The organism is Halomonas sp. Ps84H-12 (assembly GCF_024124725.1).
In the GTDB taxonomy this organism is placed as follows: domain Bacteria; phylum Pseudomonadota; class Gammaproteobacteria; order Pseudomonadales; family Halomonadaceae; genus Vreelandella; species Vreelandella aquamarina.
In genome coordinates, this window is record NZ_JAMXSJ010000024.1 from 1 (window position 1) to 53,013 (window position 53,013).

68 protein-coding genes (1 of these 68 only partly in view) are annotated in these 53,013 nt (G+C 63.6%); 22 read left to right on the top strand and 46 right to left on the bottom strand.

Annotated features, from left to right (window positions below; genetic code table 11):
* Positions 1-333: 333 nt before the first annotated feature.
* From NH344_RS12165 to NH344_RS12255, 19 genes are all read right to left on the bottom strand, one after another.
* Positions 334-591, bottom strand: a complete 258-nt coding sequence (locus tag NH344_RS12165) for a hypothetical protein (protein ID WP_022524282.1) — start codon at positions 589-591, stop codon at positions 334-336.
* 106 nt (positions 592-697) lie between these two features.
* The gene (locus NH344_RS12170) at positions 698-949 is read right to left on the bottom strand and encodes a hypothetical protein (RefSeq protein ID WP_179931209.1); all 252 of its coding nucleotides are present in this window, start codon (positions 947-949) and stop codon (positions 698-700) included.
* A gap of 82 nt (positions 950-1,031) precedes the next feature.
* A complete protein-coding gene (locus NH344_RS12175; protein ID WP_230834886.1) occupies positions 1,032-3,944 on the bottom strand; it encodes a hypothetical protein in 2,913 nt (970 codons plus the stop codon).
* 71 nt (positions 3,945-4,015) lie between these two features.
* The gene (locus NH344_RS12180) at positions 4,016-4,798 is read right to left on the bottom strand and encodes a M48 family metalloprotease (RefSeq protein ID WP_022524280.1); all 783 of its coding nucleotides are present in this window, start codon (positions 4,796-4,798) and stop codon (positions 4,016-4,018) included.
* Positions 4,799-4,807: 9 nt separating this feature from the next.
* On the bottom strand, positions 4,808-7,420 hold the full coding sequence (locus tag NH344_RS12185; protein ID WP_179931206.1) for a TraC family protein: 2,613 nt from the start codon (positions 7,418-7,420) through the stop codon (positions 4,808-4,810).
* 1 nt (position 7,421) lies between these two features.
* The gene (locus NH344_RS12190) at positions 7,422-7,919 is read right to left on the bottom strand and encodes a TraV family lipoprotein (RefSeq protein ID WP_074211719.1); all 498 of its coding nucleotides are present in this window, start codon (positions 7,917-7,919) and stop codon (positions 7,422-7,424) included.
* Between the two features lie 4 nt (positions 7,920-7,923).
* Positions 7,924-9,411: a TrbI/VirB10 family protein gene (locus tag NH344_RS18365; RefSeq protein ID WP_230834883.1), complete on the bottom strand. Its 1,488-nt coding sequence runs from the start codon at positions 9,409-9,411 to the stop codon at positions 7,924-7,926.
* Positions 9,404-10,096, bottom strand: a complete 693-nt coding sequence (locus NH344_RS12200) for a type-F conjugative transfer system secretin TraK (protein ID WP_179931203.1) — start codon at positions 10,094-10,096, stop codon at positions 9,404-9,406. Before NH344_RS12200 ends, NH344_RS18365 begins: the two co-directional genes overlap by 8 nt.
* Entirely contained in the window at positions 10,093-10,650 is a 558-nt protein-coding gene (locus tag NH344_RS12205) for a type IV conjugative transfer system protein TraE (RefSeq protein ID WP_253027960.1), read from the bottom strand. The genes NH344_RS12200 and NH344_RS12205 overlap by 4 nt, the downstream gene beginning before the upstream one ends.
* On the bottom strand, positions 10,650-10,943 hold the full coding sequence (traL, locus tag NH344_RS12210; protein ID WP_230834882.1) for a type IV conjugative transfer system protein TraL: 294 nt from the start codon (positions 10,941-10,943) through the stop codon (positions 10,650-10,652). The genes NH344_RS12205 and traL overlap by 1 nt, the downstream gene beginning before the upstream one ends.
* Before the next feature lie 19 nt (positions 10,944-10,962).
* Complete coding sequence (locus tag NH344_RS12215) at positions 10,963-11,331, bottom strand: TrbC/VirB2 family protein (RefSeq protein ID WP_230834881.1); 369 nt, start codon at positions 11,329-11,331, stop codon at positions 10,963-10,965.
* Positions 11,328-11,741, bottom strand: coding sequence for a lytic transglycosylase domain-containing protein (locus tag NH344_RS12220; RefSeq protein WP_022524272.1), 414 nt, complete (start codon positions 11,739-11,741; stop codon positions 11,328-11,330). The genes NH344_RS12215 and NH344_RS12220 overlap by 4 nt, the downstream gene beginning before the upstream one ends.
* 10 nt (positions 11,742-11,751) lie before the next feature.
* A complete protein-coding gene (locus NH344_RS12225) occupies positions 11,752-12,537 on the bottom strand; it encodes a hypothetical protein (RefSeq protein ID WP_230834880.1) in 786 nt (261 codons plus the stop codon).
* Positions 12,534-13,178 carry an OmpA family protein gene (locus NH344_RS12230; protein WP_230834879.1) on the bottom strand — a complete coding sequence of 215 codons (645 nt, stop codon included), beginning with the start codon at positions 13,176-13,178 and terminating at the stop codon, positions 12,534-12,536. The genes NH344_RS12225 and NH344_RS12230 overlap by 4 nt, the downstream gene beginning before the upstream one ends.
* Entirely contained in the window at positions 13,178-13,786 is a 609-nt protein-coding gene (locus NH344_RS12235; RefSeq protein WP_253027961.1) for a thioredoxin domain-containing protein, read from the bottom strand. Before NH344_RS12235 ends, NH344_RS12230 begins: the two co-directional genes overlap by 1 nt.
* Positions 13,783-14,088: a hypothetical protein gene (locus NH344_RS12240; protein WP_074211726.1), complete on the bottom strand. Its 306-nt coding sequence runs from the start codon at positions 14,086-14,088 to the stop codon at positions 13,783-13,785. The genes NH344_RS12235 and NH344_RS12240 overlap by 4 nt, the downstream gene beginning before the upstream one ends.
* Before the next feature lie 169 nt (positions 14,089-14,257).
* Positions 14,258-14,470: a hypothetical protein gene (locus NH344_RS12245; protein ID WP_230834877.1), complete on the bottom strand. Its 213-nt coding sequence runs from the start codon at positions 14,468-14,470 to the stop codon at positions 14,258-14,260.
* 86 nt (positions 14,471-14,556) lie between these two features.
* Positions 14,557-16,164 (bottom strand): DUF4942 domain-containing protein, encoded by a 1,608-nt coding sequence (locus NH344_RS12250; protein WP_253027962.1) that lies wholly within the window; start codon positions 16,162-16,164, stop codon positions 14,557-14,559.
* Between the two features lie 13 nt (positions 16,165-16,177).
* Positions 16,178-17,017 (bottom strand): DUF4942 domain-containing protein, encoded by an 840-nt coding sequence (locus tag NH344_RS12255; protein ID WP_253027963.1) that lies wholly within the window; start codon positions 17,015-17,017, stop codon positions 16,178-16,180.
* 107 nt (positions 17,018-17,124) lie between these two features.
* Here NH344_RS12255 and NH344_RS12260 point away from each other — a divergent pair, with 107 nt between their 5' ends.
* Positions 17,125-17,448, top strand: coding sequence for a hypothetical protein (locus tag NH344_RS12260; protein ID WP_253027964.1), 324 nt, complete (start codon positions 17,125-17,127; stop codon positions 17,446-17,448).
* Positions 17,449-17,611: 163 nt separating this feature from the next.
* A complete protein-coding gene (gene hutC / locus NH344_RS12265) occupies positions 17,612-18,328 on the top strand; it encodes a histidine utilization repressor (RefSeq protein ID WP_253027965.1) in 717 nt (238 codons plus the stop codon).
* Positions 18,329-18,403: 75 nt separating this feature from the next.
* On the opposite strand, the gene NH344_RS12270 is transcribed toward hutC, so the two are convergent.
* Both NH344_RS12270 and NH344_RS12275 read right to left on the bottom strand, forming a co-directional pair.
* Positions 18,404-19,420 carry a YjiH family protein gene (locus NH344_RS12270; RefSeq protein WP_253027987.1) on the bottom strand — a complete coding sequence of 339 codons (1,017 nt, stop codon included), beginning with the start codon at positions 19,418-19,420 and terminating at the stop codon, positions 18,404-18,406.
* Positions 19,421-19,470: 50 nt separating this feature from the next.
* On the bottom strand, positions 19,471-19,731 hold the full coding sequence (locus NH344_RS12275; RefSeq protein ID WP_253027966.1) for a hypothetical protein: 261 nt from the start codon (positions 19,729-19,731) through the stop codon (positions 19,471-19,473).
* Positions 19,732-20,062: 331 nt separating this feature from the next.
* Between NH344_RS12275 and hutI the strand changes: the two genes are divergently transcribed.
* The 5 genes from hutI to NH344_RS12300 all read left to right on the top strand — a co-directional run bounded on the left by hutI (position 20,063) and on the right by NH344_RS12300 (position 26,045).
* Positions 20,063-21,280, top strand: coding sequence for an imidazolonepropionase (hutI, locus tag NH344_RS12280; RefSeq protein ID WP_253027967.1), 1,218 nt, complete (start codon positions 20,063-20,065; stop codon positions 21,278-21,280).
* The gene (gene hutG, locus NH344_RS12285; RefSeq protein ID WP_253027968.1) at positions 21,270-22,232 is read left to right on the top strand and encodes a formimidoylglutamase; all 963 of its coding nucleotides are present in this window, start codon (positions 21,270-21,272) and stop codon (positions 22,230-22,232) included. Before hutI ends, hutG begins: the two co-directional genes overlap by 11 nt.
* A 55-nt stretch (positions 22,233-22,287) precedes the next feature.
* Positions 22,288-23,964, top strand: coding sequence for a urocanate hydratase (gene hutU, locus NH344_RS12290; protein WP_253027969.1), 1,677 nt, complete (start codon positions 22,288-22,290; stop codon positions 23,962-23,964).
* Between the two features lie 34 nt (positions 23,965-23,998).
* Entirely contained in the window at positions 23,999-24,652 is a 654-nt protein-coding gene (locus NH344_RS12295; protein WP_247640115.1) for a flavin reductase family protein, read from the top strand.
* A gap of 64 nt (positions 24,653-24,716) precedes the next feature.
* Complete coding sequence (locus NH344_RS12300) at positions 24,717-26,045, top strand: YjiH family protein (RefSeq protein WP_253027970.1); 1,329 nt, start codon at positions 24,717-24,719, stop codon at positions 26,043-26,045.
* A 475-nt stretch (positions 26,046-26,520) separates the two neighbouring features.
* On the opposite strand, the gene NH344_RS12305 is transcribed toward NH344_RS12300, so the two are convergent.
* The 5 genes from NH344_RS12305 to NH344_RS12325 all read right to left on the bottom strand — a co-directional run bounded on the left by NH344_RS12305 (position 26,521) and on the right by NH344_RS12325 (position 28,207).
* The gene (locus NH344_RS12305; RefSeq protein ID WP_253027971.1) at positions 26,521-26,748 is read right to left on the bottom strand and encodes a hypothetical protein; all 228 of its coding nucleotides are present in this window, start codon (positions 26,746-26,748) and stop codon (positions 26,521-26,523) included.
* Positions 26,749-26,824: 76 nt separating this feature from the next.
* Entirely contained in the window at positions 26,825-27,190 is a 366-nt protein-coding gene (locus NH344_RS12310) for a hypothetical protein (RefSeq protein ID WP_253027972.1), read from the bottom strand.
* A gap of 7 nt (positions 27,191-27,197) precedes the next feature.
* Positions 27,198-27,680 (bottom strand): PH domain-containing protein, encoded by a 483-nt coding sequence (locus NH344_RS12315; RefSeq protein WP_253027973.1) that lies wholly within the window; start codon positions 27,678-27,680, stop codon positions 27,198-27,200.
* A 4-nt stretch (positions 27,681-27,684) separates the two neighbouring features.
* Positions 27,685-28,002, bottom strand: a complete 318-nt coding sequence (locus NH344_RS12320) for a hypothetical protein (RefSeq protein WP_022524259.1) — start codon at positions 28,000-28,002, stop codon at positions 27,685-27,687.
* Entirely contained in the window at positions 27,989-28,207 is a 219-nt protein-coding gene (locus NH344_RS12325; RefSeq protein WP_253027974.1) for a hypothetical protein, read from the bottom strand. Before NH344_RS12325 ends, NH344_RS12320 begins: the two co-directional genes overlap by 14 nt.
* 236 nt (positions 28,208-28,443) lie before the next feature.
* Here NH344_RS12325 and NH344_RS12330 point away from each other — a divergent pair, with 236 nt between their 5' ends.
* The 8 genes from NH344_RS12330 (at position 28,444) to NH344_RS12365 (ending at position 32,229) form a co-directional block, all read left to right on the top strand.
* Positions 28,444-28,986, top strand: coding sequence for a hypothetical protein (locus NH344_RS12330; RefSeq protein ID WP_253027975.1), 543 nt, complete (start codon positions 28,444-28,446; stop codon positions 28,984-28,986).
* Between the two features lie 50 nt (positions 28,987-29,036).
* Positions 29,037-29,252, top strand: coding sequence for a hypothetical protein (locus tag NH344_RS12335; protein ID WP_022524256.1), 216 nt, complete (start codon positions 29,037-29,039; stop codon positions 29,250-29,252).
* A gap of 351 nt (positions 29,253-29,603) precedes the next feature.
* Complete coding sequence (locus NH344_RS12340) at positions 29,604-29,963, top strand: hypothetical protein (RefSeq protein ID WP_253027976.1); 360 nt, start codon at positions 29,604-29,606, stop codon at positions 29,961-29,963.
* 22 nt (positions 29,964-29,985) lie between these two features.
* On the top strand, positions 29,986-30,168 hold the full coding sequence (locus NH344_RS12345; RefSeq protein ID WP_253027977.1) for a hypothetical protein: 183 nt from the start codon (positions 29,986-29,988) through the stop codon (positions 30,166-30,168).
* Positions 30,155-30,526: a hypothetical protein gene (locus tag NH344_RS12350; protein ID WP_253027978.1), complete on the top strand. Its 372-nt coding sequence runs from the start codon at positions 30,155-30,157 to the stop codon at positions 30,524-30,526. Before NH344_RS12345 ends, NH344_RS12350 begins: the two co-directional genes overlap by 14 nt.
* Positions 30,527-30,647: 121 nt before the next feature.
* Positions 30,648-30,842, top strand: coding sequence for a hypothetical protein (locus tag NH344_RS12355; RefSeq protein WP_074211737.1), 195 nt, complete (start codon positions 30,648-30,650; stop codon positions 30,840-30,842).
* A 31-nt stretch (positions 30,843-30,873) separates the two neighbouring features.
* Complete coding sequence (locus tag NH344_RS12360; protein ID WP_253027979.1) at positions 30,874-31,587, top strand: DUF2786 domain-containing protein; 714 nt, start codon at positions 30,874-30,876, stop codon at positions 31,585-31,587.
* A 102-nt stretch (positions 31,588-31,689) separates the two neighbouring features.
* A complete protein-coding gene (locus NH344_RS12365) occupies positions 31,690-32,229 on the top strand; it encodes a hypothetical protein (RefSeq protein ID WP_228219473.1) in 540 nt (179 codons plus the stop codon).
* Between the two features lie 322 nt (positions 32,230-32,551).
* On the opposite strand, the gene NH344_RS12370 is transcribed toward NH344_RS12365, so the two are convergent.
* From NH344_RS12370 to NH344_RS12405, 8 genes are all read right to left on the bottom strand, one after another.
* Positions 32,552-33,829, bottom strand: a complete 1,278-nt coding sequence (locus tag NH344_RS12370) for a Y-family DNA polymerase (RefSeq protein WP_253027980.1) — start codon at positions 33,827-33,829, stop codon at positions 32,552-32,554.
* On the bottom strand, positions 33,829-34,299 hold the full coding sequence (umuD, locus tag NH344_RS12375) for a translesion error-prone DNA polymerase V autoproteolytic subunit (protein ID WP_228219475.1): 471 nt from the start codon (positions 34,297-34,299) through the stop codon (positions 33,829-33,831). Before umuD ends, NH344_RS12370 begins: the two co-directional genes overlap by 1 nt.
* A 137-nt stretch (positions 34,300-34,436) precedes the next feature.
* Positions 34,437-34,901 carry an RES family NAD+ phosphorylase gene (locus NH344_RS12380; RefSeq protein ID WP_228219476.1) on the bottom strand — a complete coding sequence of 155 codons (465 nt, stop codon included), beginning with the start codon at positions 34,899-34,901 and terminating at the stop codon, positions 34,437-34,439.
* Entirely contained in the window at positions 34,898-35,350 is a 453-nt protein-coding gene (locus tag NH344_RS12385; RefSeq protein WP_228219477.1) for an antitoxin Xre/MbcA/ParS toxin-binding domain-containing protein, read from the bottom strand. The genes NH344_RS12380 and NH344_RS12385 overlap by 4 nt, the downstream gene beginning before the upstream one ends.
* Before the next feature lie 234 nt (positions 35,351-35,584).
* Complete coding sequence (grpE, locus tag NH344_RS12390; RefSeq protein WP_228219478.1) at positions 35,585-36,685, bottom strand: nucleotide exchange factor GrpE; 1,101 nt, start codon at positions 36,683-36,685, stop codon at positions 35,585-35,587.
* 14 nt (positions 36,686-36,699) lie between these two features.
* The gene (locus tag NH344_RS12395) at positions 36,700-36,888 is read right to left on the bottom strand and encodes a hypothetical protein (RefSeq protein ID WP_228219479.1); all 189 of its coding nucleotides are present in this window, start codon (positions 36,886-36,888) and stop codon (positions 36,700-36,702) included.
* Positions 36,889-36,922: 34 nt separating this feature from the next.
* On the bottom strand, positions 36,923-37,171 hold the full coding sequence (locus NH344_RS12400; RefSeq protein ID WP_228219480.1) for a helix-turn-helix transcriptional regulator: 249 nt from the start codon (positions 37,169-37,171) through the stop codon (positions 36,923-36,925).
* Between the two features lie 87 nt (positions 37,172-37,258).
* A complete protein-coding gene (locus NH344_RS12405; RefSeq protein ID WP_228219481.1) occupies positions 37,259-37,540 on the bottom strand; it encodes a hypothetical protein in 282 nt (93 codons plus the stop codon).
* A 242-nt stretch (positions 37,541-37,782) separates the two neighbouring features.
* Here NH344_RS12405 and NH344_RS12410 point away from each other — a divergent pair, with 242 nt between their 5' ends.
* The 3 genes from NH344_RS12410 to NH344_RS12420 are packed head-to-tail and all read left to right on the top strand — an operon-like array spanning position 37,783 to position 39,985.
* The gene (locus NH344_RS12410; protein ID WP_228219482.1) at positions 37,783-38,010 is read left to right on the top strand and encodes a hypothetical protein; all 228 of its coding nucleotides are present in this window, start codon (positions 37,783-37,785) and stop codon (positions 38,008-38,010) included.
* A 41-nt stretch (positions 38,011-38,051) separates the two neighbouring features.
* Positions 38,052-38,288 (top strand): hypothetical protein, encoded by a 237-nt coding sequence (locus tag NH344_RS12415; RefSeq protein WP_228219483.1) that lies wholly within the window; start codon positions 38,052-38,054, stop codon positions 38,286-38,288.
* A gap of 53 nt (positions 38,289-38,341) precedes the next feature.
* On the top strand, positions 38,342-39,985 hold the full coding sequence (locus NH344_RS12420; RefSeq protein WP_253027981.1) for a phosphoadenosine phosphosulfate reductase family protein: 1,644 nt from the start codon (positions 38,342-38,344) through the stop codon (positions 39,983-39,985).
* Positions 39,986-40,111: 126 nt separating this feature from the next.
* Here the strand turns inward: NH344_RS12420 and NH344_RS12425 are convergent, their stop codons facing one another.
* The 11 genes from NH344_RS12425 to NH344_RS12475 form a co-directional block, all read right to left on the bottom strand.
* The gene (locus NH344_RS12425) at positions 40,112-40,606 is read right to left on the bottom strand and encodes a hypothetical protein (protein ID WP_228219485.1); all 495 of its coding nucleotides are present in this window, start codon (positions 40,604-40,606) and stop codon (positions 40,112-40,114) included.
* A gap of 204 nt (positions 40,607-40,810) precedes the next feature.
* The gene (locus tag NH344_RS12430) at positions 40,811-41,386 is read right to left on the bottom strand and encodes a hypothetical protein (protein WP_228219486.1); all 576 of its coding nucleotides are present in this window, start codon (positions 41,384-41,386) and stop codon (positions 40,811-40,813) included.
* A gap of 32 nt (positions 41,387-41,418) precedes the next feature.
* Positions 41,419-41,727, bottom strand: coding sequence for a hypothetical protein (locus NH344_RS12435; protein ID WP_228219487.1), 309 nt, complete (start codon positions 41,725-41,727; stop codon positions 41,419-41,421).
* A 40-nt stretch (positions 41,728-41,767) separates the two neighbouring features.
* A complete protein-coding gene (locus NH344_RS12440) occupies positions 41,768-42,259 on the bottom strand; it encodes a hypothetical protein (RefSeq protein WP_139296702.1) in 492 nt (163 codons plus the stop codon).
* The gene (locus tag NH344_RS12445) at positions 42,256-42,660 is read right to left on the bottom strand and encodes a hypothetical protein (RefSeq protein ID WP_074211776.1); all 405 of its coding nucleotides are present in this window, start codon (positions 42,658-42,660) and stop codon (positions 42,256-42,258) included. Before NH344_RS12445 ends, NH344_RS12440 begins: the two co-directional genes overlap by 4 nt.
* A complete protein-coding gene (locus tag NH344_RS12450; RefSeq protein WP_074211777.1) occupies positions 42,638-42,931 on the bottom strand; it encodes a hypothetical protein in 294 nt (97 codons plus the stop codon). Before NH344_RS12450 ends, NH344_RS12445 begins: the two co-directional genes overlap by 23 nt.
* A gap of 9 nt (positions 42,932-42,940) precedes the next feature.
* On the bottom strand, positions 42,941-43,963 hold the full coding sequence (locus tag NH344_RS12455; RefSeq protein WP_253027982.1) for a helix-turn-helix transcriptional regulator: 1,023 nt from the start codon (positions 43,961-43,963) through the stop codon (positions 42,941-42,943).
* 76 nt (positions 43,964-44,039) lie between these two features.
* Positions 44,040-44,318 carry a hypothetical protein gene (locus NH344_RS12460; RefSeq protein WP_022524175.1) on the bottom strand — a complete coding sequence of 93 codons (279 nt, stop codon included), beginning with the start codon at positions 44,316-44,318 and terminating at the stop codon, positions 44,040-44,042.
* A complete protein-coding gene (locus NH344_RS12465; protein WP_253027983.1) occupies positions 44,315-44,788 on the bottom strand; it encodes a hypothetical protein in 474 nt (157 codons plus the stop codon). The genes NH344_RS12460 and NH344_RS12465 overlap by 4 nt, the downstream gene beginning before the upstream one ends.
* Positions 44,789-44,806: 18 nt before the next feature.
* Positions 44,807-45,028: an Rmf/CrpP family protein gene (locus tag NH344_RS12470; RefSeq protein ID WP_253027984.1), complete on the bottom strand. Its 222-nt coding sequence runs from the start codon at positions 45,026-45,028 to the stop codon at positions 44,807-44,809.
* Complete coding sequence (locus tag NH344_RS12475) at positions 45,009-47,174, bottom strand: ATP-dependent RecD-like DNA helicase (protein WP_253027985.1); 2,166 nt, start codon at positions 47,172-47,174, stop codon at positions 45,009-45,011. Before NH344_RS12475 ends, NH344_RS12470 begins: the two co-directional genes overlap by 20 nt.
* A 459-nt stretch (positions 47,175-47,633) precedes the next feature.
* On the opposite strand from NH344_RS12475, the gene NH344_RS12480 reads away from it, so the two are divergent.
* From NH344_RS12480 to NH344_RS12490, 3 genes are all read left to right on the top strand, one after another.
* On the top strand, positions 47,634-49,988 hold the full coding sequence (locus NH344_RS12480; RefSeq protein WP_074211783.1) for a DNA topoisomerase: 2,355 nt from the start codon (positions 47,634-47,636) through the stop codon (positions 49,986-49,988).
* A gap of 185 nt (positions 49,989-50,173) precedes the next feature.
* Positions 50,174-50,710, top strand: coding sequence for a hypothetical protein (locus tag NH344_RS12485; protein WP_074211784.1), 537 nt, complete (start codon positions 50,174-50,176; stop codon positions 50,708-50,710).
* Between the two features lie 385 nt (positions 50,711-51,095).
* Positions 51,096-51,293, top strand: coding sequence for a hypothetical protein (locus NH344_RS12490; RefSeq protein WP_139298716.1), 198 nt, complete (start codon positions 51,096-51,098; stop codon positions 51,291-51,293).
* A 730-nt stretch (positions 51,294-52,023) separates the two neighbouring features.
* On the opposite strand, the gene NH344_RS12495 is transcribed toward NH344_RS12490, so the two are convergent.
* A complete protein-coding gene (locus NH344_RS12495) occupies positions 52,024-52,641 on the bottom strand; it encodes a helix-turn-helix transcriptional regulator (RefSeq protein ID WP_074214923.1) in 618 nt (205 codons plus the stop codon).
* Positions 52,642-52,781: 140 nt separating this feature from the next.
* Between NH344_RS12495 and NH344_RS12500 the strand changes: the two genes are divergently transcribed.
* Positions 52,782-53,013: the 5' portion of a DUF2274 domain-containing protein gene (locus tag NH344_RS12500; RefSeq protein ID WP_022524166.1), read on the top strand. It continues 134 nt past the right edge of the window; the window shows 232 of its 366 coding nt (coding positions 1-232); its start codon is at positions 52,782-52,784; its stop codon lies beyond the right edge, outside the window.

The following is a 53,013-nucleotide window of genomic DNA, read 5'->3' on the forward strand; positions in this document are numbered from 1 at the left end:
TTGCTGTTCAGCTAACGGTTCCCGCTATCAGGGTCCGTAGGGGACTTTCACCCCCAAGTCATCCTGTGAGGCACCACCCTCAGGAATAGCGCCAGTCAAGGCGCTGCGCGCCATGCCTGGCGCACAATGGAAAAGGCTCCCGGAGGGAGCCTGTTGAATAGCAAATCACAATGATTTGTCCTGGCGAGAATGACAATCTCCAGGATTGGGCTAACTACTGCCGTTGCGATGCTGCTGGTGATCGTTGCGCAAAATCTGAACATAAGTGAAACCACAAACACCTGCCATAAGCAGGGCAAAAGCCAAGATCATCCAACCAAAAGGTGTCATATCCTACTCCTCGGTATCAGGTCGGCTGCGCTCGTTGAGCGCATGCAGCATGATGCCTGTTACCCAGATGATAGCACCCAGAGCAAACAAGGCAACTGAATCGCCTAGGGCGATTTTGTCACTTGGGGCGAACAACCCGAGTACACCGGCACCCATGGCGCCAATTCCCAGCTTACGCACATCCTCTGTGACAACCTGGAGGCTTGCAGGCCTCATCAGTGGAGGTCGCTCTCGCAACCATCGTCGGATCTTCTCAAACATGTTTTCCTCCTCATTCCTGCTCTAATGCAGGTCTCATAAGGAGATAGGGGGTGAGGTGACACTTGGAGGGAGGCCTCCCGCAGCAGCAGCTAGGGGAGGCAGGGAATCAGCGATCCGGGCGGACAACTAGGCCATAGAGCCCGTGCGTGACCGGATAAGTGCGGCGCTGACCATCGATCGAAAGCCTCGCGGAGGCCGAACAGGGCCAATCACGTCGATGGAACCGCACCTGGGCGCATCTGCGCTCAATGCCGAATTCGGCAGGGTCTGCACCTTCATGGTGGCGCTCATACGCTCGCCAGAATCCACGGAGGTCGCTCTCCTCCCGAACGATCAGCACGTCTTCAGTGTTCTGCATGGTCTCTCTCCTCATTCCTGCGGGATTGCAGGTCTCGAGGAGAGATAGGGGTAGCCATGACTCCGGTGGCCTCCCGCAAGGATCAGCTGAAGAGCTTGGGCGGCCCTGCCACCTCGGCCTTTGCTCGTTTGCCCTTCGCGCCAGCACCATTGTCGCTGCCAGCTTGTGACGCACTCCCGCTGGAGTGGCTGGCGGATGCCTTCTTCGCCTTAGCTCGGCGCTTCTGCAACCGCCGCTCGATTGGCGACAGTTTCGCCTCGGCCTCCTGGGCTCCTTCCTCGGCCTGCTCGCCTTTCGGTGCAACATCCCCACCTACCGGGTCATCCTTCGGTGCAGTATCCCCACCGGATGCCGCAGCCTCTTTCGGTGCAGCATCCCCACCGCTGGCTGAGGCCGTGTTGGCGCTGTCATCGTCCTCGAGGAGCCAGGAAGCGTCATGCTTCGGGGCCTGCTCTGGGGCGGGCTCCTCGCCTTTCGGCGCAACATCCCCACCTACCGGGTCGTCCTTCGGTGCAGCATCCCCACCGGACGCCGCAGCCTCTTTCGGCGCAACATCCCCACCTACCGGGTCACCCTTCGGTGCAGCATCCCCACCGCTGGCTGAGGCCGTGTTGGCGCTGTCATCGTCCTCGAGGAGCCAGGAGGCATCATGCTTCGAGGCCTGCTCCGGGGTGGGCTCCTCGCCTTTCGGCGCAACATCCCCACCTACCGGGTCACCCTTCGGTGCAGCGTTCCCACCGGCCGCCGCAGCCTCTTCCGGTGCAGCGTCCCCACCTATTGGATCGTCAGCATCCCCACCGCTGGCTGAGGCCATGTTGGCGCTGTCATCGTCCTCGAGGAGCCAGGAGGCGTCATGCTTCGGGGCCTGCTCCGGGGTGGGCTCCTCGCCTTTCGGCGCAACATCCCCACCTACCGGGTCACCCTTCGGTGCAGTATTCCCACCGCTGGCTGGCGCTGTGCTGGCGCTGTCATCGCCCTCGAGGAGCCAGGAGGCGTCATGCTTCGGGGCCTGCTCTGGGGCGGGCTCACCGGCCGCGTCGGCGGCCTGCTCGCCTTTCGGCGCAACATCCCCACCTACCGGGTCGCCCTTCGGTGCAGCGTTCCCACCGCTGCCTGAGGCCGCGCTGGCGCCGTCATCGTCCTCAAGGAGCGAGGAGGCGTCATGCTTCGTGGCCTGCTCCGGGGCGGGCTCACCGGCTGCGTCGGTGTCCTGCTCGCCTTTCGGCGCAACATCCCCACCTACCGGGTCGCCTTTCGGTGCAGCGTCCCCACCGCTGACTGGCGGCGCGGCATCCTCGAAACCATCATCCAGCAGCCATGACACGTCACTTTTCGAGGCCTCATCCTGGGCCGGGACAACCCCAGCGCCAGCAGCTTCCCCTCCTTTCGGTGCAGCGTTCCCACCTACGGGCTCGTCCTTCGGTGCAGCATCCCCACCGCTGACTGACGCCGTGCTGGCGTTGTCACCATCCTCGAGCAGCCAAGGCGGGCTGTCCTTCTGGGCCTTGCTCGGTGCAGGCTCCTCGTCTTTCGGTGCAACATCCCCACCGGCAGCTGGCAGCTCCACCTTCCCGGCATCGCCTCCAGGTTGTGAACCGGCGAAGAGGCTGACCTCGCATACCTCGGAGGCAGGGATGCCCTTGGGAATCTCGGCACGCTCTTCACGCTTCCCGCTGTCCTTGGTCGGCACGACGCCACTGCCAGCGCTGGTGCGCAGCGGGCCGATCACCGTCACCTCATAGGCAGTCTCTCGCGGATACAGCCCGTGATGCTCCTCAGGCAGCTCGACGGCGATCATGCCCCGGAACTCAATGATGCCGGATCGCACGCGCCACAGCGCCTGATCAGCTGGTAGCGTCCACGTCTTGCTTGCTTCACTGCCTTCCGGCACGCCCTCGGCTTCGGTCACCAGCCACCCGCGATCATGGAGCGCCTTCAAGAGGATCTGTGTGAACTGCCCAGTCTTGCCAGGAGCGCGATAGCCACCACCAAGCGCCTCGGCAACACCCTGCCCCAGCTTGGTCAGGGAGGCTTCACGGATCATCGGCTCGGACAGGTACAGGCGGTCGCCCACGCGAAAGCCCGCCGCCTTCACCCCCTTGGCCAGGCCCTTGACCTGATAAGGCACCAGGGGGATGACGCGCAGGAAGGCATCGATCGCCAGCTCCTCCACATCCACTGACTCCAGAACCTTGCTCTTCTCGGTGCGCGTCGTGAGCCCATCGATTTCCCGTAGCTGCTGGAGGAGGGTGCTCGCTCGACGCAGGCCTTTGTCGGTGAGCCCTGGGAAGGTGCTCGGCATCTTGGAGGGCGAGTGCTCGTACTTGACCGCCAGCAGAAGGATCGCCCGTTCATCATCAGGCAGCTCCCACCAGGCGGGAAACTTCGGCAGGAGTCGACCACCCTCCTTGTCGTGAGGGGAGAACCGTACCCATTCGCCGTCCAGTTTCGCATGCGAAATCGTCTTGCCGATGTCGTGCGCTGCCGCAGCAAGGGGCAGAAGAGGGTCGGCCCCTTCATACTCGAAGGCCTGATCCATGACGCCGAGGTGGTGCTCGAGCAGCGTCGTCCCATGGCCATCCCCGCAGTAGGCGTCAGGGTGTGCTTGCAGGTAGCCCAGCAGCTGGTGAATCAGCGGGAGATGATGGCGGGGCACGTCACCCGCCAGCTGTGCCTTGATCGGCTTGAACTTCACCGGGTCCGGTGTGGGCATGGACGTGATGGTGAGATCCATGCCACGAAACTCGCCCCGGGACTTCGCTCGATAACGACGCACGACCCGGCCGACCAACACCACCATGAGGACGATCAGCGTCCCCACGCCCATGCCGCCAACCAGCCAGGGCCAGACAGCATCGACCCTGGCCACCACCGCCTCTGTGGCGGCTGAGGCGGCGTTCGCGGGATTGATGTCGCCCCTGTCCGCATCCCAGAAACCACGAGCCTCCAGCCACGCCTGGAGCGCTTCTGGCCCCATGGCGTAGAAGGCCACCATGCCAGCGAGGCTGTAGAAGACCGTCAGGGCAATGACGGATCGCAGGAGAGTCGAGCGATAGCCCATCAGGCTCATATCATGCGCTCCAGACGCCGAATCCGCCGATAGGTGGGCGGGTGAGTGGAGAAAAGCCCCCAGCTGGGTTCGAGGCCAGCTGGCAGGCGGCTTAGGAGGTAGCAGCCGGCCACCGCCGTGGTGGCGCGTGCGGCATCGCTGTCGGCGCGATACTCCATGAGGCGGCCCAGATGCCGGTCAAGCGCCTTGAACAGCCACAGCGCCAGCCGCAAGCCCAGGAAGGCGACGTTGTAATAGAGGCGGCTGACCAGCCCCAGGACAGGCACGGGACGCAGCAGCGTGTGAATCACCAGGGCCACACGGAGCGCCAGCCGCAGGATGAGGTGCTGGGTCCACCACCAGAGATTGGCCGAGGCATCCCCCCGGCGCAGGTGCGATCGCTCGTGCGCCAGCAGCCAGTCAAGCTCTGCCTTGGGGAGGTTCAGGGCAGCCCGCGTCAGGACGACCACGCCACCCGTAGGGCTAGGCATGGCATAGGCCTGAAGGGCAGGGGACTCGTAGACCCAGACGCGATCAGCCAGCTCGCGAGCCCCGGGGAACAGGCGGCCGACCCGGTAGCTGGCTGGCGCCAGCCGATACCCTAGCCAAGCGAGGATGGAGACGGCGGCTCCCGCCAGAATGGTGCCTTGGGCCAGGGTGTGCGAGACGGCCATCTCGCCCGGTGGACGCAGCAACTCCAGAGGCGCCCCGATGAACACCACCACAGGCAGCACCACCATGACCGAGTAGCCCACCGCCCCAGCGAGACAGGCCGACAGGGCGGATAGAAGCGCCAGCACTAGCCAACCCTACCCTCGCCCTTCGGCGAGCATGCGGATGGCTTCCTGAGTGCTGTGGCCCGCCTCGGTGAGCTTCATCAAGCGAGCCTGATCCTTCGGGTTGGTCGAGTACAGGAAGTACGAGTAGGGGTCGACCACGAACCTGAAGAGACCACCGCCGCTCTCGTGCTTGACGAACACCTCGGAGTAGCCCGCCCCGGGCTTCACGCCACGCAGCATGTCGAACAGGAACTCGTCCTCGCCGCCCAGCTTGCCGTTCTTCTCGGCATAGTCCAGCGAGGGGCCGGACTGCTTGAGCACAAACGTCCAGGGCGCGTTATCGAAGGCAGCCTGGGCAGCCGGCGAGAGGTCGGTGTCCTTGAAGCCCTGGGTGATGAAGCCGGCGCTGCCGTAATACTTACGGATACGGCGGAAAGCGGTCTCGATGAACTTGCCGCTCTTGGGGTCCGCCAGCAGATCCCAGGCCTCATCGATCAGCATCATCTTGGGGATGTTGCGGGGGCGCAGGTACATGTCCCGGGTGGTCCGCGCCATCAGCAGCGTCATCACCACGTTGCGCAGCTCGCGGTCGACGTTCAGCTCTTCAAGCTCGAGGATCGTGAACTCGTTGGAGAGGTCCAGCTGCGGCTCGCCGTTGAACCAGGCAGCGTGGCGGCCGACCGCATAGGGCTCCAGCTGCAACGCGATGTTCTTGGCCACCGGATCACTATCTGCCCGCTTCGCCAGCCACTGGTAGACGTGCTGGGTCTCCATGACCTCACCATGCGCGTCATGGCTCTCCAGGATGGCTTTCTCGATCAGCTGGTACTCGTAGTTGTCCGGCTCCCCAAGCGGGAAGGCCATCTGCGAGATAGCGTCCTTGAGGACCGGGATCATCTCGGCGATCTCGCTCCCCCCGTCATCATCGTCGTAGCGCTGCTTGCCGCGGATGCCCCAGAAGGGGTTGAGGGACACTGGGTAGTTGGGGTCGAAGCGCAGCTCCTGGCCGCCCAGCAGCTCGCACAGCTCCTTGTAGGAGCCGCCCACGTCGATGATCCGCACCACACCATCCCGACAACGCATGTCGGTGACGAACTCGTTGGCGAGGAATGACTTGCCCGCCCCCGAGGTCGCGATGACCGAGAAGTTGTAGGAGGTCGCCGAGTCGAAAATGTCGATGCACGACATTTGCCCCCGGCGCGAGACCAGGAGCAGGCCGTTGGCATAGAGGTACGGGTTGCCCTGGGGGTCTTTGCGGACCACCGGGCCATTGCCGCCCCAGTCGCCCTGGCAGATCGACGCACAGGCCCCATTGAGGCTCGAGACCATCTGCGCCCGCTGGAGGCCCGAGGTCGGTTTGTCCATGCGCGGGTTGTAGCCCCAGGGCAGCGAGGACAGCCAGATCGGCAAGGTGATGTAGCGCTCGCGGGACGCTCGGAACCCTGCCTTCCGCCACAGAGAGGTAACGTAGTCGGCATCTGAGGCCGCACGCTCTGGTTCGGTGATGATGTTGATCCCTGACCACATGCGCACCGGGCAGTAGCTCGAGCGGGTGTCGTTGAGCAGCTGCTGGGTGTCCCGGCGCCGAGTGAACAGGTGGGGCATCATGCCCTTGTACCACTCGGAATCGCTCATGCACTGCTTGGAGATCATCCCCATGCGCATGGTGATGTCGTTCCGCGCCTTCTCGGTCGACGGTTTGTAGATCGTGGTGTGCATCCAGTAGGCCGGCGCGATCCGGTCGGTGGCCGACTTCAGCTCGCCCAGGAGGTCACCCGTCATGTAGAGCCGCAGGTAGTCCGGGTAGGTGTCGATGGTGATCGGCACCACGTCGACTTCGCGCTCGTCATCGCTGAACTGGATGGCGCCAGACGACTTCACGCGGACGCGGGTGCGCTTGTCGAATATCGAGTCGACAAAGCTCCCATCTTCCTCCTCGAGGCGCTGAAGCTCACCAGGCACCATCTGCGGGTTGGCGATACGGCGCAGCACGCGGCGGGCGCCCAGCTCGTTCATCAGCGCGGGGCCAAGGCCCATCGAGGCGAAGGCCCCCTGCACCGACTGGCGAAACTCGTCGCACATGTGGCGCCATGAGCGGATCTCCTCCGCGTGCTCCGGGTCACCGTCGAAGGTCATCGTGAAGAAGGCGAAGTAATGGACCTCGCGAGGGTACAGGCGCTCGTTCGGCAGCAGGCTCTTGTTGTTGGCCGCGGCATCGAGCATGTGCTGGCTGCGCCGCTCCACCAACTCCTTGAGCATGGGGTCTTTGCAGTAGCGCAGCCGCCGTGTCTCCCAGGTCTGGATGCGGTCCTCGATGGCCGGAGAGCTGTGCGCGACGAACTGAATCACCGTGTCAGCTGGCGCCCGGGTAATCAGCGACTCGATCTGCTCCTCGATGTCCTTGCCGGCGACCATGAGCGGGGAGAACTGGATGCCAAACCCCAGCTGAGGGTGCTTGCCATCGTCCCTAACACAGTAGCCATCCTCGTAGTCGAGGTAGGGCAGCAGGGTGGCCGGGTCATCCCGCTCGGTCAGCGCCTCGGCCGCCTGGAGAGGGAGAGCCCGGTCTCCGTAGTCCGGTGCCCCCTGCTGGATCATGCGACGCAACTGGTGCCGCATGCGGGTCATCGCAGTGATCTTCATCTCACTCCTCCGGGACGATCTGCATTTGCGGCTGGATGCGGTTCGGGTTCGGCTGGCGCCCACGCCCCGCAGGCGCAATGTGCAGCTCGCCTGGCGCAGGCCCGATCATGCCGGCGCCGACGCCTGCCTCGCGCAGCTCGCCATAGCGCCATGAATCGGGAAGGGTGACGTAGAGGTATTCGCCAGAGCGGAGAATCCCATCGTCACCGCGCCACGGGGCTACCCAGATACGCACGGGCTTGCCCGGTTGGTATACCGGCTGGTCAGTGAGACCGCCCCCGCTGTAGGGGCGCCACTGCTCGATCTGCTCCTCCTCAGCCTCGGAAGCGGGCTTCACGCCCTCCATCACTGACTCGCTTGAGCCCTCATTGGCCACGGCCGCGGTGTAGACATCACTGGTGCCCACGCACTCTTCGCCGAGATCGCAATCATGTTTGACGGTGGCGCAGCCGCCGAGGAGCAGCAGGGCGCCCAGGGGGATCAACAGCTTCTTGGTCATCGGGTTACTCCTGGGTCGGCATCTTGTCGGCCAGCTCGTAGGCTTCCCACTCAAGCTGCTGACCTTCCTGGATCACAACGGTCCCGCGGCGGCCAGAGGGAACCTCGATCACCGGGAACATGGATTCGGCTTCTTCGATGTAGCGCTCGGCCAGGATCTCCATGGCACGACCAGCCCCGCCGTACAGGCCCACCTCGCCAACGCTATCGGGGTCAACGGTGGTCACCACGCCACTGCCGGTCACGGCCTGCTCTGCCCCCTGGGCAGCGGTCGCCGCGAGGCTGCTGGCGCCTTCGGCGAAACCAGCCAGCATGGCCTTGCCCAGCAAGGCGCCAGCACGACGCTCAACATTGCCGCGCAGCCCCAGGCGGCCATCGGAGTCCACGATGTACCCATTGATGGGGGACTCGAGCATCATCCCGGTCTTGGTGTCGACGCAGGAGATCCGGGTGACATTGATGTGCGCCCGCTCGCTCGAGAGATCCCCGTAGCCACCGCCCATGCCAAAGCAGTCGGCGAGGCGATACCGGGCACTACCCGGGAGGAAGGCATCGTTCTGGATGCGGAAGAGCACCGGCTGCGGGTTGTTGCGCGTCCGTTCGGCGGCACCGAAATCGGCGCCGGTCAGCATCGCGACCTCGGAGAACGAGCCCATCGGGAGGAACCCAGCCTTCGGCGGTCCCATATTCTCTTCGTCGTCCTCTTGAGCGACTTCCTCGTTGCGGATGATCCGGGCGTTGGACTCACCGCTCGAGCCATCGAGCACGATGGGATCAGCAGGCTCATCGGGCTGCCGGAGCTGGGGCAGCTGCGAGGGGATGACCCCACCGCTCGAACCGGAAGAGGTCTGCTGGCGCGGGGGCAGGTTGCCTCGGCCTGAGTCGCTGTCTCGACGCGCCAGCGGGGGCGGTGGCACCACGCCGGGATCATCGCTGCGCGGCGGCCGGAGGTAATCAGTCGGCGAGCGATTGGCGCTGTTGTCGCTATCGCGTGATCCGGTGCCGATCCGCACCCCAGCATCACCGTCGCTATCCGAGGCGTTCACCAGGCTCTCGCGCAGCTCAGCCATGGTGGTCTGCATCGCTTCGCGCTCGGTCTCCATGGAGGACTTGATTGACTCCAGCTGCTCCATAAACTCTTCGTCACGCTGCTCCTGGCGCTCACGCTGCTGGGCAATCTGCTCGTTGGCATCACGAAGCTGGCGCTGGAGGCGCGAGATGGTTGCCTCTTCTCCCGCCCGGGTATCCGGGGAGGTGTCCACGAACTCAGGAGGAGGCGGGGCGGCATTGCTGTCGCTGTTACGCTCGCTGATCGCCTTACTGGCGGCGAGCCAGATAATCAGACAGGCAATGCCCCCGTAGAGGAGCCATTTGCGCGTCTGGGCGCGTTCCAGTAGGCCCTGTGACACGATCTTGGACTTGGCCCGAGAAACCGCTGAGGCCTTGCCGCCGCCAGTTTCTTCAGGCTGTTGGTTCTCTTGCTCTTCAGCCACGATCCACCTCCACGACGATCATCCGAGGGTTCTGGCGCTCGCTCACCACATCCCCATCCAGGGAGATGGCCACGACGCCGGCCCGGTAGAAGTCTCGAGGCTCGACTTCCACGGAGGTGTCGGCCGACAGGACATAGACGTTCACCACATGGCCGGAGCCACGGTATTGGTCCTGGGCGGTGAGCTTGAGGGTGCCGCCGTTGGGCATTTCCATGCGGGCGCTGGACGGGCGGCCCGATGGCTCGAACCCGGCAGGGCGGCCACCCTGGAAAGCGGACAGGATGGTGTCGGCTATCCAGCGATCCTTGGGCCGGCTTTCCTGCTCGGGCTTTTCAGAGAGGTCGGGGGCATTCCGGTAGCGGAACACCTGGGCTTCGATGTCAGCATCCGGCGCCAGCTTCACAGTGAAAGCCTCGCCGCTCTTCAGCTGAACGAAGACAGAGAAGGGCTCTGCATCCTCAGCCGGTCGAATCAACAGGCCCCGCTTACCATCGGTGGGCACGGGGTTATCACGCAGCTCGGCTTCCGGGGGAATCACGATCTGCGAGTACGGCTCGGGGAACACGAGCCGGTTATAGGCATCAGTGGACACAGCCACCGTCTGGACTTCATCGCTGGCGCTGGCGAAGGGGGCGGCGACCATGGCCGCCGCCGCGATCAGCCCCAGCATCTTGGGCTTGTTCATTCTTCCTCCACAGAGAAACCAGCGACGTAGGGCACGCCATCGCTGAAGGCGTAGCGGACCCGGTAGGCGATCGGCCGGTCTTCAACCTGCTCGCTGCCGATCCAGGCGCGAAGCCGTCCCGTGACCCGAACGGTGTCTTCCAGGGCCTCGGTGTGCTCTACGAACAACGCCTGGGAGCGTTCGGAGTTTTCCAGGTCCGGTAGGCGGCCCTGAAGGTCGTTGCCGACCTTCGCGTACAGGGCCGGGGTCATCCGGTTCTGGAAGCGTGCGTACTGGCTCTCGACGTTGTTCGGGGTCCAGGTGCTGTGCAGCTGGGTGTCAGCCACGGCTATCTCGGTGAGGTAGTCCTCATCGGTGTAGCCGGCGCTGGCGCCTACCTCGACTGGCCCCTGCATGAGGTGCAGGTCATAGGGGACCAGCCGGGTGGGCATGTTGGCACTCAGCTGCACATAGCTCTGCATGACGTAGATCAGCAGCCCAGCCAGGAGCAGGGTGCAGAACATCCAGCCCCGGGCCGCGATCCACTGATTACGGAGTGCGTTGAGGTATTTCATCAGCGGATGTACTCCAGGCGCATGGGACGGGGGGCGAACTTGCCAAGCAAGGGATCAAGCCTCAGCCCCATGCGCCACAAGACGTGCTGCACCTGCCCTCGCTTTTGGCCGGCACGCATCTTTTTGGCCGCCATCATGAGCAAGATCCCTGCGATCAGGCCCGGGATGAAGAACCGCATGATGATCCCCACGCCGATGACCATGATGGCGACCACCACCTCAGTCATTTCCCACGCGAAGATAGGGATAGGCGCGTCGACATCTTGTGGAATCCGATAGGACTCGTTAGACATGATCCCTCTCCTTCATCCCTCAGTTACCGAACCAGCTGAAGATTTCCTTGATCATGAAGGGGCCGACAGCGAAGGCACCGGCAATCCCCAGCCCAAGGAAGGCGGGCGCCGCGGATTGACGACCCAGGCCCACCAGGCAGCCGATAATCAGCGCGAGGATGGAGATGCCGATACCGAACGGCCCGTGCGCAAGATCCTCCACCTTGTCGGCGAAGTCCTGGAAGTCACCACCGCCAGCGGTCTGTGCCCAGGCGGGCATGGCCATGAAAAGCGTGGTGGCCACCAGCAGGGAACGCTCCCCGATGCGCTTCTTGTTGGTCGTCAGCGACTCGCGCAGCTGGGCGAACTTGCTGGGCTTGGTGTCGCGGATCTCGACGGAAGTAGTCATTGGTACTGATCTCCTAGTGTCGCAAGGACTTGGTTTGCGTATTGCTGGCCTACCGGGCTCTCCGGTGACCCTGCGTTGTAAGCGGCCAAGGCCGCCTCCCAGTCGCCATAGCGCGTGATGTTCTCGTAGAGAATCCACGTTCCAACGGCGATGTTCGTACACTCGTTTTCCAGCAGCTCCTGCTCGGTAATCCCCCACTGCTGGAGGTGATTCCGGTTGGTCTCTGGATCGAGCCACCATGTATTGATCTGCATGGCACCGAGGTCATAGGTGCCGTTCTTGTTCGGCCCGATACGGCCGACTGCTTGGCCGCGGCTTCCGCTTTCTTGCTGGCGGACAGCTGCGACTACCTGGATGGGCACCTCGTAGTAGGCGGCGATCTCAACGGCACAATCGGGTAGGGCGAACATTGACGACCTCCTAGCTCTGAGCCTGATCAGCAGCCGTCGCCGACTGGCGCTCGCTTTCGGCGCTGGACTGCGGGGTGGTGTCCTGCCGCTCGGCGGCCGGCTTGGGCGCCTCGAAGGGCGTCAGCATGCGCTCGGCGACCATCGCGGTCGGACTGACCCGATCCATCACCAGACCGACTTCCAGGCTCTCCTCGAACCCGCCCTCGGCGCCTGGCTTGGGGATCTTGCGCAGCAGCCCGGTGACGCGCCCCTCGACGTGCAGGGCGGTGCCGGCTGAATACTCCACGAGGCGGTCGACCACACGACCAAAGGCCGCCATGCCGATCACGCCGGTATGCTGGAACGAGCGGCCCAAGTCCGGGCGATCCGGGCCAATCTGGAGGTAGGCGGTGGAGGGCGGCCCCTCCTTCTCCGGGCTCTTCACGCCGCGCAGCAGGCCCACCGCGATGAAGCGGTTGAACAGGTGCTTCTCGATGTTGCCCTCGATCATCGGCGTGGCCGGCTGGATGTTGTTGGCCACCAGCTCAGCGCTCAGGTGTTGCTCGCCGGAAACCTGGGAGCGACGCACAATGCCGCCGACATGGCCGAAAATCTCGATGTAGGAATCCACCGGCAGCTTGGCCGCTCGATCGGACAGGTGCCCCGGGATGCGCACGATGATCTGGTTCACCGACTGGATCAGCGCGTCGGTGGTGCGTTTGTTCTTGCCGACCTTCAGGACCATCAGGCCGGAGCGACCGGGCTCCTTGGGCGGCTCCTTACGGAGGATCTGGGCGTGGGCGATAAAGACGTTCATTGATCTGCCTCCAGGTGAAAAATCTCGGCGCGACGGTTGGCCGCCCGCGCTGTATCGGTCGTGCCGTCAACCAGCTTGGGGTAGGTGCCATGCCCTTCCGTCAGGAAGCGGGCATCAGGCCAGGCCTTGCGAAGCTCACTAGCGATCGCATCGGCTCGGCGTTGGGAGAGGGGACCGTTGTAGGTCTCGGGTCCGATATGGTCGGTGTACCCGACCACGAGCACGCGCCCGGTCAGCGCCTCCCCATCCAGGAAGGACGCAAGCTCTCGCTGGGAGTCCGGGGTCAGGGCGGTGGAGTCGAACTCGAAGTGGAATCGCGCCAGCGGCACGCCATCCAGGGCGTCCTTGTACTCATCCGGCATGGCCGCGTAGCGGGCCTGCCAGTACGCCTCGTCGTAAATGGTGCCGCCCTGGGCATACCGCTCCAGGCCTTTGCCGGCACCGTAGTACCAGTTGTAGGTACGGTTGGCGTAGACACCCAGGTGCTCATAGCCCGGGACCAGGACATAACGGCTGGTCAGGGTGTTGTAGGCGTCAGGCAACACCTCCCAGCGCTTGGGCTCCTCAGCCGGTGGCTGGGCCACACAGCCAGCGAGGGTGGCCACGAGCGAGGCGGCCAGCACGGGGTTTCGCAAGGACATCAAAGGTTCTCCAGATACTTGATTACCGCCTCGGCCTTCTCATCCACGTCGCCAGCCAGGCTCAGCAGCTCGACACCGGAGCGAGAGACGACAGCAAAGGCTGGGTACTCCCGCAGCTCGGCCCGCTGAGCAAGCCGGATGGCCCGCTCAATGGCCTCGACTGAGCTGCGGTCCTGAATGCGGTCTTCAGAAAATTGGTTCCAGCGGACTTGGGGAACGTGAAGCTCGAGATGCGCCAGCACCTCATCGAGGTTTTCGAGAGGGACGCCGGTTTTCCCGGCTGCCAGGAACGCCTCACGGACCTCCTCAGCGATCCCCGGGATCTCACGGGAGGCGTAATAGGTGCGCTCGCGCCAGGCACGCTCGAGGCTGGTGTGGGAGGGGAGAGGGGCGTAGCGGTACTCAAGCTCGGCGTCTTCGACGGCTGCCTCGATCGCCGGGTGGTGATCACTCATTGCCTGGCAGAACTGGCAATCGAAGCTGGCGAACTCGACCAGCGCGACAGGGCGTGGTTCAGCCGCCGTCGCGCCAGCACTGACCCCCACGGCGAGCAGGGTGGTGGCCAGGGTGCGAAACAGAGCGGGGAATCGACGGGGCGCGAACATCATTCGCCCTCCCCGGTCGGCGCCTCGGGATCGGTGCCTTGCTGGCTCTCAATCCAGGCGTCTTCGTGCAGCAGGCGCCACACGGTAAAGCGGCAGGCGTAGTCGGCAGACTCGAAGCTCTCCTGCACCGAGTCCTGATATTCATTGAAGGTCAGCTGTGTGAGGGACGTTGCCACATTGCCGAACCACAGAACGGGCTGGCAGGTGCGCTCAATACGAGCTTCTGAGTCGGTCGCCAGGACGATCCATGCAACCCATACAAGAATGGCCACGCCGATCAGCGTGCTACCACGAACTCCCATCATATTCCGCCTCCCAGCGGTGCTCTCTCATCAGGTGCCCGAATGGGCCTCGCTGACTGATAGGGCGGCCACTGACACTAAATGGCGGGGGAGGGCGATTTTTTTCGATCGGCGTTGGAGGCGCGGTCATCACGCGCTCTGCGGCAAAGGGGGAGCGCCTGCTGGCGCGGGGTCAGAACAGGGCGAGTTGGTCGGTGGGGGCCGGCGTCGTTGGGGCCGGCGTTGGGGTGGCGCGGTCGGGGTAGCAGCCTGACGCATCATCAGCGCCAGCCAGCCAGGCCAGGTCTTCTGCCGTCCAGGGCGCATAGGGCGACGGCTGGTAGTTACCCAGCGTCCGGTACAGCTCATGCGATAACTGATACGCCTCTCGGCAAGTACGATCCATGCGATCACCATTCCTGTCTCGCGCCTTGCGATGCTATCCCAAGGGCCTGAGCTGGCGCGAGCGGGCGGCCCGCGCCAGCCAGCCAGTTAAACGGCGGGGCGGTCGGCCACCAGGAGCACGACCGTCACGCCGGTTCCCGCGAACTCCCCCTGCCGAGGCGCCGTCCAGGACACGTCCCAGCCTGGCAGCACGTCCTTGCCGCGCAGGGAGCCCGGGAGCACGGCCACCAGGCGACCGCCTGGGGCGACACACTTCGCCGCCGCCGCAAGGTGTAGGGCCGCTCGGCCTTGGCTGAAGGGCGGGTTCATCACGACCTTGCTGAAGGCGCCAGCCATGCGCCCATCTTCAGCCCAGGTCAGAAAATCCGCGTGGTGGCAGGTGTAGCCCTTGGCCGCGAGCACCTTGCAGTGAAGGTCCGCCAGCTCCACGCAGGTCGTCTGCGCCTGTGGCAGCCACTCGGCCAGATGGCCCTGCCCTGCACTCGGCTCCAGGATCTTGTCGTGCGGGCTGATCTCGGCGAGGTCGACAGCCTCCTCGGCCACACTCGCCGGGGTCGGGTAATACTGGTGCGAGCGTTGCTCAGGCAGGCAGCCGGTCATCACGAGATGCGCCAGCGCCTCCTCGGGGTCATAGTCGAACTCGAAGGTCGCCATATCGACCTTGGCACCCCCGATTCCCACCAGGGCCTCCTCGATGGCTTGGCGCTCGCGTTTCGACTGCTGATCGAGCGTGTACCAGGAGAGGCTGAGCTTGCGGCCGTTGAGCCGGGCGTCGGCGATCTGACTGATCACCGCCGAGGGCAGAGGCATCTGAAGGGCGGCAAAGTGCTTCTTGCTGGCGCCAGCAGAGGGACGCTTACGGAAGGCTGCCGGGATCGCAGCCGGATACCGGCTCGCCAGAATGGCATTGAGTCGATAGGCCAGCTCCGGGTGAACCTCCACATGGCAGGTGCCTTTCTTGTAGAGCTTGAGCCGGATGGCACCACCATCCAGGTCATGCCATACCCCAAGGCGGCGCTTCACGAGATCCAGGGCCTTGCGGGTCGTCCCCGGCAGCGGCTCCTCGCGCCCCATGAAACGCGCCAGTACGGTGCGAAGGTCGTGGATGTAGCCGCAGCGCCGAGAGTCGATGAAGTCCAGCACATCGAGCAGTCCACCGAAGATCATCTTCTTGCTGAATCCTTCAGGGCGGTTGGTGACATGCTGGCCCGACAGGGCGCGAAACACCCCATCGACCTTCTCGGCGAAGAACTCAGCACGCTGCAACAGCAGTTGCTCTAGGGTGGCCCGAACGGTGGCCTCCTCGAACGCCGGGGCCTTGTGGCGACGGATCTCATCATTCCACTCATAGCGCCGGTCAGCCGGCATCACGTCGAGCACATCAGTCAGCGCCAGCGTCCGCTGCCACATACCCGCATCCAGCGCCGCCACAGCACCCTCGACATCGAATAGCCGCGATACCTGATGACCGCCGAAGCGCGAGAGGTCGTGCTGATTCCCCTCCAGGAAGTAGCCCATGGCCGTGCTGTATCCCTCGCCAAGAACGAGGTTGGCCAGTCCCTCGATCTCCGCTTTCCTCGACTGGCGCTCGCCCACGAGGCCGTCAATGAGGTCGGTGGAGACGGGGGCGAAGAACTCCCCGAGGTCGTCCAGGTATTCGGTGCTGGCGCGAGTATCGATAGCTTCGTGAATCATGCAGGTGTCCTCCCTAGTAGCGCTCGTGCGCCAGCGCGGCGCCGTAGTGTTCCGCGATCAGGCCGTTGATCCGGTCAATGTGGTCGGGGCGCTTCAGCCAGAGGTGAAGGTTCCCGTTCGCAAACCAGCGACAAACCAGCCACTCCGTTTCCAGCTCCCCGGCCCGGTCGCCATCGCCCAGCAAGGCGGCATGGCGCTGCTCTTGCAGGCGGTGAGCCAGCCGCTCCTCATGGGGCACTTGGGACGGCTCCAGGCCCTCCAGCACCAGCAAGATGCGCTCCAGGTCATCCACGCGCTCCCTGGCGCTCCCGAAACTGCGCCAGCCGCCGTGCTCACTGAACGCCTGCTCGACCACCAGCCGCCGCTTGACCTTGAACGCACTGTGGCTGCGATACCGCTTGCAGAGGCTCTGGAACAGCTCGACCACCCCGCGCCGGAATACCTCATGGCGTGTCTCGAACAGGGCCACAAAGGTCGATTGCACGTTCTCCCGGTTCAACGGCAGGGGGTCATCATTGAGCTGGCGCTGCACCTCCTGCTTGTCCTGGGCGGTCATCACGTCACCCAGGCCGGAGCTATCGAGCAACCAGCGCCAGCCATTGGCATCGAAGGTCTGCCGTGCCTCGTTGGCGATCCGGTCACAGAACGCCTCGGGGCGAACGCTGAGATCGTGCCAGGACAGATGCCGGAGCATGGAGGCAAACCGGAAGCTGCTGATGGGCATGAGGGAGGCGGCCTCGGCCAGTTGCGCCGCTGCGCCCTGCACCAGCGCCAGCGCTTTTTCTCGACGCGCCAGCAGATCGTCCATGGCGCCCAGGGCAGGGGAAGGGAGCTGCGTCGTGTCTTGCTGCATCGGTCGCGGCCTCGCTGCGTTGTCGGTACGATGTAAACACCTTACGACACGAAAAGTATTTACAGCAAGCGTTTTTAGCGTTCAATGCACACTTTTTTGGAGGCTGCATGGAAGATAGAGACATCAGCAAAGGGCAGCTATACGCCGCTTTAGCAAGGCTAAGGCTGCGCGGAAGGGCCTGCGATGCTGCCGTTGAAGTGATCGAGGGAGTGTGCGCTACCTATGCCGAGGCCGCGCAACGCCACGGCATCAGCCGGGCGGCTGTCTCACAAGCCGCAAAGCGCATTCGGGCCGAGGTTGATCGGGCGTTCGTCACGGTCGAGGTCAGGTTGCCGCACGACTGCGCGAGTGAGCTGGAGGCGTGGGTCAACGCCAAAGGGGGCAGCGTGTCAGTGGGTGATATAGGCCAAAGATTCAAACCCACCAGATAAGGGAGGATGTCTGGAATTTCTGGTTGATATGGACTTGCAGGTCTATAGAGCACTGCACTTCAGGATGGTACTTATTCGGACAGTCCTGTGCGGCCGGATGGACAGCCTCGGCGTGATGCGTATACTGCAATTGTATATACATTAATCTCACCTAAGGATGCCCATGGCCAGCACGCCGCCTCTCTATCAGCAGATACAGCAGCACCTGCTGGAAAAGATCACCAGTGGTGAATGGCCAGCCCATCACCAGATTCCCCCGGAGGAGCAGCTGGCCCGGGATTTCCAGGTCAGCCGCATGACCGCCAACAAGGCGATTCGCGATCTGGTCCAGAAAGGATATCTGACACGCCAGCCGGGTCTTGGCACCTTCGTTACCGATCGCAAGGCCGAATCGTCGCTGGTGGAGGTGTACAACATCGCCGAGGAGGTGCGGTCTCGGGGGCATCGGTATGGCAACGAGGTGCTGACCTGCGAAGCGATCGACGCCGATGACGAGGTGGCGCTACGTCTCGGAGTTCGGCTCGGCAGCCGAGTCTTCCACACCCTGATCCTGCATCTCGAAAATGACGTACCCATCCAGCTGGAAAGGCGCTTCGTCAATCCGCGCTGGGTCCCGGATTATCTCGACACCGACTTTTCCCGCCACACGCCCAACGAGGTGCTGGTGGCCGCCTGCCCCATCACCGATGTGGAGCATATCGTCGAGGCGGTCCTGCCCGACCACCAGGCGGCCGAGTGGCTGACCATCGATACGGCGAGCCCCTGCCTGAGCATGATCCGGCGCACCTGGTCCGGCGAGCAGCTGATCAGCTATGCCCGACTGCTCCATCCCGGGGAGCGCTACAAGCTGCGCTCTTCGATGCATCGCGAGCCGAAATGAGCGCCCCTTCGTTCTTTACCAACGCAAACGGCCGGGGATTCCCGGCCGTTTGCGGTTGCGAGTCTGGAGGCTGTTTCAGCCGGCCAGTGTCTGCACCAGATAGCCGGTAGGGACTGCCAGCAGCAGGCTCAGGGATACCCGGATGAACCACACCACCAGCATGCGACCCACCGACAGCGGAATGCTGGTGGAGAGGATGCAGGGGATCGAGGCCGAGAAGAACAGCACGGCGGACACCGACACCACGCCGGCGGCGAAGCGAGCCGCGAACTCGGCCTCTGCCATCAGCAGCGCCGGCAGGAACATCTCGGCGAGTCCGGCGGCGGAGGCTTGCGCCAGGGCGGCGGCATCCGCCACTCCCCACACTGCCACGAAGGGGTAGAAGAGCCAGCCCAGCCACTCGAACAGCGGTGTGTACTTGGCAGCCAGCAGGCCCAGCAGCCCCACCGACATGATCGACGGCAGGATGCTGATCGCCATCACTAGTCCTTCCTTGAAGTTGAGTGCCACGCTGCGATGTAGGCTCGGGGCCTTCTCCGCCACTTCCAGGCCGGTCTGCCATGCCGTGGTGAGACGCTTGCCGGGTACCGCCTGGGGTTCGCCATCCGCGGCACTGTCATCCATCCGTGAGAGCGGCGGCAGCCGCACGGTCACCGCGGTGACGACGAAGGTGATCAGCAGGGTGAGCCAGAAGTAGAGATTCCAGACGTCCATCAGGTCGAGGGTCTTGGCCACGATGATCATGAAGGTGGCCGAGACGGTGGAGAAACCGGTGGCGATGATGGCTGCCTCCCGCGCCGAATACTGCCCGGCCTGATAGACCCGGTTGGTAATCAGCAAGCCGATGGAGTAGCTGCCCACGAAGGAAGCCACGGCGTCGATGGCCGAGCGGCCCGGGGTGCGCCAGATGGGGCGCATCACCGGCTGCACCAGTACGCCGATCAGTTCCAGAAGGCCGTAGCTGATCAGCAACGCCAGGAAGATGGCGCCGATCGGCACGATCAGGCCCACCGGAATCACTAGCTTGTCGAACAGGAAGGGCAGCATGTCCGGCTCATGCAGGAAGGCTGACCCCCAGCCGGTCAGTGCCATCACCGCGGCGACGACACCGGCAATCTTCAGGACCGTGAAGATGCGCTCGGTCAGGCTGCGGTTCCAGTAGCCGCGGACAGTGGATAGGCCGCGCCGGCAACGATCAGCGCCAGGGCATAGAGCCCGCTGGCGTCCCCCAGCAGGGCGCGCGCACCGGTCACCATATGGTCCAGAGGGATAGTGCGCTTACCGACGATCTCGATGGGTACGAAGAAGATCAGGATGCCCAGGACACTGGGTAGGAACAGCTTGAGCAGGGTGGCGGCAGCGACAGGTTGCCGAGCCTGGGGGTCTTGGCGATTCATGGGCACGCCTCTTGTCTTCTGCCGTGCGGTGACTGGGTCGAGATAGGCATCCTGCCTCGATATGTATATACAATAAGATAAGGCAAGCCACTGCCATTGCCTAGCCACTCTGGCTAGACATTGGTCTAACACCTCAATCAACAGCGGACACCGATAGACTATTAAAATACTTTAATAACAATTCATTAACTGGATTTTAAGGCGTCTTGACCTTTTGTAGCGTGCTGCTTGTAACCTGCTTTCTCTTGCGGGAGCGGGTTGACAAGCTCTTGGGAGGTGGGCTTATCTGTATATACATTCAACCTGCACCTGCTGAGCCACCCCGGAGGAGTCCTCCATGTCGAATATCCCCCCTATACGTCGCCTATGGCGCGATATGAAAGTCTTCGATGGGCTGCACACGCTGCCCGAGCCCATGGCCGTCATCACCGACGGGGCGCGGGTCGCGTCTCTGGTGCCGATGCGGGAGTTCGATGAAGGGTTGGCGGAAGGTTGCCATGACATGGGCCGCGGTGGCGTGATGACCCCCGGCCTGGTGGATTGCCATACCCACCTGGTGTTCGGCGGCTCCCGTGCCGACGAGTTCGAGGCGCGCCTGGAAGGGGTCAGCTACGAGGAGATCGCCCGGCGTGGCGGGGGCATCCTGAGCACCGTGACGGCCACTCGCGGAGCCACTGAGGACGAACTGCTCGAGCTGGCCAGGCCGCGGCTCGACGCGCTGATCGCCGATGGCGTCACCACCGTGGAGATCAAGTCCGGCTACGGCCTGACGGTCGAGGACGAACTGAAGATGCTGCGCGTGGCCCGCCGCCTCGGCGAGGTGTTGCCGGTGCGGGTGGTGACCACGCTGCTGGGCGCCCATGCGCTGCCGCCCGAGTTCAAGGAAGACAGCGACGGCTATATCGACCTGGTGTGCCGGGAGATGATCCCGGCCGCCGCCAACGAAGGCCTTGCCGATGCCGTCGATGTGTTCTGCGAGAAGATCGCCTTCTCGGTGGCACAGTGCGAGCGGGTCTTCGAGGCCGCCGAAGCGCATGGCCTGCCGATCAAGGCCCACGCCGAGCAGCTCTCCAACCTGGGGGGCACCGCGATGGCGGCCCGTCACGGGGCACTCTCCGCCGATCATATCGAATTCCTCGATGAGGCCGGGATTGCCGCCATGCGCAAGGCCGGTAGTGTCGCCGTGATCCTGCCGGGGGCGTTCCACACCCTGCGCGAGACGCAGCAGCCGCCCATCGCGGCTCTGCGCGAGACCGGCGTGCCCATGGCCGTGGCCACCGACGCCAACCCGGGCAGCTCGCCGCTGTTCATGCCGACCTTGATATTGAACCTGGCCTGCACCCTGTTCCGCCTGACGCCCCAGGAGGCCCTGGCCGGCATGACCGCCCATGGCGCGACTGCCCTCGGACTCAACGGAGAAGGGCGGATCCGGGAAGGGGCCGCCGCCGACCTGTGTGTCTGGAATATCGACACCCCGGCCGCACTGGCTTATGCCGTCCAGCCCGGTCGCCTGCGTCAGCGCCTGTTTCAGGGGGAGTTGACCCATGCCGTCTGATACGTCGCTTCACCAGGATTTCGACCGCACCTTGTGGCAGGGGCGCACCGATCCCGAGCCCGGCAGCGAGCGCTGGCACCAGAAGATTCAGCCGCTGGCCGAGGGCGGCACACCCGGCTGTGCGCTGCTGGGGTTCGCCTGCGATGCCGGCGTGGCGCGCAACCAGGGTCGTGTGGGTGCCGCCGATGGCCCTGCGGCACTGCGCCGTGCCCTGGCGCCGCTGGCCTGGCACCGCCAGGGGCCTGCCTATGACGCCGGTGACGTGCGCTGTGAAGGCGACGCCATGGAAGAGGCCCAGCAGGCCCTGGCCGACCGTCTCGCTCCGCTGCTTTGCGAGGGACACCTGCCCATCGTGCTGGGTGGCGGTCATGAGGTGGCCTACGCCAGCTGGTCGGGGCTCGCCCAGCACCTGGCGGCCCGCGACGAGACGGCGCCCCGCGTCGGCATCATCAACCTGGATGCCCATTTCGATCTGCGTGACCCCCAACACGTGCGCTCCTCCGGCACCCCCTTCTCCCAGATCGCCGACGACTGTCTCCAGCACGGCTGGCCATTCCGTTATGCCTGCCTTGGCGTGAGCCGCGCCGCCAATACGCGAGCGCTGTTCCACCGCGCCGACGAGCTCGGGGTGATGGTGCGCGAGGACCGAGAGATCACCGCCCAGCGCTTGGCCGACATCGAGCGGGATCTGGCGGACTTCATCCGCGACTGCGACCACCTCTACCTGACCATCGATCTGGACGTGCTGCCGGCCGCCGAGGCTCCCGGGGTAAGCGCCCCGGCCGCCCGTGGCGTTGCGGTCGCCCTGATCGAGCCGCTGATCGAGGGCATTCGAGATAGCGGCAAGCTGCGCCTGGCCGACCTGGCGGAGCTCAACCCCGGCCGTGATATCGACGGCCGCACCGCCAGGGCGGCAGCTCGCCTGGTGCATCTGCTGACCCTGAATGATTGAGAGCCGACGGCTCCACGACCACGACAACTCATCAAGGCTTCTGAGGCAACACGCCATGACCCAGCAAGACAAGCGTCACGACCCCTCCCGCAAGATCGCCGCGCCCACCGGACCCGAGCGCAGCTGCAAGAGCTGGCTGACCGAAGCGCCGCTGCGCATGTTGATGAACAACCTCCATCCGGACGTCGCCGAGCGCCCCGAGGACCTGGTGGTCTACGGCGGCATCGGCCGCGCCGCACGCGACTGGCAGTGCTACGACACCATCGTCGAAACCCTGCAGCGCCTGGAGGACACCCAGACCCTGCTGGTGCAATCCGGCAAGCCGGTCGGCGTCTTCGAGACCCACAAGGACGCCCCGCGGGTGCTGATCGCCAACTCCAACCTGGTGCCGGCCTGGGCCAACTGGGAGCACTTCAACGAGCTGGATAAGAAGGGCCTGATGATGTACGGCCAGATGACCGCCGGCTCGTGGATCTACATCGGCTCCCAGGGCATCGTCCAAGGCACCTACGAGACCTTCGTCGAGGCCGGGCGCCAGCACTACGGCGGCAAGTTGGCCGGCCGCTGGATCCTCACCGCCGGCCTGGGTGGCATGGGCGGCGCCCAGCCGCTGGCGGCCAGCCTGGCCGGCGCCTGCTCGCTCAATATCGAGTGCCAGCAGTCGCGCCTCGATTTTCGCCTGCGCACCCGCTACCTGGACGAGCAGGCCGACGACCTCGACGACGCCCTGGCCCGCATCGAGCGCTACACCGCCGAGGGCAAGGCGATCTCCATCGGCCTGTGCGCCAACGCGGCCGACGTGCTGCCCGAGCTGGTCAAGCGTGGCGTTCGCCCCGATATGGTCACCGACCAGACCAGCGCCCACGATCCCCTGCATGGTTACCTGCCCTCCGGCTGGACCTGGGAGGAGTATGTGGCACGCGGCAAGACCGAGCCCGAGGCCACCGTCAAGGCCGCCAAGCAGTCCATGGCGGTGCATGTCCAGGCGATGCTCGACTTCCAGAAGATGGGCGTGCCGACCTTCGACTATGGCAACAACATCCGCCAGATGGCGATGGAAGAGGGCGTCGAGAATGCCTTCGACTTCCCGGGCTTCGTGCCGGCATACATCCGTCCGCTGTTCTGCCAGGGCATCGGCCCGTTCCGCTGGGCGGCGCTCTCCGGTGACCCCGAGGACATCTACAAGACCGACCAGAAGGTCAAGGAACTGATCCCCGACGACCCGCACCTCCACAACTGGCTTGACATGGCACGCGAGCGCATCAGCTTCCAGGGCCTGCCGGCGCGCATCTGCTGGGTCGGCCTCAAGGACCGCGCCCGCCTGGGCCAGGCCTTCAACGAGATGGTCAAGAACGGTGAGCTCAAGGCCCCGGTCGTGATCGGGCGCGATCACCTGGACTCCGGCTCAGTGGCTAGCCCCAACCGCGAGACCGAAGCGATGCAGGACGGCTCCGATGCCGTGTCCGACTGGCCGCTGCTCAACGCCCTGCTCAACACCGCCGGCGGTGCCACCTGGGTATCGCTGCACCATGGCGGCGGCGTGGGCATGGGCTACTCCCAGCACGCCGGCGTGGTGATCGTCTGCGACGGCACCGATGACGCTCACGCCCGCGTGGGTCGGGTGTTGCGCAACGACCCGGGTACCGGTGTCATGCGTCACGCCGATGCCGGCTACGAGATTGCCAAGAACTGTGCCCGTGAAAACGGCCTCGACCTGCCGATGATCAAGTGAACGGTCTGATACCTACAAACAAAGAGGACATGACATGAAATATATGCCGAACAGTGAGAAGTGCCCGCTGCCTTACTCACCCTTCAAGAGTTGTACCGTTCCGCGTCCGATCGGCTGGCTCTCTTCCATCAGCCCGGATGGTGTCGAGAACCTGGCGCCTTACAGTCAATGGCAGAACCTGACATTTGATCCGCCGATGGTGATGTTTGCTGCCAACCAGTATCCCGATGGCCGGCGTAAAGATACGGTCATCAATGCCGAGAAGACCGGCTGGTTCGTCTGGAACATGGTGACCTGGGATCTCAAGGACGCCATGAACACGTCCGCGATGGCGGTGCCGTATGGTGAAAGTGAAATCGGTCTCGCCGGGCTGAAGACGGTCAAGGCAGACCTGTCTGATGTGCCGATGGTGGCGGATAGTCCTTGTCACTTCGAGTGCAAGTACATCTCAACGCACCGCCTCAAAGGCAACTCGAACGTGGGCACCATCGACATTGTCTTTGCAGAAGTCGTGAAGATTCACGTCAAGGATGAGTTCATTACCGAAGAGGGAAAGATCGACATCATGAAAGCTCGCCCCATCGCACGCATGGGCTATCACGATTATACGGTGGTAGACAATCGCTTCGAGATGAAGATCCCGAAAGCCTCTGACGATGAGGCAGATGGTCTTGAAGGTCGCCCTTGATAACTGGCAGATGGGGGGGAGGTCTGTTCCCCCGTCATCATCCTAGACTAAGAGGATGTGGAAAATGGAAAATAGCGCTGTTGAAAACAAGGCCAAAAAAAAGCATTCACTTGCAGAAATTCTGAGGGTAGCGATTCCGAGCTTCCTTGGAATTATGGTTTTCTTCGTCCCGATTACAATATCCGATAAGAACACCATTCTTCTCGATCACCTAGTGATCTGGTGCGAGAGCCTACTGGGTGAAAATAGCCAGTGGTATGCGCTGCTGCTTATCATTGGTGGGTCAGTGTTACCTATCATGCAGAAGTTCTGGCGACAGGGCTTCGGCAGTATCGTATTCACGCTCTTCAAGTTCATCGGCTTGGTACTGGCCGGCATGGTCATCTTCGAGGCTGGCCCGGCAGCACTCTATGAGCCCTTCATGCTGGAGTTTCTCTGGAAAGCCCTGGTCATTCCGGTCGGTATCCTGGTGCCGATTGGCGCTATCTTCATGCCGCTTCTGGTCAACTATGGCCTGGTGGAGCTGGTCGGGACATTGACCCAGCCCTTCATGCGCCTGGCGTTCAAAGTGCCCGGCCGGTCTGCGATCGATGCGGTGGCGTCCTTCATCACCAGCTTTGCCGTTGGGCTCTTGATTACCAACAAGGCCTACCTCAGCGGGGAGTACTCCGCGAAAGAGGCTGCCATTATTGCGACGGGGTTCTCCACGGTATCCGTCGCCTTCATGGTGATCGTGGCCAGAACACTGGGGCTGATGGATATCTGGGTAGTGTTCTTCCTGGCAACGTTGTTCACTACTGTTGTGGTAACGGCTATCAGTGCACGCATTCCTCCCATCTCAAGCATGGATGACCACGCCGAGAATCGAGAAGTGACACCGGACAAGGGCAATCGCGTGGCAACGGCAGTGGCTGAAGCCATTGGGGTCGCCAACAGCCCGAAGAGTTTCTTCAACCTGGTCAAGGATAACTTGAAGGATGGCATCGTGATGACGATGACCATCCTTCCCACCATCCTCTCGGTCGGCACGATCAGCCTGTTGATTGAGAAGTACACGCCGACCTTTGACTACATCGGGTATATCTTCTACCCCATTACGCTTCTCTTTGGGATGGAGAATGGGCTGGAGCTCTCTTCGGCGGTGGCGACCAGCTACTCAGAGATGTTCCTTCCGGCATTGATCATGGCGGAAGCGGATGTTGTCTCGAAACTGGTGGCAGGTATCACGGCCATTTCGTCTATTCTGTTCGTCTCTGCCTCCATTCCCTGCATCATGGCAACCAATATTCCGATCTCTTTCTACGGGCTGACGGTTGTTTGGGTGATTCGAACAGCCCTTACGATGGTGGTTGCCATTCCGTTGTCGATGTTTATCGCAGCCTTTATAATGTAAGGGCTGGCCATGGGTATTATGGTGGGATTCCTTTCTATGCACCTTTAGAAAGTCATTGGTTCGCAAAAATTACATGCAAAGCTATTTTTTCGCATGCCGCCCTACTCTACAGGGTGGCTTTTTTGTGCATCACGAATATAAATGGCATAGTGCAAAAGCGCTTTACCTCTCTTGACCGTTGGATCTTTGGGCTATTGCAACTCATCTTTTCGCCTGAATGGGCCGCCTGGGGTGTAAGAGCCTTGTCTGTAGGGTTTGGTGCTATCAGTATTCACCAGAGCCACAAGACATGAGATGCAGCTATTGGCGAAGGCCATTGCCCAGGTCCGTCAGCAGTACGACGAGACTGCCATCAATGACCAACGCCCTGCCCGCAGTACCAGTGATCACCGCATTTGAGATAGCAATGCGACTGGCTACCGGCCTATCATGAGTCAGGACGGGCGCCTGAATACGCGACCCTGGAAGGTGAGGGCTATGGGGCCTTGCGCTGCTGTGCGATCAGGTCGGCTGCGTCCATGATCTCGCCAGCGGTGAAGTACATTTCCTTGGCCGAGGCTCCCAGGTAGCCGATCGGCTTGGGGAGGCGAACACCGTACAGCGGCTGGTCGTGACGCACCGCTTCCTTCAGCTCGGCAACCCGCACATTGAGGATGCGGGCTGCGTTGGCTACGCCAATCCTTGTCGAACGAAAGTCGGCCATGCCATTTCCCCTCCTCGGTAGTCGATCCTGACGTGAACAAGCCCGCAGGATGCCGAGGGGCATGGCGTGTGGCAAGTCACAGCGAGGCTTCGTTGCCACCCCTGACGGCGGGCCGGTAGCGGCTCAGAACGTCCTCCAGGTCATCGGGGATTTCCAGGCACGAGCGAAGATCGCATTGCGCGTGGATCAGCAGCGCCAGCTTCGGCGTCCACTCAGGCAGCCCAAGGTGGCCGATGTACTCCTCTGCCACCGGGCCAGCCAGGAACTCGGCCGCGGAATACTGGTGCTTGAGGTTGTCGCTCTTCAGGTCATCAATGGCCTTCAGGAATACCTGGGAGAGCAGCTGGCGCTCGGGCAGGGTTTCCTGTCCTCCCGGAGCGCCAACGGCAACATGGTGGCCGGGGATCAACACACTGGCGAGGGTCGAAGTGAGGCTTTCCATGGTTTTTCTACTCCCCTCCCGCAGTGGACACCTTGTTGCTCACGGAACCGTCAATCGCTGCCATCACGTCCATGGGGCGTGATACGCGATCGAAGCGGGCCTCACTGGTGCCCGTGCCAGCGGCGGACATTTCCACGGTGCCATAGCCCAGCAGCCGCCCCATGATGGTCTGGTTCACCTCAGTTGAGCGGATGTGGTGGATGTGAAGCGGTGTCACGCGCCGAGCGATGATCCCATGGCGCTCAATGACGCGATCCGGCTCGATGACGTACTTGTGAGCCAGTCGCTGGTAGGCCACGTTCAGCAGCCCCCAGGCGGCTACCCCCATCCCGGCCCAGGTAAGGGCGGCTGTCAGCGGCGCGGCGGGGTTCACCCCGGCCAACGTGAATGGGGCGTCGGGGGCAGCATACAGCGCCGCCCCAACGGGGATGAGCAGCCAGTAGCCCAGCAAGGCACGGTGGCTGACTCGATAGGTGATGCTCGTACTCATCGAACTATGCTCCGGCTTGGGCCACCTCCGCTTTTTCAAGCCGGTGGCGCAGTTGTGAATGAACCGTCTCAACGTGGAACAGCTCAATTTGGTCGTCAGGCCAGCGGATCAGCACGAAGCCATCGCGCAACAGGTGTGTGAGAGGGGTAGGGCCACGAATGACGGGGGAGGGAGTGCTGTCGATGCAGCGCAGCTCCCAGCGGCGAGTCGAGCGGTCATAGAGGAGCGCGGCGTTTTCCTCACCGCCAGGCCACTCAAGGTTGCAGTCTCGGGCAAGGCGCCTGACTAACTGCCGGGCCTGGCGGGTACTACGCTCGCTCATACGCGACCTCCAGCCCCCAGACTCGCTCAACCGCGCTTTCGATCTCCTGCCTCACGCGATCCATCGTCAGTAATCGCGCTCCCTCCTGGTCGATCCCCAGCACGAGTTTCCCGTTGCGTTCCTGCATCGTGGCCCGTCCCACAACGAGCCTCGACAGCAGGGAAAGGTCGGCTTCTGCCTCCTGAATCAACGTTTCAGAGTTCATTATAAAGCCTTATCTATACAATACGACGTTTTTTAGTTAAGTCCACCCGGCGCATTGGCGGTCGCCTTGCCAGGCCATGCGGTTGCGGTATCAGCCCAACGCCTTTGCGGTACACTCATTTTAGCGATTTCGCATGCGAAATCCTGACCCGAGGCAAGCATACTGATACTCAAAAGATGCCGCAGCGGCTTTAGCTGTAAATCGTCGTATTGTATAATTACATCTATAGGGCAACATTGCTCGGGATCACAACCAAGGGAGAGAAGACAATGATGATCAAGCGCACACTCCAAGGTCTGGCTGCCACTTCCCTGCTCGCTCTGGCGACAGGCTGTGCCGTGCCGCAAAGCGCAGGACACCTCCAGGGGGCCGCGGCCAATGCCATCGGCGGCGTTGCCGACGCCATCAGCGGTCGCAGCTCCAATAGCGCCAGTGCCGCAGGCGCACAGGCAGCGGGGCAAATGGGCGGCGTTCGCGGCCTGGTCAATGGCGGCAGCGCGGCCATGAGCGGTGCCGCCTACGGCGCGGCTGGCGCAACGGCGCTGGGCGTGGTCGATAAGGGGATGCGCGGAGCTTTCGCCGCCATGCAAGGTGATCCCGAGGTAGGGTTCGAGGACGTAGCCAACATGCAGCAGAATGTCACCAAGAGCGATCCCTATGTGGACGCCGAAGGTCGCACCTGCATCGACTACCAGATCAGCGTCACAGGCGGCCCCGAGGACAGCGAGCAGAACGTCACCACTTGCCAGAACGCAAAGGGTGATTGGGAGAAAGTCTGATCGAGTAAGGGGTCGCGTCCAGCGCGGCCCCCAACTGAAAGGAGAGGATCATGGGCGACGACACCCTCAACACCTCACGCTTCACCAAGCCTGCCCTGGATATGACGCGGCTTGAGGCATACACGATGGTCGCCATGCACGCGATCCTGCTTGGCGAGGGAGGGGGGCAGCTCAGCCCCGAGGAAGTCGGAGAGAACGCGGCTGCCATGGCCGAGGCATCCCTTTCGGCTGCCTCTGACACTCTGGATGAACAAGCCAGAGAGTGATGCTCGACCCGGCACAATAGCGTTGCCGCCCATGAATGTGACCCACCTTGACCGGGCAGCCGTCTCACCGCGGCTGCCCGGTTTCCGTTGGCCCCGCCTTCTTGCCTGGGAGCGCCCCGCTCTTGTCGCCTCGCTCCGATTTCGCATGCGGAACTGGATCAACCCGCCCTGGAGAACCCCACGCCGATTTCGCATGCGAAATCGCTACTCCCTCTGAGGTGACGGTCATGCCCCTACCCTTGCTGTGACACAGGCTCTCCTTGGGCCGGGATCGTCGCCTCGGGCTCTTGGAATAGTCCCATATCTGGGACTATAATAGAGCCACATCCATTCGGCGGGACAGGTGAACGCATGGCATCTCCATTGGCTTTTGCCTCCATCAATCAGGCCCAGCGCATGGTGGCCTTGAGGACTTTCCACCTCCCGGAAGAGGAAGCGGAAACCGTGGCCATCCTGCTGGCTAATCGCGTGATCAAAGGGGCAAGCGCCCATCGAGAATGGTTCGTCATATCCGCCGACTTTCCACGGGACTGCGCGGCGCATTACCTGTGTGAGGCCGCTCATGCCGATCTACCGGTGTTGTGCGCCCTCGCCAAGGAAGCACGCGGCGCTGGCCTTCAGTGGCTCATGCTCGACCCAGATGCCCGCCCCGTCCCCGGACTTCCCATCCATGACTGGAAAGCCACGTTTTGCAGCGAGGCTGCTGCGTAACTCTGCATCACGGAGCGATCTCATGACCGATCACAACCAGAACATTCCGCTTCGAGGCCGCAAGGCCTCCCATGAGCACCCGCAATTCCCCCGCCAGGACTGGCAGCTCGAATATCAGAACGGCGACACACAGCTCTCCTACTGGGGCTGGGTTGCCAAGGTTCGCGAGGAAACACGGAGCCTCCATCACCATGCTGGCATTTGAACAAGCCCCCTCGGCGAATTGTGCCGAGACACCCTCGACCCTCATGAGCATCTTGGAACGTCTGCTGAGTGAGCTGACACCGAAAGGGATCGGCAAGCTGGTCAACGGATCGCTCGAGCGCGTCACCCTCGGAACAGGCTGGCAGCAGCGGCAACCAGTCAGCCTCGAGGAGCTGGTGGGCGCCCTCGGGCAACAGCGCAAAGGCACGCTGACCCTCACCACCGAATCGGGTGAGACAGCCTCGCTGACCGTCGAGCCCGGCCGGCGCCTCCCCATCACCTCCATGCAGGCCTCCTGCTCGGCAGTCCTCCTGTCGGTGGTCGACGCCTGGGAAGCCTGCTGCTGGGACGCGAGGTGACCTCGTTTCCATGCTTTCCACGCCTTTCCATGCCCGGTGGCCACGCGGCCTGGATAGCCGGAAAGGCCTGCCGAGCCCCATGGGCTCGGCCTTTCCATCCATCAGACACGAGAAATGGCACATGACGATGAAGACGGATGCTGTTCGCCGCCAGCTTAGCCTTCACACCCCGTTCGACCGCCTCAAGCGCACTGACCAGAAGAAGGCGATCAACCGTTTCCTCGAGGGGGAGAGCTTCGACAGCGTTGCCAGAAAAGTGAGCCAGTGGGCTGAAGCATCCAACAAGAAAGCCAGCACCGCGGCCAATAGCCAATGAGCCAGCTGAACGCCTAAGGAGGCCTTCCCACATGAGCACGAGTCGCATCCTGGACAAGATCCAGAAGTGCATGAGCCTCGCCAGCAGCGACAACCCGGCAGAGGCGGCTGCCGCGCTGCGTCAGGCTCAGAAGCTGATGGAGAAGCACAACCTGACCGCTTCAGACCTGTCGTTGCACACCGTCAGCGAGGCCGAGGCGCGGGGCGCGTCTCGTGCGAAGTCACTGCCAGCCTGGGTGGTCTTCCTGAGAAGCACCATCGGTGAGATGTTCGGCGTGCAAGTCATGAATCGCTACCAGAAGCTCGGTGGCGTCTGGCAGAACTGGGCCGTCTTCGTCGGCATCGGCGAGAAACCCCAGGCGGCCCAATACTGCTATGAGGTGCTGTTCCGGCAGATCAGCGCTGACCGTAACCGCTACAAGAAAGAGCTTCACCCGCGCATGGCGCCTCGCCGGAAAAGCCGTCATTGCGACCTGTTCTGCGAGTCCTGGGTACAAGCCGTGCGCTCCAAGGTGGAGGCCATCGCGATCAGCGAGCAGGACCGCGACGTGATCGAGCGCTTCAAGGAGAAGACCTACGGCGAGCTGGAAAAGGCCGAGTGGCGCGAGCAACCCCCAGCCAGCAGCGAGCAGGAAATCCATGCGATCCGCTCAGGTCGCGAGGCAGGCAAGGCCGCGCAGCTCTTCCGCGGCGTCGGGGCGCAACCGGCCCCGGCACAGATCCACCTCGAGGAGGGCGCTCTGTAGGGCGCCTGGAGAAATATCAACTTCCAGGGCCAGTGGCTCACGCCAGGCGACACTTCTGCTGGATCGACCAGCACACACCATCACAGGGATAGGACACTACCTATGTCACGACACGGCTTCTTCAAGGTGCTGCACGACCCCACCGAGGCCCAGGAAGACCTCACCGACCTCGTAGGGTACGACCTCTATGACTGGCTCAGCCATGGCGTGGCCGGCTACGACGAGGCCATGGGGACGTTCTTCTTCAACCTCGAGGGCAGCTGGATCTTCGGGATAGAGGGCGAGGAGATACCGACCATCGGCATGCTGCAAGCCATCCTCTCGGCCATCTTCAGGGGCGCAGAACTGCCCTTCAACCAGGAAGGCCTGAGGGCGATCGCTGAAGAGGTCGAGGGCTCTCCTGCCGTGCTCACGCCGGCAGAGGCCGCGGACCTGTCCAACAGCGTCTCGACACCGTATCTTGAGGAGCGGGTCGCGTTGGCTAACTACTTCCGAGGTGAGCCCGAGGCGGCCACCCTGAGTAGCGATGCTGAGGACGAGGCCCCAGCACCCGAGGCGGAACCGGAACCCCCTGAAGCGCCGGGTGAGCCCAAGCGAGGCTTTCTGAGCAAGGCCCTACACTCCCTCTTCACGAACCGATAATCCCTGATGCCCAAGCCCTCCAACCTCATAGACTCCTGGCTCCACGTCGCCACTGCTGGCGGTACGCACCCCAAGTCGGAGGCCCTGGCCCAGCTCAATCGCGACCTGGGCACCAAGTACCGTCCGAACAGGCTCTATGAATGGCGGGCTGGCACCTTTCCGGTGCCGTCTCATGTGCAGGCCTACATGCTCCATGCCGCGCTCAGCTGGATCATCCAGGAGGAGGGCGGCAACGTGCCAGAGGATGACGCTGGATTCACCGACAGGGTGCTTCGGCGCATGCTCCCCCCGCCAAGGGCGAAGTAGCGCCTTCCGCTGCATCTCAGCCCATTGTCACGTTGGGCAGCTCATCCCATGAGGTCAGGAACCGCGGCGTCTGCCGTGCATGCCGCTGGCGCCAGCGCTCATCCTGACGGCGGCCCCCAAGCGTCACCGTGCCCCGGCCGAACTCGCGGTTGAGGGCATCCATCACGCCCATCACCTTCGCCGACTGCTGGCGCTCGGCTTCCGTCTGTTGACCCTCGAGCCAATCGAGCTGCATGCCTTCACGATCCGCGAGGTCGACCATCATGACGCCTGCCTTGGCATAGAGCAGCCCTGGCCGGTAGATGGCCTCCAGGGCGCGTTGTGCCGCAGCGACGATGAGCCGGCTGTCATCGGTCGGCCGCGGCAAGGTGAGGGTCAGGCTGGGGAAGTCCTGGGGGAGGTCGCTGCGAAAGCGAGGCGTCGACAGGAACACCATCACGGCCCGAGCCACGGACTGCTGGCGGCGCACCTTCTCGGCGCCAGCCTGTGCATGCGATCGAACCGCCTCGCGCAGATCCTCGAGGCGCCCGGTGGTGCTCCCGAAAGTGCGGCTGGTCATGATGTTCTGGCGCTTCTGGTCGATGTCATCCAGGCGGATCACATCCTGGCCGCGCAGCTCCCACAAGGTCCGCTCCAGCACAATGCCAAAGCGTCTGCGGATCTCGCTGGGGTTGGCCTCGCGAAGATCCAGGGCGGTGTGGATGCGCAGCCGCGCCAGCTTCTCGCCTGTCCGGCTCGCCACGCCCCACACATCCGTCACGGGCATGCGCCCCAGGTGAGCCCGGGTCGCCGGATGGTCCGCCTCGAGGACGCAGATACCCCCATAGGCGGGTTGCTTCTTGGCGATGCCGGTGGCCACCTTCGCCAGGGTGCGCGAGGGCGCTACGCCGATCGATACCGGAATGCCCGTGCAGCGCTGAACCTGCTGGCGCAGATCGCGGGAATGCGATTGCAGAACCTCGAGAGAAAGGCCCGACATGTCAATGAACTGCTCATCGATTGAGTACGGCTCAACGGGGCCGGTGAAGGCCTGCATGGTGGCCACCACGCGCCGTGAGCACTCCCCGAACAGCGGATAGGCCGAACTCAGCAGCACGGCCTGCCGGCGCACCTCATGAGGCAGCTGAAATACCGGCGTGCCGTTGGCCACCCCCATCGCCTTCAGCTCGTTCGACCGCGCCACGATGCAGCCATCTCCCGAGGAGAGCACCCCTACAGGACGCCCCGCCAGCTCCGGCATGAACACTCGGAAGCAGCTGACGTAGAAGTTGTTGCAGTCGCAGTGCCCGATCATCACCGGCCTCGGCGACGGTGGGAATGGATGTTGTGAGTGACCACGCCCCAGGTCTCACACTCCACGCCACGCAGCGCGATAGGCGGATACTCGGGGTTCCCCGACAGCAACGCCGGCTGACCATGCCACCGGCCCAGCTGCTTGCAGGTCAGCTCCCCGTCGAGGGCGACCACAATGATGTCACCCGTCACAGGCGCCAGCGATCGATCAACGATAAGCAGGTCCGAGTCATGAATGCCGTGACCCACCATGCTGTCGCCCTTGGCCCGACAGAAGTAGCTGGCGCTGGGGTGAGGGATCAGGTGCTCGGTGAGGTCCAGGACACGATCAAGCTCCGCATCCGCGTGGATGGGAAACCCGGCCCGCACCTCCCCAGCCATCAACGGCAGGGCATGGCGAGACTCACCGGCTGACTGGCCCAGGATCTCGAGGCCCCAGGCGGTAACGTCATCATGCTGAAGGGGTGGCATGGCTCTCTCCCAATACTGCACATGCGCACAGTATCAGAGAGTCGACGGGGATGTGGCAAGGCGGCGGTGCCAGACGGGAAAGATCGATGCCCAGCACTCCCGGCCCAAGGGAAGCGCTGACGCGCTGCGCACGGGCGCTACAGGCGGCTATCGGGGGAGAAGTCGACCTCCCTGGCGCCATCGGCAAGCGCCTGGAAGTCGGGGTGCTCAGGGTTGAGGAGGTAGTTCGTTTCTCGGGGCGCGACAACGCTCGGAACCGCCAGCGCCAGGCTCGACTGCCCCTCGAGCCAGTCGTCACCGATCTCGGCTGTGGAGGGTGGCGCCGGCTCAGCTCGCCAATCAGCAGGCAGCACGTCCTCCGGGAGCTGCATCAGCACCTCTTCCGGGAACGTCACCTCCAAGAGCGCGTACTCCTTCAGCAGCTGGTTGTCTTCCAGGTGAACCATCACCTCGAGCATGGCCAGCGACTCGGTGCTCGCGAGGTACACGCAGGCCTTACCTTTGCTGTTCCAGCGCCCGCCGTACAGTCGAGCCCCTTCACCATCAAAGGCTGTCTTGAGCCACTTCCGCTTGACGAGCCGATAGCCGCGTACCGAGGTCATACAAAGACGCCGTGCTCTAGTCGACCGATCAGGTCCAGGACAGCTTCAGCGCCAGCAGTCGTTGCCACCATCTCCACCGGGCGGCGACCGCCCAGCCCACGCACCGGGCTGAGGAGCCATTCCTTCGCCTTTGCCTTGTCACCCTCGAACAGGTCCACCGCGCTCTTGTAGACTTCAGCGAAGCGGTACAGACGATCACCTTCGGCCGGCTTGAAGTAGCCAGCGTCAGCTCGGCGCTTCAGTGTCGCCGGGGGGATGACCACATACCGCGCCAGCTCCTTGCTCTCGAGCCCAGAGGCCTCGGTCAGCTTGGTGTAGACCTTGTACGACACGCCCTCATTCAGCGCCTCGTGCAGCTTGGCACCACGCGGAGGGAGGCCAAGAGCCTTCCAGAAGTCGTCCTTCCGGCGCCTCACCTTCGGCCGATACTCTTTGATCGCGGCTTCCATAAACCCTCCTCGCAGCATTTGATACCTCTTTAGTGTATCAGATGATCAGCGCTTTGCCGCTATCCCTCCACACCATTAGGGAGGCTCAAAGCGATGAAGCATAACGCTGCGTTTCTGCATGCGGAGTGAAGAGGAGAAATACCTTGCTAGCTTCACGGGGGACCAGGATCACCCACCCTCGCGAGCAGCCTCCAGATCAGCGGCAGGAGCGTGGTAGGTCATCTTCCAGTTGACTTAACCACTTACCTTTACGAGGGGAGGGCGAAGAAGGCGCCCTGCATAGATGTACCCGGTCTGGAGCACTTCGGTCACGACTCCCTTACCGAGGCCAGTGCTGTGGTCGATACCGACCGCCTCGTGACGCTCAGGATCAAACCGCTGGCGCTCAGCCTGGATCACTTCAACCCCATGCTGGGCCAGGGCGTCCCGCTGCATCTGGATGATCATCTCGAGCCCTTGCCGGTGGGCTGCATCTTCAGGCCCCGTCATGCTGCTGATCGCCTTCTCGAGCCCATCGATCGCTGGCAGCAGGTCATTCGTCAGGGCCGTGATCGTCTCGTCTCGTGCCTGGCGGACCTCTTTCTCGCGATCGGCCTCAAGCGTCTGGATCTTCTCGGCTGCCTGCTTCTCCAGGTCGCTACCTACCAGCTCGATGTCATACCGGATGTCGCCTCGCTTGGCATCACCACGAACGTACCCACCACGACCCCGGAAATAGAGCGGCCGTCCAGGCGTGTAGCCCTCGATAAAAGGGTAGTGCTCATGGCCTTTGAGGGTGGGATAGGCCACCTCTACCTCGGCCGGAAACACCATGGCCAGGTAGGGCACCTCCACCACGGCGATCAGATGCTTGCCTTCCACCTTCAGGTGAGGTGGATGCTCCACTTCGACCTCAATGTAAAGGTCGCCGGCTTCCCCGCCATTCAGCCCTTCACTGCCTTGCCCCTGGACCTTGACGGGGAACTTTGTGTTGTCGATGAAGCGAGGCTTCAGAGCGACCCGGATGCGCTCCCGCTTCTCGACCAGGCCTTGGCCATCACAGGACAGGCAGTGCTCCTCAGAGTAGGGCATGAAGCCTTGGACTCCCGTTCCCCCGCAGCCTTCGCACGAAGGGTCACCGGCCATGGGAGCTGATTGGGAGAGGTAAGGGGCTCGGCACACCCGGCAGATAGCCTTGACGCACGACTGGCATCGGACTCTGCGGCGGTAGTCGACTCGAATGAGGTTGTGCTCGGCGACCGACCGAAGCGAAGCCGCTTTGGTGATCCGAACATCCTTGCCTGGGACCGGCTGCGCGTGGCCCTTCAGGCATTCATTGAATGCAATCTCAGACACGTCATCCTCCTGGCTCAAGCGCTCTGCCGCAGCTGCTCGATTTCATCCAAGGCAGTCTCCCGCTCTCGGAACCAGTGGTCGCGACGTGCCTCAGCCTGGGCCTTATCCTTCTCCAGGCGGGCGACACGTCTTGCCAGGCGAATGCACTCGCGCCGCAGCTCTTGCTCCGACATCGCGTGGTACTGTGCGATCGCGGCTCCCATCTCAACACCTCCTTGCCTTCTCAGCCCCTCCCCATCACGACTTCGGCTTGGGGATCTTCACGCCTTCCAGGTTGTAGTGCTCGCCCAGCTCGATAGCCCGGCGCACGGATTCCAGGACCGGCCTACGCACCATGCGATAGCGGGTCGACTCCGGTGAGGCAAACCAGCCCTTCACCGTTTCGACGCTGTAGCCCGTCAAGGTCGCGACATGCTCTTGCTTCAGTCCATGGCGCTCCATGAGCTGGCGCAAGGCCTCGTTGTTCGATGTCTCGGATGTGCTCATCTAGGTCTCTCACTCAGGGCCGCCCGCCGTGGCGAGTGGCCAGATTCATAGGGGCGCCTGCGGCCTTCTGCTGGCGCCAGAGAGGGGTTACGCCTCAAGCCCCCAGCGCTGGCGGGCACGTTCCAGCGCCGTCCTGGGCGCCCGTTCCTGGGCCTCCTGCGCATTGAAGTGCGCCAGCAGCTCGCCGAACAGCTCTCGGTCATTCAGGTCGAGGTCGATCCCTACAAGGTGGTCGACGGCCTGATGAATCTCGATGGTCGTCCAGGGGTCGAGCTGGGCGACCTCCTCGTTGTCGCGGATCAGGCGCTGAATTTCGGCATGACCCTTGATCGTCGCCAGCTGGCGTTCTCGCATCTCTTCGCCCGACATACAGCCTCCAGGTGAACGGCGTGGACATAACACGAATGTTATATGTGCAATGCACACCTTTGCAAGTGTGACCCATCCCCGCGATAGCCCCTATTAGATATTCAGGACCATCGGAAATGTGCCGCTTCGGCTACGAAAAAAGTGTGCGCCGGCCTTGATAAAGTGTGCAAAGCACACTAAAATGACAGTCATCAGGTGGAGGCCAAGGCCTTCTGAATACCGCCACCGCAGGACGAGCACCGATGACGACCTACTTCATCCCCCTGTTCACCCTCCCAACCATCGTGGTCGAGCCCGGCCACTACCTGACTCGGGCCGGTGAGCGCGTCCTGGTCGAGCGGGTTTCCAGTCGCCACGACTTCAACTGCACAGGGCGCTATGTCAGCTCCGGCACCGCCGAACGGTGGCACAAGACCGGAAGGATCATGGCCACCTCCGAGACGCCCAACGACATCGTGAAGCGCCTGTAACCCACGAACCAGCTGCCAACATCCGAACGCGAGGAACCCCCATGAAGCTCAACATCATGCACCCGCTCTATGTCGTCGCCGGCCTCTCCAGCCAGAGCGAGCCCGGGAACCAGTGGATGCCGATCTCCACGCAGACCTATCCGGTGCAGCACGTCGCTGAGCGCGAGGCCGAGAAGATGGCCCGCCGTGCTCGCGCTCACGAGCAGGTCGGCGTCATCGAATACAGCGCCGATGGGGCGCGGCTGGTCGGCCAGATCCATCAAGGCGCCAGCGCCTGAAGCACGACCACGCATCGCACGAGCCGAACAACGACAAGGGAAGGGAGTAGACCATGAACCTGGCGATCAACCTGGACACCGAAACCGCAGCACCGACCACTTTCGAGCCGGCCGCGGCGCCGCTGCCCCAGCGGGCGCGTCAGGCTATCGATCTCCTCAAGGCGATTGTCACCGAGCAGCCCACCTCACTGCTGATCGCCTATTCGGGCGGCAAGGACTCCACCGTGGTCACCAGCCTCGCGCTGGCGGCCCTGGCCGAGCTGGCGCAGGAAGGGAAGCTGAGTGGAGACATCGAGCACATGGCCGTGACCTCCAACACCGGCATCGAGAACCCTGTGATCGAGCGCCATGTCGGCAGCCATCTGCGAGCCATGCGGACGTTCTGCGCCGAGCACGCCATCCCCCTGAAGGCACAGTGGGCCTTGCCGAGCCTGGCCGAGAGCTGGCAGGTGAGTGTCCTGGGTGGCCGTCGCCAAATGGCCTGGCCCAGCGAAGGGCAGAGCCAATACTGCTCTGTCGACTGGAAGATCAAGCCGATTGACGCGCTCAAGCGCCAGCATGCCAAGTCCCTTCCCAAGGGCGTGCGTCAGGTGACCCTGCTGGGCAGCCGGTTCGAGGAGTCCGCTCGCCGTGCGGCAAACATGGCCGACCAGGGCGCCGGTAGCGGCGTGGTGGATCACCAGGGGCGCCTGCTGGCCTACCCCATTGCCGATTGGACGACCAGCGACGTGTGGGACTACATCCTGTTCGCCCAGCCCTTTGGACAGGGAGGGCCTTTCCCGAGCTACGCCACCTCTCTGGCAGACGTGCTGGAGGTCTACAACAGCGCCAACGGCGAGTGCTCCATCGTCGGCGACAGCGGCAAGCGGACCCCGTGCGGCGCTCGCACCGGCTGCTGGGCGTGCCCGTATGCCGGCAAGTCTGACGAAAGCCTCACCAACATGGCCAAGGACAACCCGGAGATGGCGCCGCTGCTGGCGCTGCGCCAGTACATCGTCTCACTGCGTCATGATGTGGGCGCCCGGAACTTCATCGGCACCGACATCAAAGACGGAGGCGACATCAATATCAGCGCTGCTGGCTATAGCGGCCGAGTCTTGCTGGACCTGCTGCGGGCCTGCCTGACCCTCGACGCCGAGGAGATGGAGCGCTCCGACAACCCGGCCTTCCAGATCATCACCCCGCAGGAGCTGGTCGCGATCGAGTGGAACTGGGCAATTCGTGGCATCCAGGTGCGCCCGTGGGAGGCCACCCGCGCCTGGGTCGAAGTCCACCACCAGGGCAAGCGCTTCCCCATTCCCAGCGCCAGCACCGCAGCCCCGGCTCAGGCAGGCGGCCAATCACTGCACCCCTTGGAAGGGGAGACCCTGGGCTCTGTCACCACCCCGCTCATGGCCAATGCCGGCGTCACGGTGGCCACCGGCTCTCGCCTCGAGGTTGACCCCGAGGGCGCCATGGAGATGCTGAGCATCGAGGGCGACATGCTGGCGGCCGACACCGAGAAGGCCCCGGAGAGCGTGGCCAACTCGCTGCTCATGCGTGGCGTGGTCAGCATCCCGGCCAGCCGCCGTGGCGAGCTGGATCGCCGCCTCACCGCGGTCGCCCGGCTGCGCGAGGAAGGCGTCATGCAGTGGGCCTTCCACGGTGGCCGCCCGGAGCTGGCCAGCAACGAATTCCAGCTGGAGATGGTGGGGTAATCTCACACCACGGCCCCGGGCAATCAGGGGCCTCAGTTTCGCATGCGAAATCGTCACCTAAGGTGGGATATGAAAAGGCCCCGGGGGAAACCCTGGGGCCTTCTTGCGCATGCTCAACCGGCTCTGCTACTCCGGCCCAGAGAGCGAGATGATGCCACCCTCCTGGGCCGGGCTCTCTTGCCACCAGGGCTGCATCGGTATCAACTGGCATCTATCAATCGCATCGGCATTGGCATCGTAGAACGCTTGGTAGCGCTCGATGTGCTCAGCGCAGAACGCCTCAAGCTCAGCGATCGGAAGGCGAGGGGAGTAGATGAGACCATGACCTTCCTCCAGATCCGTGATCAGTGCCGTGCCATCATCGAACTCGGCTAGGCCTGACCCCACCAGATCCATGGCCATGACGATGTGCTCTTTGCCATCGGCAAACTCGCCGAGCATCAACTTTATCGGGCCAGGGTCATAGGGCTTCCCAGGAATGCGCGTCACGCCCGCTTCTTCATAGGGCGGTGCAGTCACGGTGGCGACGGTGCCCCCGTGTGAGATCAAGTCCCCGACCACTAGCTCTTCGACGGGCTTGGGTGCCCAGTGATCGTACTGGAACGTGCTTATGGTCTTCATTGCTACTCCGCTTGTTCTATGCCTTTTGGCTCTGGTACAGAGCGATAACCCCAAGCCCTACAGCAGCGACTCTTGCGCCCCAGACGACCCACTCAGGCGCATGGAAGAACCGCAACAGCCTCAGGCTTGCAAGACTCAGTGCTCCAGCGGCCAGAAGGGGAATACCCGCTTGTCCATTTCGCTTCCTTTTCATCGGTCAGGGTGTCAACGGCCTTCCACCACCAGTCCACTGCCGCTATCACCGCTTCCGATCACGCGCTGCATGGCCGCGTAGATGCGCTTGATCCCCCGGTCGGACTTGAGGCGCCTGAGCGCCTTCGGGGCGAAACGCCAGAGCCCCATCATCTCGTCGGGCAGGTCACCGGCTACCCAGGCCTCCTCCACGGCCTCCTCGTCCAGCTTGAAGCCCACGATCTTGAGATGGTGATCGGTGCCGGCCGCGACGAGACTCCGGTAGTAGGCTTCCGGCTCCTCCAGGGGATCAGCGTGCTTGTACTGGTCCCAGGGCTGGTGGTAGAGCACATTGGGCTTGGGCACGGTTTGCCAGGTCGACAGCACCTCCTCGGGGCCATCCCACTCGACCACCAGGGCTGCGCCAGCTGCCTCCACCTGCTGGCCATCCGGGGCATAGGCGACGGGCTTGCCGCGCACCGCCGTGGCATACAGGTTCAGGCAGGCATCCGTGTTCATCGGGTCAACCGAGAACGGGGCATACCGGCCCGCCTTCGCGATCTGGTAGGCCTGCACCGGGCCGGTCACATGGAACAAGCATGTCGCCATAGGTTCTCCTCAAGTTGTGGTGGGCGGCCGGGTCACTCCATCTCTCCCCGAAGCTCGGCCAGTAACGTCTCGCGTTCCTTTTGTGCTGCCTGGAGGTCAGCATCATCGAAGGGGAAACCCCGACGCTCAGCTGCCGCCATCAATGCGTCTCGATCTGCGGGGTCACCCAGCATGTCGTGCCAGCGGCGAAGCTGCGTCACGACCTCGAAGTGATAAAGCTCGTAGTGAAGTCCGCAGCCAGACCCAGACCCCTCCTCGGCCATTTCGACAAGACGGCGAGGCTTGATGAGGCATCCAGGTTGACTCTGCCTGGGGTTCGCAATAAATCCGTCAGGGGTCACGTCTATCCTCCTTCGTCCCTCAATGGCTGGCGCCAGAGGGTCAGTCTTCGTCCTGCTGCGCGTGGAGCAGGGCGGCGATCTCGTGCTCAACCGATGCCACGGCTGGCGCCAGCGTCTCGTCCACTTCCTCCCTGCCCAAGCGGGCGACTTCCTTCCAGCGCTCCAGGGCATCCCGGGACACGAGGTAGGTTCGGGCACAGTCGCCCTCGGGCACCTGCATCTGAAGCGACTCCAGCAGCTCGAGGTCGCGCATGGAGAAGACCTGGACGGCCGGCACCAGCAGCCCCGCCTCTTCTGCCTGGCGGCCGGTGGCGGCCTTGTCCCAGTCACGCTCGGCGCTCTCGAAGGCAGGGTGAGTCGCGGTCTGGTAGCCACAGCGTTGGCAGGACAGCCAGTGGGCATGGAACCAGTCGGTCACTCGCCGCTGGTAGTCCGGGCTGTCCTCGCAGCCGCAGACAGGGCAGGGCGCTCGCTCTGCCATGCCACCTCCCGGTGCTTGCTGGGTGATGGGTTCTTGAGACCGGACATTCATGCGAAGCCCCCGGAGAGTTGGCTCAGTGACTGAGCCCGCGCATTGGCGCTCTCGCGCACGATGTCGGGAGAGAAGCCGGCACCACAGTGGACCTCATCGATCATCACCAGCTGGAGGTAGCCGCGGTTGATCAGGTAGTTGCCAAAGCCTTGATCGGAAATGTCGCGGTGCGAGAAAGCCCCGGAAGCCTCCATCTCGTTAATCTGCTCGATGGTCACCAGCCCCTTGTTGAGGGCGTCGAGCGTTCCCTGGCGGTAGGCCGCCTGGCGGCAATACTGCTCGGCCAGCTCGCCCAGGTTGAGATCCACGAGCGCCCGGTACAGGCCGCTGCACTGGTAGTAGGTGGTCCCACCACTGGAGAGCGCCAGCAGCTCTCCCTTACGGTGACTCGGCTTCGCCATGATTCGGTCCCCCTTGGTGTTCTTGTGCCCCTCTCTCGAGGCCGGCATGCGCCATGCGGTGAGCGCTGACCATGCAGGCATAGGCGGAATGCAGCGCATCGCCGATGATGCGATCCGCAAGCTCGAGAGGGGTGGTGTCGGTAATGCCGGCCCGCCGAAGATCCTGTTCGATGACGGCGCGGTGGCGCTGGTACTCCTGGAGACGACCGGCCAGAGACTCATCCGGGGCCTGCTCCGGTGACGGGTTCACGGTATGCAGTGAAGTGCCCATCTCTACCTCCTACGTTGCAGCACGGCTCATCGGTTGCGCGTCGATGATGGAGGCCAGTCGCTCCAGGGCCGTGATGGAGATCGTCCTCTCGCCTGCCGCGCTACGCGCCTCATGGCGGCGCAGCAGGGAGAGATCCCGTGGCGAAACCCCGTGGTCTCGGCAAAACGCCGCCTGGGTGGTCCCGCGCTCTTCCAGCAGCTGCTCCAGGGCCTGTCGCAGCGCGACAATATCGGCGTACTCGAAGTGACCCTTGCTCAGCCCGCTCTCATCGTTGGTCTCACTCATGCTGGGCTTGCCCAGCCTGGGCTCGAGGTTGAAGGTCACGGCCTCGGGGGATGGGGTGCTCGGCACGGCCACATCCTCTCCGAGGCCAGCGGTGTCCTCGGGCAACCTGTCGCCTGAAGAGGTAGGGCCACCGCTGACAGCTGGCGCGGGCACCGGACGCCCCATGCGCGACAGAGACGTGATCGCCAGCACGGCCGCCAGCTGGAAGATGATCAGCGCCAGCGCCTGCATCACGACCAGCGCCTGCTGGCGCCAGGTCATGGCCTCGGCCGGGGGCGTCGACAGCAGCTCGGCCAGCTTGGCATCGACCTCGGTGAGCCGTGCCTGGGCCTCCTGGATGGGCGTGAGCCAGCCTGCCCGGGCCTCGCTGTTCTCCCGGAAGGTCGCCAGGCTCTCCTCCAGTCGCGCCGCCTCCTGGGTCAGCCGCTCGATCCGCAGCTCACGGCCGGCGTCGACATGCGAGGCGGCCTGCCACTCCTCCACCAGAGGCTCGCAGACGGTGTAGACCGGGCCGGTGAGCGCGAGCACGCTGGTCACCAGCGCCAGCGCTCGTCGCGCCAGCTGGCGCTGATACCAGAGCCACAGGGCGACGACCTCGAGGAGCACCGCCCAAGCCCAGCCCATCGGGCCGACGAACTCGGTCCAGAACTGGATGGCGTGCAGCTGAAGCAGGGCGATCGCGCCGGTCAGCACCAGCAGCGCCGGTAGCTTTTCCAGGTATCGGGTTGTCGTTGTCTTGTCTCGCACAGGCTCACTCCCACACACGAATCTCACACCAGCCGACGAGGCCACCTCCCCTAGCCAAGGAAGGGGCCGAGGTCGTTCACAGCGAAAACGTCACCACGCCGTTGCGCATGACCGGCTGCATGGCCATGTCCACTGGCTCTCCCAGCCGCGGCGCCGGGGGCGGCTCGGGTGTCTCGGGCTCGGGGGCGGTCATCCGAATCGCGGTCGACAGCGCCAGCATGGCGGCCCAGGCCACCATCCAGCGGATCAGGAACGGGCGATCGGTCAGGCGGGCTCGCCGGGTGACCAGCTTCGCCGTCAGGAACAGGGCATAGAGGAGGGCGGCTACCCACACCAGAACCAGGAGGCGCGTCATAGGTCACCTCCTGCCACAGCAGCATCCGGGGCGATTTCGCATGCGAAATCCCGGTACTGGCCACCGGCCGCCTTGTGCTGGCGCAGTTTGGCCGCCAGCGCCAGCCCCGCTTCACTGAAGGTCAGGGTGGTGCCGGGCTCAACCTGCTCGGGGCCGACCGTGAACAGTCCCTCGGCGGCGAAGTCCTGCACGCAGCTCCAGTCGTCGTGCCACGGGTCCGGCTGGGTGCCGTCCGCCAGCGTCGTGGCGTGTTCCGGGCGCATCACCATGCCCGGGCGAACCGGGTGACTCGGGCGCTTGGGGCGCGGGCACTGGTCGGCCAGGACGCGGTAGTGCCGGCGATTGGCGGTCATACGGGGGTCAGCGCCAACCTGGAAGCCGGCCATCTCCACCATCACGGCTTCGACGTAGGCCAGGCAGCGCCAGTGGTCTCGGCCCCACCGGGCCATCGGAACGTAGGCTTGCTCCATCTGGATTCTCCATCTTGGTCAGGGGCGAGGGTCGCCGTTGTCTGTGGCGGCTGGCGCCAGCGCCAGCTCGCGATCTCGGTCTTCCCAGCCGCGCAGCCAGGCATTGCGGAAGGCCCGCGAAAAGGTCAGTCGGCCGCAGTCCTTCCGGTAGTCGTTGTAGGGGCAGGCATGCCGGGGGTCGCCACGGTCGCGTGCTTCCCGCCCCTTCCTCTCGGCGCCATCAAGCGCTCGGTTGGCCATGGGGCTCTCCTTCATCTATTGCAGGGGTGGGCTGGCGCAGCCACAGCGGCAGGGAGGTCAGCCGCCGCCGCCCGGTGACGTGCCGGGCCGCTCGCTCGATGGCTGAGGGGTGGCCCACGAGCACCACGCGGCGCTTCCCCCGGGTGATGCTGGTGTAGAGCCATTGGCGCTCGAGCATGTGCCAGTGCGATCGCGCCAGCGGGATCACCACGGCGGGGAACTCCGACCCCTGGGCCTTGTGGCCGGTCATGGCGTAGGCGAGCTGCAACTTGCCGAGGGCATCGCTGGTGAACAGCACCTCCCGGTCCTCGAATCGCGCCAGCACGGTCTTTTCCTCCGGGTCGGCCGCCACCACGAACCCGAGGTCGCCATTGAAGACCTCCCGGTTGTAGTCGTTCTCGGTCTGCACGATCTTGTCGCCGGCCGCCCAGCGCCGGCCATTGATCGTCACCGAGCCCCGGTCGCCGGGGATGTGATAGGCCCGCAGTGCGTCATTGAGCGATCGGGTGCCCACCGGGCCACCGTGCATGGGCGTCAACACCTGCACCTCATGCAGGGTGTCGAAGCCGTGCGCCAGCATCTCGGTCGTGGCCACGCGGAACGCCTCCTGGAGGACCAGCTCCGGGTCACTGCCCTCGGGCACCGCGACAATCTCGAAGTCGCTACCCGGGACAGACTGGGGTGGGTGTCCCTGATTGACGGCGTGCGCCTGGACGATGATCTGGGAGCCTTCCCCCTGGCGGCGGATCTGCTGCAACCGGGCGACAGGCACTCGCCCCGAGGCGATCACATCCCGCAGGACGTTCCCCGGGCCAACCGAGGCCAGCTGATCTTGGTCACCGATGATGTAGAGCCGGCAGTGGTCGGGTAGGGCGACGACGAGGGCGCGGAACAGCTGCACGTCTACCATCGAGGCCTCATCGATGATCACCACGTCCGCCTCAATCGGGTTGTCCGCATTGAACTCGAAGCCGTTGGCGCCAGCCCCCAGCAGCCGGTGAATGGTCGTCGCGGGTCGCCCGGTCGCCTCGCTCATCCGGCGTGCGGCTCGCCCGGTCGGCGCACACAGCGCCAGCTCATAGCGACTGTCATCCAGGGTCTGCGCCAGCACCTCGGTCACCGTGGTCTTGCCGACCCCCGGGCCGCCCGTGAGCACCGCCACGCCATAGGCCAGACAGGTCACCAGGGCTTCACGCTGCTCGTCGCTGAGCACGCGCCCATCGGATAGCTCGCCGTCGACACTGGCCAGCCCGCTGTCCTCCCAGGGGACCGCCCGCGCCAGCAGGGCAGCGGCGACCGTGCGCTCTGCATTGATCAGCGCCGGCAATCCCACCAGCCCACCTTCCACCTGCTCCAGCTTCTCGTGCGCCAGCAGCAGCTCAACCACCGAGGTCGTGCGTGCCACATCCACCTCGAGGAGCTTCGCGCCTTCCGAGGCCAACTCCCCCGAGGTTGCCAATGTGTGGCCCGAGGCTGAGCGGGCATCCACGACATGACGCAGGCCGGCGATGATGCGATCCCGGTGCGTCAGCTCGAACCCCATCGACCGCGCCATGGTATCGGCGATGCGGAACCCGATGCCGCGAGTCTTGAGCAAGGTCCGGTAGGGGTTGGCCGACACCTTCGCGATGGTGTCCTGGCCCAGCTGGCGGAATACCGACATGGCCCGCGAGGCGCCGAGGCCGTGCCCCTGGAGGAAGATCAGGGCTTCCCGGGCTTCCTCATACTCGTTCCAGCTGCCGGCGATCCGTGCGGCCTTCTTCTTGCCGATACCGGGCACCGCTCGCAGGGCTTTCTCGTCGCCCAGGACATCCCGCAGGCCGTCACCGAAGTGCGCGACCAGCCGCTTGGCGAAGGTCGGGCCGACACCGGCCACCTTGCCGCTGGCCAGGTAGGCGCCCAGGGCCTTCGACTCCCGGGGCACCTGGGTCACCAGCCTCTCGGCCTTGAACTGCTGCCCGAAGCGGGGATGGGTCGTCCAGGCGCCATGAGCCTCTACCGACTCCCCTTCATTGAGCGGCTGGCACACCGCCACCAGGGTCACCTCGCGTTCCGCCTCATCGCGCACGGTCAGGATCTGGAATCCCTCCTCGCCCACGAAACGGACATCGGCAACCACTCCGCTCAACTGCTCCAGGTTGTCCATGGTGCTACCTCACAAAAAAAGCCCGGCTGGGGAGAGCCGGGCAAATGCAGGGTGGGAGTCAATAGGCTCTGGCAGAGCGGCGCGGCCTATTAGCACGCCCGGGACACGCCCGACTGAAGCGCTGGTTCTACTACGGGGGAGCCCACTAAGCGGTGTGAGAGAGAGAAGCCGGATCAGGGCTGCTCAGCGGGCTCTCCGGTAGCCCCGGTGACCGGGACGACCAGGCGGCTGATGCGCATCCCCAAAGCCGCGTCAGGGGAGAGAGAGGAGCCACGGGCGCACTCCGCGTAATTCGGTCGGCAGGGGTTTCTCTGTTTCCCCTGCCTATGTGTTGCTATACTAGACGACGATTTATAGGAATGCAACACACCCAGGGAATGGAAGACATCGTATTGTCGGCATGCTCCCGAGCGGGGCGATATTCCGCTCGACAATCCCTACCGAAGGACAACCAACAGGATGACATCACAAGCACTCATTCTGTGTGAGAAGCACTCGGATCAGGCAGACAAGATAGCCCCTGCCCTGGGGCTGACACGCAACGGCTCTTCCTATACCGGCACCTGGAATGGGGTCTCCCTGACGCTGGTATGGGCGGCTGGCCACCTGCTGGCGCCGGTCGAGCCTGCCGTTGTGAGCCCTGAGGCCAACTGGCGTGATCCACGCAGCCTGCTGCCGCTGCCTACCGCTTTTCCGCAGACCCCGACAGACCGGGGGAAGAAGTACCTGGGCAACCTGAAGAAAGCCCTCTCCCAGGCCAGTGAGGTGTGGCTGGCGACCGACCCCGACCGTGAGGGGGAGGCGATCGGCTACGAGGTTCTGCAACACGCGAAATACCGGGGCATGGTGAAGCGCATGTGGCTCACCGGCTCCATGGAAGCGTCAGACGTGCAGGCCGCGGCCAAGCGCCTCCGGGAAGGTGGGGAGACCATCTCCTACTGGCGAGCCCAGCAGGCCCGCGCCAACGCCGATGGCTTCTGGCAGTACCTCGTTCGGGCCTACACCGCGTCCGCCCGCATCGGGCTCATGGGCAAGGATCTGGGCAAGGGGAAGGGCAAGGCAGGCGTCGTTTCTGCCGGCCGTGTGCAGTCCGCCACCCTGGGGCTGGTGGTCGATCGCGATCGCACGATTGAGGGCTTCGTCCCGGTCGACCACTACCAGGCGAAGATCACCCTGGGCGGTGGCGAATTGAGCTATGCCCCGGTCGATCCGCCTGCTGGCGCCAGCGGCATCAAGCTCCAGGACGATGGCAAGCCGCTGTTCCTGGACCGGGACGCCATGGAGGCCTTCACACAACGCCTCGAGGGCGCCGACACGGCCGACATTCTGGCCGCGGACACCAAGCAAACCGCCAAGCACCCACCGCTTCCGTACAGCCTCACCGCGCTCCAGCGCGACATGTCCAAACAGCACGGGATGACGGCCACGCAGACCCTCAAGGCGGCCGACACCATGCGGAGCGATGGCTACCTGACTTACCCCCGGACAGAGCACGGAGAGCTGCCTGCCAGCCTCTACAACCGGGATGACCTGCTGGCGATCCTGGGCGGCGCTGCCAAGGCCGATGACGGGCTCATGGCGCCAGCACGCCTGGCGGGTCGCCGGCACTGCCTGGAAGGGGCCGATGTGCCGCGCCCACGGTGCTTCACCGACAAGCCGATGAACCACCACGGGATCATCCCCACGCACAAGACACCGGACCTGTCGGCACGCTCAGACGCCGAGCGAAAGGTCTACCTGGCGTGTGCCCAGCAGTTCATCCAAGCGCTGCTCCCACCGGCCACGGTCGAGTCACTGAAGGTCAGCGCCAGCGTCGATGTGGAAGACGTACTGGAGCGCCAGCCAGCGCTGTTCGCCGGCACCTTCAAGCGCGTCGTTGACCCGGGCTGGATGACCGCGTTCCAGGCGCCGAAAGCGCAAAAGGATCTCCCCCCGCTGGCATCCGGCGCCAGCCTGCCCATCGAGGCCGTGAGGCTTCACGAGGCCCGCACGGAGCCTCCCAAGCACTTCACGCTGGACACCCTGCTGAGCGCCATGCTCAACGCTGGACGACAGGTAGAAGGCGAGGATGCCGCGGCTCTCAAGAAGGCCGAGGGGATCGGCACCCCGGCCACCCGCGACACGGTGATTCAGACGCTCTTCGATCGCGAGTACATCGCCACTCAGCGCAAGGGCAAGCAGCAGCTGATCGTGTCCACTCCCCGAGGCCGCGCCTTCATCGATAACACCCCGCGCATGCTCTCCGATGTCCGCGTGACGGCCGCCTGGGAGCGCGAACTCGACGCGATCCAGAACGCCTCCAGCGATGCCGAGGCCAAGCGGCTGCGCGACACCTTTATCACTCAGCAACGCGACTTCATCACCACCCGCATCAACGAGGTTATCGAGACCATGGACAACGCCCCCGAGGCCGTTCGTGAGGCCACCAACGCACCGACCGAGAACATGATTGCCGCTGCCCGGAAGATCGCTGCTTCGCGTGATCTGGCGCTGCCTGAAGGCATTGAGCACAGCTTCGACACCTGCCGCGCATTCCTGGATGAAGTGATGCAGCAGACGCCCCCGCCTACCGACAAGATGAAGGCGTTGGCGATGCGGCTGGCGGACGAGAACGGCGTCACCTTGAATGGTGAGCTGACCTCCTTCAGGGAGTGCAAAGCGTTCATCGACAAGCACCTCCAGAACGGGGAGCCGACCCCCAAGATGATGGCCGCCGCTGAAGCCGCCGCCAAGCGCTACGGGGTCAAGATTCCCGAGGCCGCCCGCACCTGCATCAAGGAGTGCCGGCTGTTCCTGAGCGAGCACCCGCGGTAGCCGCGCACGAGGCCCGCCCGGGCACCCCCTGGGCGGGGATAGACACACCAGATCGACCACCTGCATGCCGCTCGAATAGGCCCTTCCCCTCGCCAAGGAAGGGGGCGAAAGAACACAGCTTGGACTCTCTCTCACTGGGGGGATGGCACCAGCTATGGACATGGTAGGTGACACAGGAATGACGCATGACCGATAGCGTATCCAGCAACACTGAGGGGGCTTCCCCGACACAGCGCAAGTCGCGTTATAGACGCACGGTAGACAGGCAAACCTACCTGGACGAGTCCGCCCAGATGGTAGGCGCCCTGAGTCATGACATCACGGCCATCATGGGGGAGTACAACCGCCAGCTAGTAGAACTCCATGAGCGGTTGCGTGACGCTCAGCCGCGTTCACACGGCGCCGTCCTGATGGACCTCAACCGCTGCGGGTACGGGTGCCTTGGGTGCCCGCATCCGGTGTGGGTGAAGTGGATGGACAAGCAGAAGAATAACCGCCAGTCCGCCTCCAAGTGGATTGCCGTTCGACTGTCTCGCCCAGGCACCGCCGCACGCTCGAAAAGCATCCCCGACGAGGCCCGCGAACTGATTGCTGAAGCACAGGCGCTGATCGAGCGTAGAGCCCGTTTTATCGATCACCTGAAGCGCATCAACAAGGCCATCGGTGCAGCTCGCAGTACACGTCCCGACCTAGGGTTTCAGCACACAGGGGAGGGTGAGTAGAGCATCCTGATACGGTATCGCTGACAAGCGGCAAACAGGCTCCCGGGGCATCTCGCGGAGCCTTTTTTTTGGCTGGCAGATAGAGCGATAAGACACCGCCAGAGCGTCCCATAGAGCGTTATCCGAGATGGCATATACGGGCACTACAGGCGACATGGGTGTGCGATCGCCAGGCTGCATCCTTAGGGGGTACGAGCGTACTGCGGGAGGGCATCCCCAACGGGCATAGGTGACGACCTCACGAACGCCTTATCGGCGCGTGATCGACCACGGGGAGTGTGTGCCTGTCGGGGTGTGGGGAGGCCATGCCACCGTGCCTGCGGCTGGCGCTTCCGGTGCGTGAGCGACCACGGCGAGTGTGTGCTGTTCGGGGTGTGGAGATGCAATGCCACCGGGCCTGCGGCTGGCGCTTCCGGTGCGTGAGCAGCCACGGCGAGTGTGTGCTGTTCGGGGTGTGGAGATGCAATGCCACCGGGCCTGCGGCTGGCGCTTCCGGTGCGTGAGCAGCCACGGGGAGCGTGTGCCGTTCGGGGTGTGGGGAGGCCATGCCACCGGGCCTGCGGCTGGCGCTTTCGGTGCGTGAGCGACCACGGCGAGTGTGTGCTGTTCGGGGTGTGGGGAGGCCATGCCACCGGGCCTGCGGCTGGCGCTTTCGGTGCGTGAGCGACAGCAGCCAGGGCCAGTTAGAACGAAGTGCCTTTGGGGCGAATTCCGGGTTTTGGATCGAGCAAGGCTAGGCATTTCGAGGCCCGCCTCGTATTCAGGCCGCGGAGCGGCCCATGTGCTTTTCGTATTGCAAGCGGCAGTGCCCAAGCATGGTCACCACAGCGCAGCTTTACAGCCCTCACAGAACGAAGTCCATGCGGGCGAAATTGCAGGATAGGAAGCCACCAGGGCTAGGCATTTCGAGGCTTGCCTCGTACCCAGGCCGCGGAGCGGCCCATGTGCTTTTCGTTGTATGTGGAAAGAGTCTCGAGCATTCAGTATAAGCAGCGATCGAGCATTACTAGGAACGCTGAAAAAGTGCTGATATGCCAACTAATTATGCCCAAATATGTGCCCTGATATAGCTTTACCAGAGCACCATGAAGAGCGTTACAGGAGCGGTTCTCATGAGAGCACCAACGGAATGCTCTATCTCAGCCAGTCGGCAAGATGCGTCTAACCCGTTCGATTCCCGTAATCATAGTCAAGTCATGGGAACGGGGATCGATTCCCGTACTGGCCAATCCAGGGCCGGGGCTCATAGGCTGTCTACTGAAGCCAGTCGGCACGCCGCTCAGGCGTCCCCTGACCTTGGTAAGGGGATTCGCCTAGCTGCTCGAGGGGTGGTCAGCCCTGAAATCTTCCATGGCTTTCAACAGGTCCAGGTAGTCAACGCCACCCGTGATCAGCCGAGTCTTGGTGGCTCGCTCGTACATCCAGACACTCCATAGCTTCATGTGGGTTGAGGCCCCATCGAGATCCTTGGGCATCATACCGCCCCACTCAGGATCATCAGCCATGAAGTGCAGCGCCCTGTCGATTGCACGATCCAGGTCATTCTGAGGCGAGTAGAAGTCCTCCAAACGAACCTGCTCGGCCAGGATCATGACAGCCAGCACGGGATAGTTCAGCCACTCCGCGAATCGCTCCACCACATCCCGGCCCAAGCTGCTGGCCTGGCGACGGCCTGTTTTCAGGTGGCTCAACGTGGAGGGTGCTATGCCAAGGCTCTCAGCCAGCTCAGTGGTAGAGATCCCTTCGCTTACCGCCCGCTCAAAGATGATTTGTACCAGCTTGTAGCCAGGGGTGTCTGGCTCGATTTGCAGGTAGTCACTCCGCGGCCCCTTTGGCTTTCCCTTCTGCCCACCCTTCGGGCCGGGGCCAGGCTTGCGCTTTCCGGCCTCAATGACCTTCTTCAGGTCGTCGTTTTCATTGTCGTGATCCAATGCTCTCTCCCATACGCCGGAATTCGACGCCACTAACATGTAGCTATACCAGATAACGATTTCTAACGGTCCCGGGCTATCCGCAGCAGTCAGCGTAGCTGCAAGATTGCTTCGTCGTCATGATAACCCAGGAGACCGAAATGCTCATTGGCCGCGTAGAGCACGACCCCAAAAAGCAGATTCAGGCACAACTGCCTGAATCCACGATCAATCGGCTGGATCAATACCGTGAGCTGTACCAGCTCACCTTCGGCGAGAAGGTTTCGACCAGTGATCTGGTCGACCTAATGCTGAGGAACGTCATGGACAGGGACCGCGAGTTCAAGCGGTTTCTGAAGGACCAGGAGCGGAAGGAGAAGCAAGAGGCCAAGC

What these genes read in the sequence shown, in the direction of transcription:
- NH344_RS12260 (WP_253027964.1), top strand. Translation starts at nt 17,125, where the DNA reads ATGGAAGATAGAGACATCAGCAAAGGGCAGCTATACGCCGCTTTAGCA.
- NH344_RS12485 (WP_074211784.1), top strand. Translation starts at nt 50,174, where the DNA reads ATGACCGATAGCGTATCCAGCAACACTGAGGGGGCTTCCCCGACACAG.
- NH344_RS12350 (WP_253027978.1), top strand. Translation starts at nt 30,155, where the DNA reads ATGCTGGCATTTGAACAAGCCCCCTCGGCGAATTGTGCCGAGACACCC.
- NH344_RS12340 (WP_253027976.1), top strand. Translation starts at nt 29,604, where the DNA reads ATGGCATCTCCATTGGCTTTTGCCTCCATCAATCAGGCCCAGCGCATG.
- NH344_RS12475 (WP_253027985.1), bottom strand. Translation starts at nt 47,174, where the DNA reads ATGGACAACCTGGAGCAGTTGAGCGGAGTGGTTGCCGATGTCCGTTTC.
- NH344_RS12465 (WP_253027983.1), bottom strand. Translation starts at nt 44,788, where the DNA reads ATGGAGCAAGCCTACGTTCCGATGGCCCGGTGGGGCCGAGACCACTGG.
- NH344_RS12165 (WP_022524282.1), bottom strand. Translation starts at nt 591, where the DNA reads ATGTTTGAGAAGATCCGACGATGGTTGCGAGAGCGACCTCCACTGATG.
- NH344_RS12415 (WP_228219483.1), top strand. Translation starts at nt 38,052, where the DNA reads ATGAAGCTCAACATCATGCACCCGCTCTATGTCGTCGCCGGCCTCTCC.
- NH344_RS12190 (WP_074211719.1), bottom strand. Translation starts at nt 7,919, where the DNA reads ATGACCAAGAAGCTGTTGATCCCCCTGGGCGCCCTGCTGCTCCTCGGC.
- NH344_RS12220 (WP_022524272.1), bottom strand. Translation starts at nt 11,741, where the DNA reads ATGTTCGCCCTACCCGATTGTGCCGTTGAGATCGCCGCCTACTACGAG.
- NH344_RS12250 (WP_253027962.1), bottom strand. Translation starts at nt 16,164, where the DNA reads ATGATTCACGAAGCTATCGATACTCGCGCCAGCACCGAATACCTGGAC.
- NH344_RS12305 (WP_253027971.1), bottom strand. Translation starts at nt 26,748, where the DNA reads ATGGCCGACTTTCGTTCGACAAGGATTGGCGTAGCCAACGCAGCCCGC.
- NH344_RS12355 (WP_074211737.1), top strand. Translation starts at nt 30,648, where the DNA reads ATGACGATGAAGACGGATGCTGTTCGCCGCCAGCTTAGCCTTCACACC.
- NH344_RS12230 (WP_230834879.1), bottom strand. Translation starts at nt 13,178, where the DNA reads ATGTCCTTGCGAAACCCCGTGCTGGCCGCCTCGCTCGTGGCCACCCTC.
- NH344_RS12430 (WP_228219486.1), bottom strand. Translation starts at nt 41,386, where the DNA reads ATGGCGACATGCTTGTTCCATGTGACCGGCCCGGTGCAGGCCTACCAG.
- NH344_RS12295 (WP_247640115.1), top strand. Translation starts at nt 23,999, where the DNA reads ATGAAATATATGCCGAACAGTGAGAAGTGCCCGCTGCCTTACTCACCC.
- NH344_RS12400 (WP_228219480.1), bottom strand. Translation starts at nt 37,171, where the DNA reads ATGAGCACATCCGAGACATCGAACAACGAGGCCTTGCGCCAGCTCATG.
- NH344_RS12200 (WP_179931203.1), bottom strand. Translation starts at nt 10,096, where the DNA reads ATGAACAAGCCCAAGATGCTGGGGCTGATCGCGGCGGCGGCCATGGTC.
- NH344_RS12420 (WP_253027981.1), top strand. Translation starts at nt 38,342, where the DNA reads ATGAACCTGGCGATCAACCTGGACACCGAAACCGCAGCACCGACCACT.
- NH344_RS12450 (WP_074211777.1), bottom strand. Translation starts at nt 42,931, where the DNA reads ATGGGCACTTCACTGCATACCGTGAACCCGTCACCGGAGCAGGCCCCG.
- NH344_RS12445 (WP_074211776.1), bottom strand. Translation starts at nt 42,660, where the DNA reads ATGGCGAAGCCGAGTCACCGTAAGGGAGAGCTGCTGGCGCTCTCCAGT.
- NH344_RS12345 (WP_253027977.1), top strand. Translation starts at nt 29,986, where the DNA reads ATGACCGATCACAACCAGAACATTCCGCTTCGAGGCCGCAAGGCCTCC.
- NH344_RS12270 (WP_253027987.1), bottom strand. Translation starts at nt 19,420, where the DNA reads ATGGCACTGACCGGCTGGGGGTCAGCCTTCCTGCATGAGCCGGACATG.
- NH344_RS12335 (WP_022524256.1), top strand. Translation starts at nt 29,037, where the DNA reads ATGGGCGACGACACCCTCAACACCTCACGCTTCACCAAGCCTGCCCTG.
- NH344_RS12185 (WP_179931206.1), bottom strand. Translation starts at nt 7,420, where the DNA reads ATGAAGATCACTGCGATGACCCGCATGCGGCACCAGTTGCGTCGCATG.
- NH344_RS12425 (WP_228219485.1), bottom strand. Translation starts at nt 40,606, where the DNA reads ATGAAGACCATAAGCACGTTCCAGTACGATCACTGGGCACCCAAGCCC.
- NH344_RS12490 (WP_139298716.1), top strand. Translation starts at nt 51,096, where the DNA reads ATGCCACCGGGCCTGCGGCTGGCGCTTCCGGTGCGTGAGCAGCCACGG.
- NH344_RS12175 (WP_230834886.1), bottom strand. Translation starts at nt 3,944, where the DNA reads ATGGTGGCCTTCTACGCCATGGGGCCAGAAGCGCTCCAGGCGTGGCTG.
- NH344_RS12470 (WP_253027984.1), bottom strand. Translation starts at nt 45,028, where the DNA reads ATGGCCAACCGAGCGCTTGATGGCGCCGAGAGGAAGGGGCGGGAAGCA.
- NH344_RS12300 (WP_253027970.1), top strand. Translation starts at nt 24,717, where the DNA reads ATGGAAAATAGCGCTGTTGAAAACAAGGCCAAAAAAAAGCATTCACTT.
- NH344_RS12410 (WP_228219482.1), top strand. Translation starts at nt 37,783, where the DNA reads ATGACGACCTACTTCATCCCCCTGTTCACCCTCCCAACCATCGTGGTC.
- NH344_RS12395 (WP_228219479.1), bottom strand. Translation starts at nt 36,888, where the DNA reads ATGGGAGCCGCGATCGCACAGTACCACGCGATGTCGGAGCAAGAGCTG.
- NH344_RS12320 (WP_022524259.1), bottom strand. Translation starts at nt 28,002, where the DNA reads ATGAGCGAGCGTAGTACCCGCCAGGCCCGGCAGTTAGTCAGGCGCCTT.
- NH344_RS12225 (WP_230834880.1), bottom strand. Translation starts at nt 12,537, where the DNA reads ATGAACGTCTTTATCGCCCACGCCCAGATCCTCCGTAAGGAGCCGCCC.
- hutU (WP_253027969.1), top strand. Translation starts at nt 22,288, where the DNA reads ATGACCCAGCAAGACAAGCGTCACGACCCCTCCCGCAAGATCGCCGCG.
- NH344_RS12460 (WP_022524175.1), bottom strand. Translation starts at nt 44,318, where the DNA reads ATGACGCGCCTCCTGGTTCTGGTGTGGGTAGCCGCCCTCCTCTATGCC.
- NH344_RS12205 (WP_253027960.1), bottom strand. Translation starts at nt 10,650, where the DNA reads ATGAAATACCTCAACGCACTCCGTAATCAGTGGATCGCGGCCCGGGGC.
- traL (WP_230834882.1), bottom strand. Translation starts at nt 10,943, where the DNA reads ATGTCTAACGAGTCCTATCGGATTCCACAAGATGTCGACGCGCCTATC.
- NH344_RS12480 (WP_074211783.1), top strand. Translation starts at nt 47,634, where the DNA reads ATGACATCACAAGCACTCATTCTGTGTGAGAAGCACTCGGATCAGGCA.
- NH344_RS12240 (WP_074211726.1), bottom strand. Translation starts at nt 14,088, where the DNA reads ATGATGGGAGTTCGTGGTAGCACGCTGATCGGCGTGGCCATTCTTGTA.
- NH344_RS12325 (WP_253027974.1), bottom strand. Translation starts at nt 28,207, where the DNA reads ATGAACTCTGAAACGTTGATTCAGGAGGCAGAAGCCGACCTTTCCCTG.
- NH344_RS12360 (WP_253027979.1), top strand. Translation starts at nt 30,874, where the DNA reads ATGAGCACGAGTCGCATCCTGGACAAGATCCAGAAGTGCATGAGCCTC.
- hutG (WP_253027968.1), top strand. Translation starts at nt 21,270, where the DNA reads ATGCCGTCTGATACGTCGCTTCACCAGGATTTCGACCGCACCTTGTGG.
- NH344_RS12380 (WP_228219476.1), bottom strand. Translation starts at nt 34,901, where the DNA reads ATGACCTCGGTACGCGGCTATCGGCTCGTCAAGCGGAAGTGGCTCAAG.
- NH344_RS12235 (WP_253027961.1), bottom strand. Translation starts at nt 13,786, where the DNA reads ATGATGTTCGCGCCCCGTCGATTCCCCGCTCTGTTTCGCACCCTGGCC.
- NH344_RS12365 (WP_228219473.1), top strand. Translation starts at nt 31,690, where the DNA reads ATGTCACGACACGGCTTCTTCAAGGTGCTGCACGACCCCACCGAGGCC.
- NH344_RS12215 (WP_230834881.1), bottom strand. Translation starts at nt 11,331, where the DNA reads ATGACTACTTCCGTCGAGATCCGCGACACCAAGCCCAGCAAGTTCGCC.
- hutC (WP_253027965.1), top strand. Translation starts at nt 17,612, where the DNA reads ATGGCCAGCACGCCGCCTCTCTATCAGCAGATACAGCAGCACCTGCTG.
- NH344_RS12170 (WP_179931209.1), bottom strand. Translation starts at nt 949, where the DNA reads ATGCAGAACACTGAAGACGTGCTGATCGTTCGGGAGGAGAGCGACCTC.
- NH344_RS12405 (WP_228219481.1), bottom strand. Translation starts at nt 37,540, where the DNA reads ATGTCGGGCGAAGAGATGCGAGAACGCCAGCTGGCGACGATCAAGGGT.
- NH344_RS12370 (WP_253027980.1), bottom strand. Translation starts at nt 33,829, where the DNA reads ATGATCGGGCACTGCGACTGCAACAACTTCTACGTCAGCTGCTTCCGA.
- NH344_RS12440 (WP_139296702.1), bottom strand. Translation starts at nt 42,259, where the DNA reads ATGAATGTCCGGTCTCAAGAACCCATCACCCAGCAAGCACCGGGAGGT.
- NH344_RS12315 (WP_253027973.1), bottom strand. Translation starts at nt 27,680, where the DNA reads ATGAGTACGAGCATCACCTATCGAGTCAGCCACCGTGCCTTGCTGGGC.
- NH344_RS12245 (WP_230834877.1), bottom strand. Translation starts at nt 14,470, where the DNA reads ATGGATCGTACTTGCCGAGAGGCGTATCAGTTATCGCATGAGCTGTAC.
- hutI (WP_253027967.1), top strand. Translation starts at nt 20,063, where the DNA reads ATGTCGAATATCCCCCCTATACGTCGCCTATGGCGCGATATGAAAGTC.
- NH344_RS12385 (WP_228219477.1), bottom strand. Translation starts at nt 35,350, where the DNA reads ATGGAAGCCGCGATCAAAGAGTATCGGCCGAAGGTGAGGCGCCGGAAG.
- umuD (WP_228219475.1), bottom strand. Translation starts at nt 34,299, where the DNA reads ATGCCACCCCTTCAGCATGATGACGTTACCGCCTGGGGCCTCGAGATC.
- NH344_RS12255 (WP_253027963.1), bottom strand. Translation starts at nt 17,017, where the DNA reads ATGCAGCAAGACACGACGCAGCTCCCTTCCCCTGCCCTGGGCGCCATG.
- NH344_RS12310 (WP_253027972.1), bottom strand. Translation starts at nt 27,190, where the DNA reads ATGGAAAGCCTCACTTCGACCCTCGCCAGTGTGTTGATCCCCGGCCAC.